The 55,787-nt window shown below is 68.4% G+C and carries 55 protein-coding genes, 2 tRNA genes and 1 pseudogene (1 of these 58 running past the window's edge); 28 read left to right on the forward strand and 30 right to left on the reverse strand.

The window, feature by feature from the left end; all coding sequences use genetic code 11:
- From ACFE87_RS07265 to ACFE87_RS07280, 4 genes and pseudogenes are all read left to right on the forward strand, one after another.
- A pseudogene (locus tag ACFE87_RS07265) lies at window positions 1-383 on the forward strand (CoA-binding protein); the annotation flags it as partial.
- A 149-nt stretch (window positions 384-532) separates the two neighbouring features.
- On the forward strand, window positions 533-2,326 hold the full coding sequence (locus ACFE87_RS07270; protein WP_375458962.1) for an NAD(P)H-dependent oxidoreductase subunit E: 1,794 nt from the start codon (window positions 533-535) through the stop codon (window positions 2,324-2,326).
- Between the two features lie 17 nt (window positions 2,327-2,343).
- On the forward strand, window positions 2,344-5,130 hold the full coding sequence (gene fdhF / locus ACFE87_RS07275; RefSeq protein WP_375458963.1) for a formate dehydrogenase subunit alpha: 2,787 nt from the start codon (window positions 2,344-2,346) through the stop codon (window positions 5,128-5,130).
- 45 nt (window positions 5,131-5,175) lie between these two features.
- The gene (locus tag ACFE87_RS07280) at window positions 5,176-5,628 is read left to right on the forward strand and encodes a CBS domain-containing protein (RefSeq protein WP_375458964.1); all 453 of its coding nucleotides are present in this window, start codon (window positions 5,176-5,178) and stop codon (window positions 5,626-5,628) included.
- Between the two features lie 99 nt (window positions 5,629-5,727).
- On the opposite strand, the gene ACFE87_RS07285 is transcribed toward ACFE87_RS07280, so the two are convergent.
- The 5 genes from ACFE87_RS07285 to ACFE87_RS07305 all read right to left on the reverse strand — a co-directional run bounded on the left by ACFE87_RS07285 (window position 5,728) and on the right by ACFE87_RS07305 (window position 12,513).
- Window positions 5,728-6,657 (reverse strand): 3-keto-5-aminohexanoate cleavage protein, encoded by a 930-nt coding sequence (locus tag ACFE87_RS07285; protein WP_375458965.1) that lies wholly within the window; start codon window positions 6,655-6,657, stop codon window positions 5,728-5,730.
- A gap of 203 nt (window positions 6,658-6,860) precedes the next feature.
- The gene (locus tag ACFE87_RS07290; protein ID WP_375458966.1) at window positions 6,861-7,790 is read right to left on the reverse strand and encodes a 3-hydroxyacyl-CoA dehydrogenase; all 930 of its coding nucleotides are present in this window, start codon (window positions 7,788-7,790) and stop codon (window positions 6,861-6,863) included.
- A gap of 19 nt (window positions 7,791-7,809) precedes the next feature.
- On the reverse strand, window positions 7,810-10,326 hold the full coding sequence (locus ACFE87_RS07295) for an ATP-binding cassette domain-containing protein (protein WP_375459051.1): 2,517 nt from the start codon (window positions 10,324-10,326) through the stop codon (window positions 7,810-7,812).
- 5 nt (window positions 10,327-10,331) lie between these two features.
- Window positions 10,332-11,207, reverse strand: a complete 876-nt coding sequence (locus ACFE87_RS07300) for a branched-chain amino acid ABC transporter permease (protein WP_375458967.1) — start codon at window positions 11,205-11,207, stop codon at window positions 10,332-10,334.
- A gap of 55 nt (window positions 11,208-11,262) precedes the next feature.
- Entirely contained in the window at window positions 11,263-12,513 is a 1,251-nt protein-coding gene (locus tag ACFE87_RS07305) for an ABC transporter substrate-binding protein (protein ID WP_375458968.1), read from the reverse strand.
- A gap of 129 nt (window positions 12,514-12,642) precedes the next feature.
- On the opposite strand from ACFE87_RS07305, the gene ACFE87_RS07310 reads away from it, so the two are divergent.
- Window positions 12,643-13,419, forward strand: coding sequence for an SDR family oxidoreductase (locus ACFE87_RS07310; RefSeq protein WP_375458969.1), 777 nt, complete (start codon window positions 12,643-12,645; stop codon window positions 13,417-13,419).
- Window positions 13,420-13,432: 13 nt separating this feature from the next.
- Complete coding sequence (gene tsaA / locus ACFE87_RS07315) at window positions 13,433-13,924, forward strand: tRNA (N6-threonylcarbamoyladenosine(37)-N6)-methyltransferase TrmO (RefSeq protein ID WP_375458970.1); 492 nt, start codon at window positions 13,433-13,435, stop codon at window positions 13,922-13,924.
- Between the two features lie 9 nt (window positions 13,925-13,933).
- Here the strand turns inward: tsaA and ACFE87_RS07320 are convergent, their stop codons facing one another.
- The 6 genes from ACFE87_RS07320 to ACFE87_RS07345 form a co-directional block, all read right to left on the reverse strand.
- Complete coding sequence (locus tag ACFE87_RS07320) at window positions 13,934-14,764, reverse strand: alpha/beta fold hydrolase (protein WP_375458971.1); 831 nt, start codon at window positions 14,762-14,764, stop codon at window positions 13,934-13,936.
- 12 nt (window positions 14,765-14,776) lie between these two features.
- The gene (locus ACFE87_RS07325) at window positions 14,777-15,091 is read right to left on the reverse strand and encodes an NIPSNAP family protein (protein ID WP_375458972.1); all 315 of its coding nucleotides are present in this window, start codon (window positions 15,089-15,091) and stop codon (window positions 14,777-14,779) included.
- An 87-nt stretch (window positions 15,092-15,178) separates the two neighbouring features.
- Complete coding sequence (locus tag ACFE87_RS07330) at window positions 15,179-16,321, reverse strand: amino acid ABC transporter permease (protein WP_375458973.1); 1,143 nt, start codon at window positions 16,319-16,321, stop codon at window positions 15,179-15,181.
- Window positions 16,318-17,478, reverse strand: a complete 1,161-nt coding sequence (locus ACFE87_RS07335; protein ID WP_375458974.1) for an amino acid ABC transporter permease — start codon at window positions 17,476-17,478, stop codon at window positions 16,318-16,320. The genes ACFE87_RS07330 and ACFE87_RS07335 overlap by 4 nt, the downstream gene beginning before the upstream one ends.
- Window positions 17,479-17,625: 147 nt before the next feature.
- Window positions 17,626-18,654 carry an amino acid ABC transporter substrate-binding protein gene (locus ACFE87_RS07340; protein ID WP_375458975.1) on the reverse strand — a complete coding sequence of 343 codons (1,029 nt, stop codon included), beginning with the start codon at window positions 18,652-18,654 and terminating at the stop codon, window positions 17,626-17,628.
- A 310-nt stretch (window positions 18,655-18,964) separates the two neighbouring features.
- Window positions 18,965-19,234 carry a hypothetical protein gene (locus ACFE87_RS07345; protein WP_375458976.1) on the reverse strand — a complete coding sequence of 90 codons (270 nt, stop codon included), beginning with the start codon at window positions 19,232-19,234 and terminating at the stop codon, window positions 18,965-18,967.
- Window positions 19,235-19,366: 132 nt separating this feature from the next.
- Here ACFE87_RS07345 and ACFE87_RS07350 point away from each other — a divergent pair.
- A tRNA-Pro gene (locus ACFE87_RS07350) sits at window positions 19,367-19,443 on the forward strand.
- A 32-nt stretch (window positions 19,444-19,475) separates the two neighbouring features.
- On the forward strand, window positions 19,476-19,781 hold the full coding sequence (locus ACFE87_RS07355) for an ETC complex I subunit (protein WP_375458977.1): 306 nt from the start codon (window positions 19,476-19,478) through the stop codon (window positions 19,779-19,781).
- Here ACFE87_RS07355 and ACFE87_RS07360 read toward each other — a convergent pair.
- Window positions 19,753-20,463: a hypothetical protein gene (locus ACFE87_RS07360; RefSeq protein ID WP_375458978.1), complete on the reverse strand. Its 711-nt coding sequence runs from the start codon at window positions 20,461-20,463 to the stop codon at window positions 19,753-19,755. The genes ACFE87_RS07355 and ACFE87_RS07360 overlap by 29 nt on opposite strands.
- A gap of 245 nt (window positions 20,464-20,708) precedes the next feature.
- Between ACFE87_RS07360 and ACFE87_RS07365 the strand changes: the two genes are divergently transcribed.
- The 3 genes from ACFE87_RS07365 to ACFE87_RS07375 all read left to right on the forward strand — a co-directional run bounded on the left by ACFE87_RS07365 (window position 20,709) and on the right by ACFE87_RS07375 (window position 24,003).
- The gene (locus tag ACFE87_RS07365) at window positions 20,709-21,323 is read left to right on the forward strand and encodes a L,D-transpeptidase (protein WP_375458979.1); all 615 of its coding nucleotides are present in this window, start codon (window positions 20,709-20,711) and stop codon (window positions 21,321-21,323) included.
- A gap of 60 nt (window positions 21,324-21,383) precedes the next feature.
- Window positions 21,384-21,869, forward strand: coding sequence for a CinA family protein (locus ACFE87_RS07370; RefSeq protein WP_375458980.1), 486 nt, complete (start codon window positions 21,384-21,386; stop codon window positions 21,867-21,869).
- A 91-nt stretch (window positions 21,870-21,960) separates the two neighbouring features.
- Window positions 21,961-24,003 carry an NAD(+) synthase gene (locus tag ACFE87_RS07375; protein ID WP_375459052.1) on the forward strand — a complete coding sequence of 681 codons (2,043 nt, stop codon included), beginning with the start codon at window positions 21,961-21,963 and terminating at the stop codon, window positions 24,001-24,003.
- A 146-nt stretch (window positions 24,004-24,149) separates the two neighbouring features.
- Here the strand turns inward: ACFE87_RS07375 and ACFE87_RS07380 are convergent, their stop codons facing one another.
- Entirely contained in the window at window positions 24,150-24,422 is a 273-nt protein-coding gene (locus ACFE87_RS07380) for a DUF2312 domain-containing protein (RefSeq protein ID WP_375458981.1), read from the reverse strand.
- A 200-nt stretch (window positions 24,423-24,622) separates the two neighbouring features.
- On the opposite strand from ACFE87_RS07380, the gene ACFE87_RS07385 reads away from it, so the two are divergent.
- Entirely contained in the window at window positions 24,623-25,633 is a 1,011-nt protein-coding gene (locus ACFE87_RS07385) for a TRAP transporter substrate-binding protein (protein ID WP_375458982.1), read from the forward strand.
- Here the strand turns inward: ACFE87_RS07385 and ACFE87_RS07390 are convergent.
- The 6 genes from ACFE87_RS07390 to ACFE87_RS07415 all read right to left on the reverse strand — a co-directional run bounded on the left by ACFE87_RS07390 (window position 25,630) and on the right by ACFE87_RS07415 (window position 32,763).
- Complete coding sequence (locus ACFE87_RS07390; protein WP_375458983.1) at window positions 25,630-27,114, reverse strand: NAD(P)-binding domain-containing protein; 1,485 nt, start codon at window positions 27,112-27,114, stop codon at window positions 25,630-25,632. The two genes, ACFE87_RS07385 and ACFE87_RS07390, sit on opposite strands and share 4 nt — an antisense overlap.
- Before the next feature lie 54 nt (window positions 27,115-27,168).
- Complete coding sequence (locus ACFE87_RS07395) at window positions 27,169-28,086, reverse strand: DMT family transporter (protein WP_375458984.1); 918 nt, start codon at window positions 28,084-28,086, stop codon at window positions 27,169-27,171.
- Between the two features lie 31 nt (window positions 28,087-28,117).
- Window positions 28,118-29,245, reverse strand: coding sequence for a serine hydrolase domain-containing protein (locus ACFE87_RS07400; RefSeq protein ID WP_375458985.1), 1,128 nt, complete (start codon window positions 29,243-29,245; stop codon window positions 28,118-28,120).
- Window positions 29,242-30,294 carry an agmatinase gene (speB, locus tag ACFE87_RS07405; RefSeq protein ID WP_375458986.1) on the reverse strand — a complete coding sequence of 351 codons (1,053 nt, stop codon included), beginning with the start codon at window positions 30,292-30,294 and terminating at the stop codon, window positions 29,242-29,244. Before speB ends, ACFE87_RS07400 begins: the two co-directional genes overlap by 4 nt.
- Before the next feature lie 29 nt (window positions 30,295-30,323).
- Window positions 30,324-31,913, reverse strand: coding sequence for a gamma-glutamyltransferase family protein (locus ACFE87_RS07410; protein ID WP_375458987.1), 1,590 nt, complete (start codon window positions 31,911-31,913; stop codon window positions 30,324-30,326).
- A 76-nt stretch (window positions 31,914-31,989) separates the two neighbouring features.
- Window positions 31,990-32,763 (reverse strand): exodeoxyribonuclease III, encoded by a 774-nt coding sequence (locus ACFE87_RS07415; protein WP_375458988.1) that lies wholly within the window; start codon window positions 32,761-32,763, stop codon window positions 31,990-31,992.
- Window positions 32,764-32,865: 102 nt separating this feature from the next.
- Here ACFE87_RS07415 and ACFE87_RS07420 point away from each other — a divergent pair, with 102 nt between their 5' ends.
- Genes ACFE87_RS07420 through ACFE87_RS07430 form a run of 3 tightly spaced genes read left to right on the forward strand, consistent with a single transcriptional unit; the run spans window position 32,866 to window position 34,126 of the window.
- Window positions 32,866-33,072, forward strand: coding sequence for a DUF6582 domain-containing protein (locus ACFE87_RS07420; RefSeq protein ID WP_375458989.1), 207 nt, complete (start codon window positions 32,866-32,868; stop codon window positions 33,070-33,072).
- A gap of 6 nt (window positions 33,073-33,078) precedes the next feature.
- The gene (locus ACFE87_RS07425; protein WP_375458990.1) at window positions 33,079-33,261 is read left to right on the forward strand and encodes a DUF3606 domain-containing protein; all 183 of its coding nucleotides are present in this window, start codon (window positions 33,079-33,081) and stop codon (window positions 33,259-33,261) included.
- 34 nt (window positions 33,262-33,295) lie between these two features.
- Window positions 33,296-34,126, forward strand: a complete 831-nt coding sequence (locus ACFE87_RS07430; protein ID WP_375458991.1) for a 5'-3' exonuclease H3TH domain-containing protein — start codon at window positions 33,296-33,298, stop codon at window positions 34,124-34,126.
- 9 nt (window positions 34,127-34,135) lie between these two features.
- On the opposite strand, the gene hemW is transcribed toward ACFE87_RS07430, so the two are convergent.
- Window positions 34,136-35,299 (reverse strand): radical SAM family heme chaperone HemW, encoded by a 1,164-nt coding sequence (gene hemW / locus ACFE87_RS07435; RefSeq protein ID WP_375458992.1) that lies wholly within the window; start codon window positions 35,297-35,299, stop codon window positions 34,136-34,138.
- Between the two features lie 137 nt (window positions 35,300-35,436).
- Between hemW and ACFE87_RS07440 the strand changes: the two genes are divergently transcribed.
- The 11 genes from ACFE87_RS07440 to ureG all read left to right on the forward strand — a co-directional run bounded on the left by ACFE87_RS07440 (window position 35,437) and on the right by ureG (window position 45,309).
- Window positions 35,437-36,126 (forward strand): TetR/AcrR family transcriptional regulator, encoded by a 690-nt coding sequence (locus tag ACFE87_RS07440; RefSeq protein WP_375458993.1) that lies wholly within the window; start codon window positions 35,437-35,439, stop codon window positions 36,124-36,126.
- A 78-nt stretch (window positions 36,127-36,204) separates the two neighbouring features.
- Window positions 36,205-36,666, forward strand: coding sequence for a DUF2852 domain-containing protein (locus ACFE87_RS07445; protein WP_375458994.1), 462 nt, complete (start codon window positions 36,205-36,207; stop codon window positions 36,664-36,666).
- Window positions 36,667-36,804: 138 nt separating this feature from the next.
- Window positions 36,805-38,055: a flavodoxin-dependent (E)-4-hydroxy-3-methylbut-2-enyl-diphosphate synthase gene (ispG, locus tag ACFE87_RS07450; RefSeq protein ID WP_375458995.1), complete on the forward strand. Its 1,251-nt coding sequence runs from the start codon at window positions 36,805-36,807 to the stop codon at window positions 38,053-38,055.
- Between the two features lie 106 nt (window positions 38,056-38,161).
- Window positions 38,162-40,093, forward strand: a complete 1,932-nt coding sequence (locus tag ACFE87_RS07455; RefSeq protein WP_375458996.1) for a potassium transporter Kup — start codon at window positions 38,162-38,164, stop codon at window positions 40,091-40,093.
- 7 nt (window positions 40,094-40,100) lie between these two features.
- Entirely contained in the window at window positions 40,101-40,760 is a 660-nt protein-coding gene (gene mtgA, locus ACFE87_RS07460; RefSeq protein WP_375458997.1) for a monofunctional biosynthetic peptidoglycan transglycosylase, read from the forward strand.
- A gap of 179 nt (window positions 40,761-40,939) precedes the next feature.
- Window positions 40,940-41,015 (forward strand) — tRNA-Thr (locus tag ACFE87_RS07465).
- Between the two features lie 154 nt (window positions 41,016-41,169).
- Window positions 41,170-42,456 (forward strand): acetyl-CoA hydrolase/transferase family protein, encoded by a 1,287-nt coding sequence (locus tag ACFE87_RS07470; RefSeq protein WP_375458998.1) that lies wholly within the window; start codon window positions 41,170-41,172, stop codon window positions 42,454-42,456.
- Between the two features lie 107 nt (window positions 42,457-42,563).
- A complete protein-coding gene (locus ACFE87_RS07475; protein WP_375458999.1) occupies window positions 42,564-43,313 on the forward strand; it encodes a Crp/Fnr family transcriptional regulator in 750 nt (249 codons plus the stop codon).
- A 148-nt stretch (window positions 43,314-43,461) separates the two neighbouring features.
- Window positions 43,462-44,013: an urease accessory protein UreE gene (gene ureE, locus ACFE87_RS07480; protein WP_375459000.1), complete on the forward strand. Its 552-nt coding sequence runs from the start codon at window positions 43,462-43,464 to the stop codon at window positions 44,011-44,013.
- Complete coding sequence (locus ACFE87_RS07485) at window positions 44,006-44,683, forward strand: urease accessory protein UreF (RefSeq protein WP_375459001.1); 678 nt, start codon at window positions 44,006-44,008, stop codon at window positions 44,681-44,683. The genes ureE and ACFE87_RS07485 overlap by 8 nt, the downstream gene beginning before the upstream one ends.
- Complete coding sequence (gene ureG / locus ACFE87_RS07490; RefSeq protein WP_375459002.1) at window positions 44,680-45,309, forward strand: urease accessory protein UreG; 630 nt, start codon at window positions 44,680-44,682, stop codon at window positions 45,307-45,309. The genes ACFE87_RS07485 and ureG overlap by 4 nt, the downstream gene beginning before the upstream one ends.
- A 63-nt stretch (window positions 45,310-45,372) precedes the next feature.
- Here the strand turns inward: ureG and glgA are convergent, their stop codons facing one another.
- Entirely contained in the window at window positions 45,373-46,767 is a 1,395-nt protein-coding gene (glgA, locus tag ACFE87_RS07495) for a glycogen synthase GlgA (protein ID WP_375459053.1), read from the reverse strand.
- Window positions 46,768-47,137: 370 nt separating this feature from the next.
- On the opposite strand from glgA, the gene ACFE87_RS07500 reads away from it, so the two are divergent.
- Window positions 47,138-47,335, forward strand: a complete 198-nt coding sequence (locus tag ACFE87_RS07500) for a hypothetical protein (protein WP_375459003.1) — start codon at window positions 47,138-47,140, stop codon at window positions 47,333-47,335.
- Between the two features lie 503 nt (window positions 47,336-47,838).
- Window positions 47,839-48,309, forward strand: coding sequence for a MucR family transcriptional regulator (locus ACFE87_RS07505; RefSeq protein ID WP_375459004.1), 471 nt, complete (start codon window positions 47,839-47,841; stop codon window positions 48,307-48,309).
- Between the two features lie 31 nt (window positions 48,310-48,340).
- Here ACFE87_RS07505 and ACFE87_RS07510 read toward each other — a convergent pair whose 3' ends face one another.
- From ACFE87_RS07510 to ACFE87_RS07550, 9 genes are all read right to left on the reverse strand, one after another.
- Window positions 48,341-49,192: a 23S rRNA (adenine(2030)-N(6))-methyltransferase RlmJ gene (locus ACFE87_RS07510; RefSeq protein ID WP_375459005.1), complete on the reverse strand. Its 852-nt coding sequence runs from the start codon at window positions 49,190-49,192 to the stop codon at window positions 48,341-48,343.
- Window positions 49,193-49,232: 40 nt separating this feature from the next.
- Window positions 49,233-50,594 (reverse strand): sigma-54-dependent transcriptional regulator, encoded by a 1,362-nt coding sequence (locus ACFE87_RS07515; protein ID WP_375459006.1) that lies wholly within the window; start codon window positions 50,592-50,594, stop codon window positions 49,233-49,235.
- Window positions 50,595-50,616: 22 nt separating this feature from the next.
- Window positions 50,617-50,958, reverse strand: coding sequence for a flagellar motor switch protein FliN (fliN, locus tag ACFE87_RS07520; protein ID WP_375459007.1), 342 nt, complete (start codon window positions 50,956-50,958; stop codon window positions 50,617-50,619).
- A 20-nt stretch (window positions 50,959-50,978) separates the two neighbouring features.
- On the reverse strand, window positions 50,979-51,599 hold the full coding sequence (locus tag ACFE87_RS07525; protein ID WP_375459008.1) for a flagellar assembly protein FliH: 621 nt from the start codon (window positions 51,597-51,599) through the stop codon (window positions 50,979-50,981).
- 16 nt (window positions 51,600-51,615) lie between these two features.
- On the reverse strand, window positions 51,616-52,650 hold the full coding sequence (gene fliG / locus ACFE87_RS07530; RefSeq protein WP_375459009.1) for a flagellar motor switch protein FliG: 1,035 nt from the start codon (window positions 52,648-52,650) through the stop codon (window positions 51,616-51,618).
- Window positions 52,647-54,323: a flagellar basal-body MS-ring/collar protein FliF gene (gene fliF / locus ACFE87_RS07535; RefSeq protein ID WP_375459010.1), complete on the reverse strand. Its 1,677-nt coding sequence runs from the start codon at window positions 54,321-54,323 to the stop codon at window positions 52,647-52,649. The genes fliG and fliF overlap by 4 nt, the downstream gene beginning before the upstream one ends.
- A gap of 114 nt (window positions 54,324-54,437) precedes the next feature.
- Complete coding sequence (locus tag ACFE87_RS07540) at window positions 54,438-54,713, reverse strand: DUF1153 domain-containing protein (RefSeq protein ID WP_375459011.1); 276 nt, start codon at window positions 54,711-54,713, stop codon at window positions 54,438-54,440.
- 125 nt (window positions 54,714-54,838) lie between these two features.
- Window positions 54,839-55,519 (reverse strand): flagellar hook assembly protein FlgD, encoded by a 681-nt coding sequence (locus ACFE87_RS07545; protein ID WP_375459012.1) that lies wholly within the window; start codon window positions 55,517-55,519, stop codon window positions 54,839-54,841.
- 9 nt (window positions 55,520-55,528) lie between these two features.
- Window positions 55,529-55,787 carry the 3' portion of a flagellar hook-length control protein FliK gene (locus tag ACFE87_RS07550; protein ID WP_375459013.1) on the reverse strand. The gene runs 611 nt beyond the window's last position, so the window shows 259 of its 870 coding nt (coding positions 612-870); its start codon lies off the right edge, out of view — the gene reads right to left on this strand; the stop codon is at window positions 55,529-55,531.

A 55,787-nucleotide genomic window follows, 5' to 3' on the forward strand; every position in this document is an offset into this window, starting at 1 on the left:
CCTTCAAGAAGTTCATCCCGCCCTTCGGCGCCTCCGGCAATCCGGTCGACATCACCGGCGGCGAGCCGCCGAAGACCTACCAGAACACCGTGAAGCTCGGTCTCGAGGACGACCGCATCCACGCCCTCATCCTCGGCTATTGGCACACGATCGTAACCCCGCCGATGGTCTTCGCCAAGCTCATGGTCGAGGTCGTCGAGGAGATGAAGGCCAAGGGCAAGGTGAAGCCCGTCGTGGCCTCGCTCGCGGGCGACGTCGAGGTCGAGGAGGCGTCGCAATATCTCTACGACCACGGCATCCCGGCCTATGCCTATTCGACCGAGCTGCCGGTCGAGGTCTTGGGTGCCAAGTACAAATGGGCCCGCGGCGCCGGCCTGCTCTGAGTGTGATCACGTCCGGAACCCTGCCGAGGCGAGGTTCCGGACCTAGCTGCCCAGGGGGACTGCGCCGTTCTGCCGACTGACGCGCCCATCTCGCCTCTGCGAATGAGACCAAAGACAATGTCCCGTCGGCCCGACGGCCAGGATCGAGCATGAACCTTCACGAACCCCTGGTCGGACAAGCCGGCGTGCCTCAGCCGCAGGCGCGAAGCATCCATCCGGGCTCGGGTCGCAAGCGCTCCCGCGACACGCCGAAGGGTCGGCAGGTCGAGCCCGCGTCCCTGGGCGAGGTCGAGGCGCTCCTCGGGGACCGCCCTCTCCGGGCCGATCTCCTCATCGAGCACCTTCACCTGCTCCAGGACCGCTTCGGCTGCCTCCATGCCCGCCATCTCGCGGCGCTCGCCTTCGTGATGAAGCTTGCGTTGGTCGAGGTCTACGAGGTGGCCTCCTTCTATGCCCATTTCGACATCGTCATGGACGGCGAGGCCGTGCCGCCGCCTCTGACGGTCCGAGTCTGCGACAGCCTCACCTGTGCACTGATGGGCGCCGATTCCCTCCTGGAAGGCCTGAAAGCGTCGCTCGGGCAGGACGTCCGCGTGGTGCGGGCGCCCTGCATGGGGGCTTGTCACCATGCCCCCGCGGTCGCGATCGGGCATGCGTTGCACGAACATGCCTCGGTCGGCAGCGTCACGGAGGCGATCGAGACCGGCCACACCCATCCGGTCATCCCGGACGACACGATCGATTTCGAACGCTACCGGGCCGAGGGCGGCTATCGCCTGCTGGAAGAATGCGTGCGCGGCGTTCGCCCCGTAGAGGACATTCTGAAGGCGCTCGAGGATTCGAGCCTCCGGGGCCTCGGTGGCGCAGGCTTCCCGACCGGCCGCAAGTGGCGCTTCGTCAGGGCTGAGCCGGGACCGCGGCTGATGGCGGTCAATGCCGACGAGGGCGAGCCCGGCACCTTCAAGGACCGCCATTATCTCGAGCGGGACCCGCATCGCTTCCTCGAGGGCATGCTGATCGGGGCATGGGCGGTCGAGGCCGCGACCGTCTACATCTACCTTCGCGACGAGTATCCCGAGATCCGCGCGCTGCTGGAGCGCGAGATCCCGAAACTCGCGGCCGCCGGCCTCGACCGGCACGTGAAGATCGAGATGCGGCGCGGCGCCGGCGCCTATATCTGCGGCGAGGAATCCGCGATGCTAGAGTCGATCGAGGGCAAGCGCGGCCTGCCCCGGCACAAGCCGCCCTTCCCGAGTCAGGTCGGGCTCTTCGGCCAACCGACCCTCATCAACAATGTGGAGACCTTGTTCTGGGTGCGGGACATCGTCGAGAAGGGTGAATCCGCCTTTGCGGCGCATGGCCGGAACGGCCGCAAGGGTCTGCGCAGCTTCTCGGTCTCGGGCCGCGTCCGCGAGCCGGGCGTGAAGCTCGCTCCGGCGGGGATCACCGTGCGCGAGCTGATCGACGAATATTGCGGTGGCATGGCCCAGGGCCACGGCTTCAAGGCCTACCTGCCGGGCGGTGCTTCGGGTGGCATCCTGCCGGCCGCGATGGACGATATCCCGCTCGATTTCGGCACGCTCGAGGAGCATGGCTGCTTCATCGGTTCGGCCGCCGTCGTGGTCCTGTCGGACCAGGATGATATGCGCGACGTCGCGTTGAACCTGCTCCTGTTCTTCGAAGACGAGAGCTGCGGGCAATGCACCCCCTGCCGCATCGGCACCGAAAAGGCCGTGACGCTGATGCGCCGGCCTGACTGGAACGAGACGCTCTTGAACGACCTCACCAAGGTCATGACCGACGCCTCCATCTGCGGGCTCGGCCAGGCGGCCATGAACCCGGTCAAGCAGGTCATGAAGCATTTCCGCTCCGAGATCTTCGTCTCGAGCCCCGTATCTCCCGCCGAGCAGGCGCCCGATCCGGGCAAGCCGGCGCGGTACTGAACCGAAAGATCGCGACGATGTCCGACGGCATCACCCTCGGCGGCAGCACCAGGTTCCTCCTCGACGGCCTGGAGGTCGAAGCCCAGCTGGGCGAGACGATCTGGCAGGTCGCATCCCGGCTCGGGACCGACATCCCGCATCTCTGCCATTCGCCGAAACCCGGCTACCGGCCGGACGGCAATTGCCGCGGCTGCGTTGTCGAGGTCGAGGGCGAGCGCGCGCTCGCGGCGTCCTGCATCCGCCGCCCCTCCCCGGGCATGAAGGTGACGACGACCTCGGAGCGGGCGCGGACGTCGCGCGAGCTCGTCTTCGAGCTCCTCGTCGCCGACCAGCCCGCACGCGAGACGGCGCATGATCCGGCCTCGGCCTTCTGGACCTGGGCCAACCGGATCGAGGTCACGACGAGCCGCTTCCCGGCCGTCGACCGCCCGAACAAGGCCGCGGATTTCAGCCACCCGGCCATGGCCGTGCAGCTCGACGCCTGCATCCATTGCAACCTCTGCGTCCGGGCCTGCCGCGAGGTGCAGGTCAACGACGTGATCGGCATGGCGCTCCGGGGATCGCTCGAGAAGATCGTGTTCGATTTCGACGACCCGATGGGTGGCTCCACCTGCGTCGCCTGCGGCGAGTGCGTCCAGGCCTGCCCGACGGGCGCCCTGATGGAGAAGAGCCACGTCGATGCCGAGACGGGCGCCTTCGCCAATGCGCCGGACCGCACCGTCGACAGCATCTGCCCCTATTGCGGCGTCGGCTGCCAGCTCACCTACGAGGTGAAGGACGACAAGATCGTCGCGGTGCAGGGCCGCGACGGTCCCTCGAACCAGAACCGCCTGTGCGTGAAAGGCCGCTTCGGCTTCGACTATATCCACCATGCCGACCGGCTGACCGTGCCGCTGATTCGGAAGGACGGCGTCTCGAAACACGACACCGACATCGATCCCATGAACCCGCTGACGCATTTCCGCGAGGCGACCTGGGACGAGGCGATGGAGCGGGCCGCCGGCGGACTCGCTCGCATCCGCGACACCCATGGCGGTGGCGCGCTCGCCGGGTTCGGCTCGGCCAAGGGCTCGAACGAGGAAGCCTACCTCTTCCAGAAGCTCGTCCGGATGGGGTTCGGCACCAACAATGTCGACCATTGCACCCGGCTCTGCCACGCCTCATCGGTCGCGGGCCTGCTGGAAGGTGTCGGCTCCGGCGCGGTCTCGGCTCCGTTCATGGCCGCCAAGGATGCCGAGGTCATCGTCGTCATCGGCGCGAATCCGACCGAGAACCATCCGGTCGCCGCGACCTTCTTCAAGAATGCGGTCGAACGCGGCGCTAAGCTCGTCGTCATGGACCCGCGCGGCCAGGCCCTGAAGCGCTTCGCGACCCACATGCTGCAGTTCCGGCCGGGACGCGACGTCTCGATGCTGAACGCGATGCTGCACACGATCATCCAGGAGAAGCTCTACGACGAGCAATACGTCCAGGCGAATGCGGACGATTTCGACAAGCTCGTCGAGAATGTGAAAAACTACCCGCCCGAGGAGATGGAAAAGATCTGCGGCATCCCGGCCCAGACCCTGCGCGAGGTGGCGCGGCTCTACGCCCGGGCGGAATCGGCGATCATCTTCTGGGGGATGGGCATTTCGCAGCACATTCACGGCACCGACAACACGCGGTGCCTAATCGCGCTCGCGCTCTCCACCGGCCAAATCGGCCGGCCCGGCACCGGCCTCCACCCGCTCCGCGGCCAGAACAACGTCCAGGGCGCATCCGATGCCGGGCTGATCCCGATGTTCTTCCCCGACTACAAGTCGGTCGAGGATCCCGAGATCCGGGCCGGCTACGAGGAGATGTGGGGCACGAAACTCGATCCGAAGCGGGGTCTCACCGTCGTCGAGATCATGGACGCGGTCCATGCCGACCAGATCCGCGGCATGTACATCATGGGTGAGAACCCCGCGATGTCGGACCCCGACGTCCAGCATGCCCGCGCGGCTTTGGCCAAGCTCGACCATCTCGTCGTGCAGGACATCTTCCTCACCGAGACCGCGAAATACGCCGACGTCGTCCTGCCGGCCTCGGCCTGGCCCGAGAAGGACGGCACGGTCTCGAACACGAACCGGCAGGTCCAGATGGGGCGGGCCGCTTTGCCGCTCCCCGGACAGGCCCGGCAGGATCTCGACCTCATCATCGACCTCGCGAACCGGCTCGGCTGCGGCTGGACCTACGGCCATGTCAGCGAGGTGTTCACGGAGATGGTCTCCGTCATGCCGTCGCTCGCCAACATCACCTGGGACCGGGTCGAGCGCGAGAACTCGGTCACCTATCCGGTCGACGGTCCGAACGAGCCCGGCCACGACATCGTTTTCGACAACGGCTTCCCGACCAAGACCGGCCGGGCCCGCTTCGTGCCCGCGACGCTGATCTCGCCGGCCGAGGAGCCGGACGCCGAATACCCCTTCGTGCTGACGACGGGCCGGCAGCTCGAACATTGGCATACGGGCTCGATGACCCGCCGCTCGCAGGTGCTGGACGATCTCGAGCCGGAGGCCGTGGCCTATGTCTCGGCCCGGGACATGGAGCGTCTCGGCTCGCAGACCGGCGCCTTCATCGAGGTCTCGACCCGGCGCGGCTCGATCCGGCTCAAGGCCCGCATCGACGGCGCCATCCCGCCCGGCCTGATCTTCATTCCCTTCGCCTATGCCGAGGCGGCCGCGAATGTGCTGACGAACCCGCAGCTCGACCCCTTCGGCAAGATCCCCGAATTCAAATACTGCGCCGCCCAAGTAAAGGCGGCCGAGCTGATCCCCGCCTGAGGGGACCAGTCGGACAACGAGGATAATAGCACGAGGAGGAACGCCATGAAGGTCGAGGACATCATGCGCCGGAAGGGCACCCGGATCATCATGATCCGGATGAACGAGAGCGTGGAGATGGCGGCCCGGCTCCTCAGGCGGGAGAATGTCGGGGCGCTGGTCGTCAAGGACGTGGTCCGCACCGAGGGCAACACCCCGGTCGGAATGTTCTCCGAACGCGACGTGCTGCGGGCGATCGCCGATCACGGCGCGGCCGCGCTTGCCATGCCGGTGTCGAAGCTGATGTCGAAGAACATCATCTCGTGCCGATGCGGAGACGATCTCGACCAGGTCTTCGAGCTGATGGACACCCATCACATCCGTCATGTCCCCGTCATGGAGCCACACGGCGTCATCGGCGTGATCAGCATCCGGGACATCCTGCCGTTCCGGCGCGAGGGCATGGCGACCCAGGACGGCGCCGGCGCCTCGGCCGGCATCACGGGGGCGGTGGCCTGATGGGCCTCCAGCACCAGACCCGCTCATCCCGGCGCAAGCCGGGATCCACCCCACCCTGGGCACCGGCTTTCGCCGGTGTGAGCGGGGGAGAGGGGTGAGCTAGAAATTCACCCGGTCGCCGCCCTTCAATTCCAGCGCCTCGCGCGCTTCGTCCGGCGAAGCGATCTCGAGTCCGAGCCCCTCGATGATCTGGCGGGCGAGTCGCACCTGCTCGGCATTCGACTTCGCAAGCGTGCCGGGGCCGATCCAAAGCGAATCCTCGAGCCCGACCCGGACGTTGCCGCCCATCGCGGCCGACATCGCGGCGATCGGGAGCTGGTTGCGGCCAGCCCCCAGCACCGACCAGCGATACTGGTCGCCGAACAGGCGGTCGGCGGTGCGCTTCATATGCGCCACGTCCTCCGGATGCGGCCCGATTCCGCCGAGAAGACCGAACACGCTCTGCACGAAGAGCGGCGGCTTGATCAGGCCGCGCTCGACGAAATGCGACAGCGTGTAGAGGTGGCCGATGTCGTAGCACTCGATCTCGAAGCGGGTGCCGTTCTCGGCGCAGGTCGTCAGGATATACTCGATATCAGCAAAGGTGTTTCGGAAGATGCGGTCCTTCGAACCCTCGAGATAGGGCCGCTCCCACTCGTGCTTGAACTCCTTGAACCGGGCCAGCATCGGGTAGAGCCCGAAATTCATCGAGCCCATGTTGAGCGAGGCGACCTCCGGCTTGAAATGCGCGGCCGGCCCGACCCGCTCCTGGACCAGCATGGTCGGCGCGCCGCCGGTCGTGATGTTGATCACGCAATCCGAGCGCTGCTTGATGACCTGCAGGAACGGCGCGAAGGCCTCGGGCCGCTGATCGGGCTGTCCCGTTTCCGGGTTGCGGGCATGCAGATGCACGATCGCGGCCCCGGCCTCGGCCGCCCCGATGGCGGCTTCCGCGATCTCGGACGGCGTGATCGGCAGGTAGGGCGACATCGTCGGCGTATGGATCGCGCCGGTGACGGCGCAGGTGATGATGACTTTGCGGCTGGCCATGGTCATTTCCTCCAAATCAATCCACCCACGGCGTCATGCTGAGGAGCAGGCGAAGCCTGCGTCTCGAAGCACTCGCGCCGATTGCAGCGATCCCCGCCCGAGCGGGAGATGAAAGGGCATCTGTTCCACCCGTCGTGCGTGCTTCGAGACGCGCCGCCTTGCGGCGCTCCTCAGCATGACGCGGGTTGAGTTGACGATCGCAGTCACGTCTCTTGCTCCCGCTTATGCGCCTTCAGGGCGGCGAGGCGGCGGTCCCGGGACGCGGTCTTGCGGACAAGCTCCTCCCGGCCCGGGCTCTCGCCCCAGGCCGCCAGGATACGCGCGGTGGTGCCGGCATCATACACCTCGGGGCCCGCCGGCTCGGCCGCGAGGCGTTTGTAGAAGCCCGTGTAGCGCGCGCAGTAATCGGCGATACCGCCCGGCGCGTTCAGCTCGATTGTCGCGAAAGGCCCGAGGAAGGACCAGCGCAGCCCGAGCCCGTCGGCGATCGTTTTGTCGAGATCCTGCGGCGAGACCACGCCGTCTCCGACGAGCCGGAAGGCCTCGGCCAGAAGGGCGCCCTGAAGGCGGTTCAGCACGAAGCCTTCGACCTCGCGATGCACGGTGATCGGCACCTGATCGACCGCCTCGTAGATCGCCCGTGCCCGCGCGACCGTCTCCGGCGACGTCCAGGGCGCGCCGCAGAGTTCGACGATCGGCACCAGGTGCGGCGGGTTCACGGGATGCGCGACGAGGCAGCGGGCCCGGCCGGGCAGATCCTCGGTGAAGAGCGAGGCGACGATCGCCGAGGTCGAGGAGGCGAGGATCGCGGCCGGTGGCGCGAGGCGGTCAAGGTCACGAAAGAGCGCGCGCTTCGCCTCCACGGTCTCGGGGCCGTTCTCCTGGACGAGGTCGACGCCGGCCACGGCCTCCTCCAACGACGCCGAGACGCTCACGCGTGCCGCCGCGCCGGCCGGATCGGGGACGAGCCCATGCTCGGCGAGCGCGTCGAGGCCTGCCCGGATGAGGCGCGGGGCGGCGGCCAGCGTCTCCGGATGCGTGTCGGTGAGGCGGACGTTCCAGCCCCCGCGGGCGAAGACGACGGCCCAGGCCCGGCCGATCAGGCCCGATCCCAAGATGGCGACGGTGTTCATACTTTTTCCTCGTCGTTCCTCACAGCCACAGCACCTTACGGCGAAGCCCGAGATCGTCCCGGAGCGCCGCCGAGGGCCCGTCGTGGATGACGCGGCCACGTTCCAGCGCCACCGTCTTGTCCGAGAGCGCGAGGGCGAGGTCGAGATGGTGGTCGACGATGACGATCGAAATCTCGCGCCGGAGGCGGTCGAAGCTCTCGAAGAGCTGCTCGACGATCGCGGGGGCGAGCCCCTCGAACGGCTCGTCGAGGAGGAGCACGCGGACATCGCCGGAGAGCGCGCGGGCGACCGCCACCATCTGCTGCTCCCCGCCGGACAGGTAATCGGCCGGCGTGTGGAGCCGTTCGCGGATGCGCGGGAAATAGTCGAAGATGCGATCGAGGTCCCAATGGATGCCCTGGCCGGTCTGGCGCTTGAGCCGGCCGAGTTCCAAGTTTTGCGCGACCGTCATGCCGGCGAAGAGACCGCGCCCCTGTGGCACGTAGCCGATGCCGAGCCGCCCGATCTCGGCCGAGGGCCGGCCCGCGATCTCGGTCCCGGCGAGCCGGATCGTGCCCGAGGCGGGCGGTGCGATGCCGATCAGCGTCTTCAGCAGCGTGGACTTGCCGGCGCCGTTACGGCCGAGGAGCGCCAGGATCTCGTGCTGGTGCAGGGTGAAGGCGATGTCGGTCAGGATGTGGCTGCTGCCGTAGAACGTATTCAGGCCGCTCGCCTCGAGCAGCGTCTCGGGCTCGGCCGCGCTTTCCCGCGGCTTCGCCGCCACCGCCGCGTTGCCGGAGCCGATATAGACTTCCTGGACCTCGGGGCTCGAGCGGGCATCCTCGACATCGCCGTCCACGAGGACGCGGCCCTCGTTCATCACCGTCACGGCATCCGCGATCTGGAAGACGCGGTCGATGTCGTGCTCGACGAGGAGCACCGGCAGGTCGGCCGAGATGCGCTTGATAATGTCGCCGATGCGCTGCCGCTCGGCCGCCGCGAGGCCGGCGAGCGGTTCGTCGAGAAGCAGCACGCGGGGCCGCGTCGCCAGCGCCAGGCCCATATCGAGGAGGCGCTGGCCGCCATAGGACAGAGCGCCCGCTTCCGCCCGCTCGATGCCGGCGAGGCCGAGATAGCGGATGAGGGCCGAGGTCTCGGTCTCGATCTCGACGATGCCGCGCGCCCGGACCATCGGGTGGAAGCGGCGCGGGTGGCGGGCCTGCACGGCGAGCCGGATATTCTCCTCCACCGTGAGCGTCGGAAAGAGATTGGTGATCTGGAAGGAGCGCCCGATCCCGGCCTGCGTGATCCGCTCCGGCGAGAGGCCGGCGATCGAGCGGCCGGCGAGGAGGATTTCGCCCTCGTCCGGCCGGAACAGTCCCGAGATGAGGTTGAAGGCCGTGGTCTTGCCGGCGCCGTTCGGCCCGATCAGCGCGTGCAGGGAGCGGTCGCGGACCGCGATGGTCACCCCCTGCACGGCCTTGAGCCCGCCGAAGCTCTTGGCGATGCCGCGCGCCTCGAGGATCGTGCCCGCGACATGGTCGGTCGGGACGAGGGAGGCCGGCAGCGGCTCGTCGGACAGGGTGCGGGCCGACATCGCGGCGTCTCCCTCCTCCCGCTTGCGGAAGGGAGCGACGAGGCGGCCCGCCACGCCGACGAGGCCCGTCGGCGAGAACATGATGAAGCCGACGAAGAGAAGCCCGAACCAGAACAGCCATTGCGCGGTCCAGATCGACAGGAATTCCCGGAACAGGATGTAGAAGAGCGCACCGAGCGCGGGGCCGAGGAAGCTCCGCATCCCGCCGATTACGACCATCGCGATCAACTCGCCCGAGAAGGCGACCGAGAGCGGGTCGGCCGAGGCGAAGCGGTGGTTGAAGACCGACAGGACCCCGGCGATCCCCACGACAGCGGCGGAGATCACGAAGCCGAGCAGCTTGTAGCGGGTGGTCGGGTAGCCGAGGAAACGTGCGCGCTGCTCGTTCTCCCGGATCGCGACCAGCACGCTTCCGGCGGGCGAGCCGTGGAAGCGCCACAGGAACGCGGTCACGACGAAGCCGATCACGGCGGCGACGCCGTAATAGGTCGCGTCGGAGCCGAGATCGATCCCGAGCACCTTCGGCCGCTTGATGCCGCCGAGCCCGCTCTCCCCGCCCGTGAAGGCGGTCCAGCGATAAGCGACCGCGAAGAGCATCGCGGTGAGCGCCAGCGTCAGAAGCGAGAAATAGACGCCGCGTCGCCTGAGGATCAGGGCACCGAGGAGGCCGGAGACAAGGATCGTGAACAGGATCGCGAAGAGCGACGGCAGGACGATGCCTTCGGGGAACCAATGCAGCTGGCTGAGCGCCGCCGCATAGGCGGCGAGGCCGAACCAGGCCCCGTGGCCGAAGGAGACGAGCCCGGTATGGCCGACCAGCACGTTCAGCCCGAGGCAGGCCACCGCGAAGACGACGACGTCGATCGCCGAGCGGAGCGGCAGCCCGGCCATGTCGAGCAGGAAGGGCAAAGCGACGAGGGAGGCCGCCGCGACGAGGAGGGGCCGGGCATCCCGGAACATCGCGGTCACTCGAATTTCTGGATGCGCTCGCCGAGAAGGCCGCGCGGCCGGACGAGCAGCACCAGCGCCATCAGGAGATACATCGAGGCCTCCCCGGCGGGCGGGAAGACGAAGATCGTGATGCCGCGCACCACGCCCACGAGCGCCGCAGCCGCGACCACGCCCCAGAACGAGCCGAGGCCGCCGATCACGACGACGACGAAGGCGGCCGTCAGGATCTCGGCGCCCATGGCCGGATGCACGCCCGAGATCGGCGCGAGGAGCACGCCCGCGAGCCCGGCGAGGCCGATGCCGAGCGCGGAGACGGCCGTCATGTAGGGCTGGAGCGAGATGCCGAGGGCGCCCACCATCTCGGGATTCTGTACGCCGGCTCGGACCACGCGGCCGAAGCTCGTGCGATAGACCAGGAACCAGGTCGCGGCGACCGCGGCCAGCGCCACCACGAGGATCATCAGCCTGTAGCGCGGGTAGATGAAGTCGCCGAGGAGGACCTGGCCACGCAATTCGGCCGGGATCGAGAAGGGCAGCGGCGCGGCCCCGAAGAGGATGCGAAGGCTCTGCTCGATCACCATGGCGAGGCCGAAGGTGAGGAGCAGGCTGAGGATCGGATCGGCCCGGTAGAAGCGACGGAAGACGAGCCGCTCGACCGCGACGCCGAGCAGCCCGACGAGGATCGGCGACGCCACGAACGCCCCGGCGAAGCCGATGCGAGGCGCGAGCGCGACGGCGAGATACGCTCCGATCGCGTAGAACCCGCCATGGGCAAGGTTCACGATGCCGCCGAGCGAGAAGATCAAGGACAGACCGAGCGCGATCAGGAGGTAATAGGCCCCGACGAGAAGCCCGTTCAGAACCTGCTCGAGAAGGAAGATCAGTTGCACGGCGGTCTCCCTCCTCTCCCCGTCCTGGACGGGGAGAAGAGGAGCATTTCGGCCCTCACGCCGGCATCTTGCACTCGCCGTCCTTGGCCGGCGCCAGCATCTCGAGATCGCCGCCGACGGCCGGCACGGCTCCTAGGGGATCGTAGATGTCCCACTGGTCCTTCATCTTGCCCTGGTCCTTAGCTCGGACCGCATACATCTCCTGCACCATCTGATTGTCGTAGGCGCGGAAATAGCCCTCGCGGCCCTTGAGGATGTCGAACTTGGCGCCCTTGCGCAGGTGCTCGGCCAACTTCGAGGGGTCTGCCGACTTCAGCTCGTTGAAGGATTGCGCGACGAGCTTCAGAGAGTTGTAGTCGCCCCAGGACTGGTTCTCCGGCAGCTTGCCGTATTTCTTCGAGAACGCCTCGACATAGGCCTTGGAGGACGGCGCATCGACGAGATGATGCCAGATCAGCGGCCAGATGCCGGAGAAGTTGCCCTTGCCGGCGCCCCAGGCCACCGCCGTGTCGAAGCCGAAGCCGGTGATCGGGAAGGTGAGCCCGTATTCGGCATATTGCTTGATGAAATTCGTGATCTGGTTGCCGGCGAGGTTCGAGGCGACCACATCCGGCCGCGCCTGCCGGATCTTCAGGAGATAGGGCGAGAAGTCGGTCGCGTCGGTCGGCACGAGGTCCTGGCCGACGAACTGTCCGCCGTTGTCCGAGACGAACTTCCTGGCGACCTTGAAGAGATCGTGGCCGAAGGCGTAGTCGGCCGTGAGCGAATACCACTTCTTGCCTTCGATCATCTTCTCGCTCTTGAGATATTGACCGACGGCCATGACCATCATCGAGTTCGCGGCCTCGATGTGGAACATGTAGGGGTTGCAGGACGGACCCCGCAGGGCGTCCGAATTCGCTCCCGTGTTGATGAAAACGGTCTTCGTCCGGTTCGCCACCTGGCCGATGGCGAGGGCGGTCGCGGACGAGATCTCGCCGATGATCATTGCGACCCTGTCGCGCGCTATCAGCCGCTCGGCCTTGGCGGAGCCGGTCTGCGGATTGACCGAATCCTCGAGCACCAGTTCGACCTTGCGGCCGAGGATGCCGCCCGCTGCGTTCACCTCCTCGGCCGCGAGCTTCACGCCCATCTGGGCGTATTCGCCGAGCGGCCCGAGGAAGCCCGTGATCGGCGTGAGGTGGCCGATCCGGATGACGTCGCTCTGCGCCCGGCTGATCGCCGGCATGCCGATGCCGGCCACGAGCGCCGCGCCGGCGGTGCCGTGCAGGACGTTGCGGCGCGTGAGAATCCGGGATTCGTCCATCGGCGTGTCCTCCTGATCGCCGCGGCTTGTCGTCTTGCCGCGATCCTGGGACGCACTTAGCGTGTGCCGCGGGCGCCTTGTCCAGCCCTCGCGGGCAAGCCGACCGGCGCTGAAGGAAACGGAACGCGCATGGATCTCGACATCTCCGGCCTTCGAGTCCTGGTCACGGCAGGAGCCGCCGGGATCGGCCTCGAGATCGCCCGAGCCTTCGCTCGCGAGGGCGCCCGGATTCATGTCTGCGACGTCGACCGGACCGCGCTCGCGAGCCTTCCCGGCAGCGATCCCGGCCTGACCGCGTCCTATGGCGATGTCGCCGACCGCGAGGACGTCGTCCGCGTCTTCGCCGACGCGCTCTCCGCCCTCGGCGGCCTCGACGTGCTGGTGAACAATGCCGGCATCGCGGGCCCGACCGGGAGGGTCGAGGAGATCCATCCCGAGGATTGGGACCGCTGCCTCGAAGTCTGCATCACCGGCCAGTTCAACTGCGTGCGGCTCGCCGTGCCCCATCTGAAGGAGAGCCGCAACGGCTCGATCGTCAATCTGTCCTCCGCGGCCGGCCGCGCCGGTTTCGCGATGCGAACGCCCTATTCGGCCGCGAAATGGGCCGTGATCGGTTTCACCAAGTCGCTGTCGCGGGAACTCGGCGAGTTCGGCATCCGGGTGAACGCCATCCTGCCGGGCCTCGTCTCCGGCGACCGGCAGCGCCGGGTGATGGAGGCGAAGGCCCAGCAACTCGGCATCTCCTATGCCGAGATGGAAGCGAGCGCCTTCGCGAACGCGTCCCTGAAGGAATACGTCACCCCGCAGCAGCTTGCGGACCAGATCGTGTTCCTGTGCTCGCCCCGTGGCCGGACCATCTCCGGCCAGGCGATCTCGGTCGACGGCGACCTGCAGATGCTCGCGTGACCGAGGCGTCAGCATGGTGAGGCGGAACGAGATCAGGCCGGGCGAGGTCGCCGTGACGCCGCCGACGGCAACCGATGCCGGTCTCGTCTTCATCGGCCGGATCCGGACACCCTGGACAGACCGCATGGCCTGCCCGCGCCAGGGGCGGCTCGACGGCCCTGTCTGCCGGATCGAGGTCTTCGAACCCTGGGCCGGCGGGCTCGACGGAATCGGGCTCTACGACAAGGTCGAGGTGCTGTATTGGCTCGACCAGTCCCGCCGCGACATCCTCCTGCAGAGCCCGAGGAGCGACGGCACCGTGCGGGGGGTGTTCTCGCTGCGCTCGCCGGTTCGGCCGAACCCGATCGGCACCTCGCTGGCGGCCCTCGTCGGGATCGAGGGCGCGACATTGCTGGTCCGCGGACTCGATTGCCTCGACGGCACGCCGCTGATCGACCTGAAGCCCGACCGCTGCGCCTTCACGCCCCTCGCGCCGCCGCAACCGGGCGACCATGAGACCGGCTGAACCGCTGCCCTAGGCGCGGGCGGCCGAGCCACCCACCTGCCCGGCGAAGCCGAACGCCCAGCGGGCGACCAGCTCGACGAAACGCTCCCGCCGGGTCAGCGGAAAGAAGTGGCCGCCGCTCTCGAACATCTCGAGCGGGGCATCCGGGAGGAGCCGCGAGAGTTCGCGCTGCAGGAAGGCCGGGACGATGAGGTCGTCCTCGGCGCCGACGATCGCGCAAGGAACCCGGATTGCGCCGAGGTCGCGGCTCCGGTCGAAGGCGAGCAGCGCCTCGATCCGCTCGGCGACGATCGTCTGGGCCGCGGGCGTGACGGGCGCGGCTGCGACGGCGGCGTCGAACACGGCCCAGTTCCGGTCGAGCCACTCGGCCGCGTAGCCGAGGAAGACGCCCATGGCTGCGTAGTCACGCGGCTCCGTGCGCAGGATGCGCAGGCGGGCGTGGAAAAGCTCCGTCATGAAGCGGTTCGGCGCGGCCCAGGCGCCGGTCAGGACGAGCCCGGCGATCCGCGACGGATCCGCCAGCGCCATCTCCTGGATGATGCAGCCGCCCGTCGAATGGCCGACGAGCGTCGTCCTCTCGGCGTCCAGATGGGCCAGGATCGCCCCCGCATCGGCCGCGAGGGTCGCGATCGTGCAGGGCTCCGTGCCACGCGTGCTGGCCCCGATTCCGCGCTGGTCGAAACGGATCAGCCGGAAGCGGTCGGCGAGTGCGTCCACGACGGGCGTCCAAAAGGCGCCGGCCCCGCCGAGGCCGCTGACGAGCAGCATGTCCGGCCCGTGTCCCTCCACGTGGCCGCGCAGGACCGCCCCGTCGGGGAGCGTGAGTTCGAAGGTTGCCATCGTGCGGCCGGTTCAGCGCAGGGGAGAGAAGGCGGTCGGCTTCAGGATGCGCGAGGACTGGACATCCAGGAGCCCGTCGACCTTGGCGAGGTAGGCCTGCCAGCGCGGGTCCGCCATCATGCGGGCACGCCGGTTTTCGCGGTCATCGAGGCTGTCGTAGGACCACCATGCCACGACATGGTTCAGCTCGCCGATCTCGGTCGTGAAGTAGCCGTGAAAGGTGCCGAGATACTCGATCTGGATCGGCAGGCCGTGCTCGCCATAGATCGACACGAAACTCGCGAGCTTGCCGGCCCGCACGCGGTAATCCCGTTCCTCGACGATCATGATCTCATCTCCTGTCGGTCGGACGGCACACCGCCCGCGATGGGCCATGCCGTGCGACGGCTGGCCGCCGTCCTGGCGCGCCGAAGCTCACCGGTGCCGCACCCCTCTGCGCTCGATCGAAAGGCTCCAGCGCGATAGCCCGAAACAGCCGAGCCAGTAGAGGAGACCGGCGAAGGCATAGGCCTCCCAGGTCTTGCCGACCCAGGCGGGATCGGCAAGCGCTGCCTGAGCGATCCCGAGGAGGTCGAGGATCGAGACGATCAGGACGAGCGAAGTGTTCTTCACTAGCGCGATGAATTCGTTCGTGAGGGCCGGAAGGGAAATGCGGAGAGCCTGCGGCAAGACGATGAGCCCGGTCAGGCGCCAATATCCGAGGCCGAGGGCTGACGCGGCTTCCGCCTGGCCGGGCGGGATGGCCTGCAGCCCGCCCCGGACCGCCTCGGCCATGTAGGCCGCGATGCAGAGCCCGAGGCCGATCACGGCCCGGGCGAGCCGGTCGATCCCGGCCCCGTTCGGCAGGATCAGTGGCAGAAGGAGTGAGGCGAGGAAGATCACCGCGATGATCGGGACGCCGCGCCAGAACTCGATGAAGATCGTGGCGATGAGCCGGATCACGGGCAGGCGCGACTGGCGCCCGAGCGCCAGCAGGATGCCGAGGGGAAGGGCGATCAGGGCGGCATAGACGGACAAGAAGACGGTGAGCATCAGCCCGCCCCAGTCGCGGGTCTCGACGATGCGGAGCCCGAGCCCGCCGTAGAGGAGCCAGATCCCGAGCGGCGGCCCCAGGAGGACGGCGATCGTCGCGAGGAGGCGCTTCCGCGGCACCCCCGGCCAGGCCAGAAGGACGGTGCCGGCGACCAGGACGAGCCCGGCGACGTCCACGCGCCAGCGCTCGGCCGGTGGATAGAAGCCGTACATGAATTGCGAGAACCGGGCCCGGATGAAGACCCAGCAGGCGCCGGGCGCCACGCAATCCTCGCGCGTCGTGCCGACGAAGGTCGCATCCAGCACAAGCCAGCGCAGCAAAGGCACGGCGATCGCGACCAGGAACACGGCGCAGGCAAGCGTGATCGCGGCGTCGATCGGGGTGCCGAACAGGCTTTTCGCGAGCCGTCGGCGCCGTCCGGCCGGCGCAGCCGGACCTTGGCCAGCACCGGGCAGCATGGTGAGCGTGCCGTCCGAGGCGATCTCGGCCGTGGCGCCGCCGACCGGAACGAGGCCCTGGCTCACCGCGTCACCAGGGCGATGCGGGCATTGTACCAGTTCATGAAGGCCGAGACCGCGAGGCTGATCGAGAGATATAGCCCGAGCGTGATCGCGATGATCTCGATCGCCTGTCCGGTATTGTTCAGGACCGAGCCCATGAACAGGCTGACGACATCCGGATAGGCGATCGCGGCCCCGAAGGAGGAGTTCTTGATGATGTTCAAATACTGGCTCGTCATCGGCGGCACCATCACGCGGAGAGCCTGCGGGATGGTGACGAGTCGGAGGGTCTGACCGGGCGTGAGGCCGAGCGCCTTCGCGGCCTCGATCTGGCCCTTCGGGACGGCCAGGATGCCGGCTCGCACGATCTCGGCCACGAAAGCGGCCGTGTAGGTCGAGAGCGCGGCGAAGAGGGCCACGAATTCCGGCACCAGGACGAAGCCGCCCCGGTAGTTGAAGCCCCGGAGCGCCGGCACGTCCCAGGTCGTCCCGAAGCCTGCGACGGCGAAGGCCGCGGCGGGCAGGCCGAGGATCATCACCAGGGCGCCGAGCCCGAGCGGCAGCGGTCGGCCGGTGTGGGCCTGCCGTCGCCGGGACAGCCAGGCCAGCGCAACCTGCGCCCCGATGCCGAGGAGCAGCACGAGCCAGGCGATCCTGAACCCGGCCGCCTCGTTCGGCAGCGGGATCGTCAAGCCGCGATTGTTGAGGAAGGCGATCCCGAAGATCGACAGCGACGCGCGCGGGGCCGGCAAGGAGGCGATGACGCCGAAATACCAGATCAGCACGAAGAACAGCAGCGGGATGTTGCGGGATAGCTCGACATAGGCGCCCGCGATCCCGGACAGCATCGGGTTGCGCGAGAGCCGGGCGACCCCGATCAGGAAGCCGAGCAGGGTCGCGGCCACGATCGACACGACGGAGACGAGGAGCGTGTTCACGATCGCGACCCAGAGGAGGCCGAGGATCGAGGACGAGGCCGTATAGCCCGTCAGTTGGAAGGGGATGTCGATCCCGGCATCGCGCCACAGGAAGTCGAAGCCGGACGCGATGCCGGCCTTGACCATGTTCTCGGACGCGTTGCGGACGAAGAAGACGAGCAGAGCCACGAGCGAGCCCGCGACCGCCACCTGGGCGATGACGTCTCGCACCTTGCGGTCCCGGAGAGCGGCGGAGAGGGTCACGTCGCCCGGTCTCCTCTCCCGCAGAGGGAGGTGGCAGGCGCGTTGCGCCTGACGGAGGGGGGCGGCCCCTCCCCAGTCCGCGCTTCGCGCGACTCGGCCCTCACCAGAGGGGAAGCAGACGGCAGCAACTTGGCCGTTCTGCGAGCCCTACTGGAAGGGCGGGGTGAAGAGCGCGCCGCCCTTGACCCAGAGCTCGTTCTTGCCGCGGGCGAGTTTCAGGGGCGAGCCCATCCCGACCGTGCGCTCGTAGCTCTCGCCGTAATTTCCGACCTGCTTGATGGCGTTGTAGATCCAGTCGTTGGAGAGCCCGACCATCTGGCCGAAACCGCCCTCGGCGCCGAGCATCCGGCGGACCTCGGCGGAGGTCGACTTCGCCTTCATCTCGTCCACGTTCTTCGACGTGACCCCGAGCGCCTCGGCCGCGATCATCCCGTTCAGGACCCAGCGCACCACGAGCTGGAAGCGCTCGTCGCCGTAGCGCGTCGTCGGTCCCTGCGGGTCGTTCGAGATCGTCTCCGTCATGACGATGTTGTCGTCCGGCTTCTTCAGCTTGATGCGCTGCCCGGCGAGCGCGCCGAGGCCGGCCGTGTAGGCGTCGCAGCGGCCGGCATCATAGGCCGCGATGGCGTCGTCGTTCTTCTGGAAGTTGATGATCGAGATCTTGAGGTTGCGCTCCTTGAACCAGTCGGCCGCGGTCTTCTCCTCGGTCGAGCCCGCCGCGACGCAGACGGAGGCGCCGTCGAGATCCTTCGGGGTCGCCGCGCTGCCCTTGCGGACCACGAAGGTCTGTCCTTCGTAGAAGTTGATGCCCTGGAAATTCACCCCGAGCGTGGCGTTCCGCGAGAAGGTGATCGTCGTGTTCCGGGACAGGATGTCGACTTGGCCGGATTGCAGCACCGGCCAGCGCTGCTGCACCGAGGTCGGCGTGAACTTCACCTTGCCGGCATCGCCCAGGATCGCGGCCGCCAGCGCCCGGCAGTAATCGACGTCGATCCCCGACCATTCGCCCTTGTCGTTGGCGAAGGAGAAGCCGGGCAGCCCGAGATGGACCCCGCATTCGAGATGACCCCGCGCCTTGATGGCGTCGAGGGTCGGCGATGGGACAAGTTGCTGCGCGCTGGACGCTCCTGCGACGAATGTCAGGGCTGCGGCGAGGACGAGGGATTTCCGCGACATGGACGACCGCACTCCGGAGGGCCCGCATCTCGGGCCGGCCGCACGTTCCCGCAAGCAACGGGCCGGGTCAATGCGGAGGGCGCTCCGCTCAGTCGGCCCATCTCCAAGCGTCTTGCCATGCGGCGAAGCCGGGAACGCGCCTGTACCTGGTTTCCTGATGGGTCTCCCATCGCACGAAGAAGCTGTCACATTGAACCGGGAATGCGCGTCCCGGTTGTTCTCTGACCAAGCCTATCCCTCCCGGCTTGAAACTTCGGCCCGGCTCGCCTCGCGCGGCCGGGCTTTTTCGCCCGCCGTATCGCCATGACGCCTACTGGACGCTCGTGCCGTCCCGGGCCTTCACGGCGTGCATCAGGGCCTCGTCCGCGGCTTCGCCGATCTCGACCAGCATTCCGATCGGAACGGGGATGTCCACGCGCTTCCCGTCGAGGGTCTCGAACCGCAGCACGGCGAGGCTCTCGCCGAGTGCGATCTCCTTCAGGTCGGTGCAGATCGGCAATTGGAAGGGACCGTCGCCGGGCAGCGGGATCTCGATCGGATCGGGCGCGCGCCGCGGCGGTTCGGGGTCGTCGCTGGCCATGTCGAACCCATCGTCGTTGCAACAGGGCCGTCTTAGCCCCATGCGGCGCGAAGTGCCATCCGGACCTCGCACGCCGACATCGCCTGCCGGCCTTCCCGCCGCGAAACCCTTGCTCTACAAGCCACCACCTGTCGGGGTGTAGCGCAGTCTGGTAGCGCATCTGGTTTGGGACCAGAGGGTCGCAGGTTCGAATCCTGCCGCCCCGACCAGGTCGAACCCGCACGAGCAGAGCCGCCGCCCCATGCCCGCCCGCATCTACAAGCCTGCGAAAGGCGCGACGCAGTCCGGCCTCGCCCGGACCAAGCTCTGGCTTCTCGAATTCGACTCCGACAGCGCCCGCGAGATCGAGCCCCTGATGGGTTGGACGAGTTCAGGCGACACGCGCCAGCAGCTCAAGCTCCGCTTCGACACGAGGGAGGAGGCGGTCGCCTATGCCGAGCGGGAAGGCATCGCCTATCGGGTCGAGGAGCCGCACGAGGGCGCGCGGCGGACGATGTCCTATTCGGACAATTTCAAGTTCAACCGGACGGGCCCCTGGACTCATTGAGGCGGACCGCCGCTTCTCGGGCCACGGCGCCCAGGACCTCCCGAAGATCGGCATCGTCGGCAGGGTCGGGATAGGCGATCCCGAGCGATGCGGTCGCAAGGCCGAGTTCGACCTCCCTCACCGCCACATTGCCGAGATCGTGCCGCCTTTCGGTCCGGCTCCGCCCGGGCGCGACGCTGGTGGTCAGGATGACGAGTTCGTTTCGCGACGGCAACGGCGCCATCAGCGCGGCCAACCTCTCGATGTCGCGCTCGTCCCGTCGCGTCTCGCTCATCATGTAGAGTGCGTTCCGGCGCGTGGTGCCGAGCGCGAGCCGAAGACGCCGGACCGACCGGTGCAAGGCCGCGGCATCGGCCGGGACGAGGGCCGGATCGTGGTGGTTGAAGAGCGGCGGCAGCCCGTGTCGCTCCTCGTAGAGCGGGTGCCGGCATTGCCTCTTGGCGCCGAAGGTGAGCTCCGCCTCCGGCACGCTCCGGAGCTGGCCCGGATCGAGCAGGGTCGCGAAATCGTCCTCGAGGCAATCCGCGATCAGGCCCGGCGAGGAGAAGATCCAGTCGAACGGACCCGCCCAGCGCCGAAGCCGGGTGTCGCGCAGGGCGACGGCGATGTGGCAGAAGGTGCCGAAGGCCACGTGGTTGACCCGCCCGGGCGGCATCACCAGCCAGTCGTCGACCAGGCTCACCGGAGAGCGCTCTTAACCCGCATGGCACGGCCCGTTCCGGCAAGGCGAAGGGAACGGGGCGGTCGCGAAGCCATTCCAGTCGAGATCGGGAGTCCGGCGGCGGATTCCAAGACGCACGTTTCTTCGAAGCGGTGCTTGGTGTCGCGCCCGTAACCATTCTGCTCGGCGGACGACATCAGGCCAAAAAGGCGGCGATCCTACACGGCTCCCCGAAGCGGTTCGCGAAGAGCCCGAGGGAGATCATCATGCCGGTCCGTTCCAAGCTCACCGCCCGCATCCTCGGCCTCGCCGCGGCTGCCCTGCTGTCATCCCTCACCGCATTCGGGTCGGCCGAGGCCCGCCTCCGGACGGACGGGTCCGACCCCTTCGGCCTGTTTTTCGGCGAGGAGCAGGACGAGACCGCCGCGCCCGCCGGTGCCGCCATCCCGCGCGAGATCGTGGGCTTCCCGGGAGGTCACGCGCCCGGCACCATCATCGTCTCCACGGCGGAGCGGCGCCTCTACTTCGTGCTGTCGGGCGGACAGGCGGTGCGATATGGGATCGGCGTCGGCCGGCCCGGCTTCGCCTGGGGCGGCGTGCAGACGATCACCCGCAAGGCGGTGTGGCCGGCCTGGACGCCGCCGGCCGCGATGCTCCGCCGCCGCCCCGACCTGCCCCGGCACATGGTGGGCGGGGAGGGCAACCCGCTCGGCGCCCGAGCCCTGTATCTCGGCGGCAGCCTGTACCGGATCCACGGCTCGAACGAGCCGCATACGATCGGCCAGGCCGTCTCGTCCGGCTGCATCCGGATGCTGAACGAAGACGTGGTCGACCTGTACGAGCGCGTCCGGGTGGGCACTCGCGTTGTGGTCCTGCGCTGACGCGAATCCAGCAACTCTGGATCGGTTGTTCTGCCGGCCGAATTGCGAGATCGACGGGCCATGAACGACCTGATCGAGATCGCCGAGCGTGTGGCCAAGCGGCTCGATGGCCGACGCGAGACCGTCGCCATCTCGGAATCCTCCGCCGGCGGGCTGATCGCCGCCGCGCTCCTCGCGATTCCTGGGGCCTCCCGCTATTTTCTCGGGGGGGCCGTCGTCTACACGGCGACCGCCCGTGAGGTCCTTCTCGGGATCACGCCGGACCGGATGGCCGGCATCCGGTCCGCTTCGGAGCCCTATGCGACCCTCCTCGCCCGCGAGACGCGGGAGCGGTTCGGGGCGATCTGGTCCCTGTCCGAGACGGGTGCCACCGGGCCGTCCGGCAACCGCTACGGCGACGCCTCCGGACATGCCTGTTTCGCGGTGGCAGGCCCGGTCGCGAAGGTGCTCACGCTGGAAACCGGCCTGGATGACCGGGCTCGAAACATGCGCCTCTTTGCAGCCGAAGGGCTGCGCCTCCTGGAGCGCGCGGTCGACGAGGCCTGATCGCGAGCCCCGTCCGGGCTGACGCGCGCAGAAACCGCTTGGGACGGAGCCGTCCCGTATCCGATAAGGGGGCATGAGCGAGCGCGCGAACCTGTCCTTCCGGTCCATCTACCGCCACGGCTTCGCCCGGATCGCGTCCTGCGTGACGCGATCTCACGTCGCGGATCCGGGCGCGAATGCGAAAGCCGTGATCGACGCGGCTCGGCGCTGCCACGAGCGCGCGGTCGCGGTCGCGGTCTTTCCCGAACTCGGCCTGTCCGGCTACGCGATCGAGGACCTGCTCCTCCAGGACACGTTGCTCGATGCGGTCGAGAAGGCCATCGAGGCCGTGGTCGCAGCCTCCGCCGACCTTATGACGTTGCTCGTCGTCGGCGCGCCGCTCCGGCACGGCGCCCGTATCTACAACACGGCCTGCGTGATCCATCGCGGCCGGCTTCTCGGCATCATCCCGAAAATCTACCTGCCGACCTACCGCGAATTCTACGAGGCTCGCCATTTCGCCTCCGGACGGGGCGCGCCCGAGGGTGACGCCCAGGTCGGCGCGCTCACGGCGCCGTTCGGCACGGACCTCCTTTTCGCGGCAGGGGACGTTGCGGGCCTCGTCCTCGGTGTCGAGATTTGCGAGGACATGTGGATCCCCTCGCCTCCGGGGGCCGATGCCGCGCTCGCCGGCGCGACCGTGCTCGTGAACCTTTCCGGCAGCCCGATCACAATCGGGCGCGCCCGGTCGCGCTCCCTCCTCTGCCAGTCGCATGCGATGCGCTACCTCGCCGCCTACGCCTATGCGGCCGGAGGTGCGGGCGAATCCACGACCGACCTCGCCTGGGACGGCCAGACCACGATCTACGAGGCAGGCGTCCTCCTGGCGGAAGGCGACCGCTTCGCGCCGGGCGAGGTGATCACGGTCGCGGATGTCGATCTCGACCTGCTCCGCCTGGAACGGGCCTCGATGGGCACATTCGACGACAACCGGCGCGCCCAGCCGGGCGAGCGCGCCTATCGGCATATCCAGTTCCGGCTCGACCCGCCGCCCGGCGACGTCGGGTTCGAGCGGCCCATCGAGCGGTTTCCCTTCGTGCCGGCCGATCCGGCCCGCCTCGCCGAGGATTGCTACGAGGCCTACGAGATCCAGGTTGCGGGGCTCGAGCAGCGGCTCCAGGCGACCGGGACCAAGCGGGTCACGATCGGCGTCTCGGGCGGGCTCGATTCGACGCACGCGCTCATCGTCACGGCCAAGGCCTTCGACCGGCTCGGCCTGCCCCGGACCGACATCCTGGCCTACACCATGCCGGGTTTCGGCACGGGAGCGGAGAGCAAGGGGTACGCGCACCGGCTCATGGCGGCGCTCGGCGTCTCCGCGCACGAGCTCGACATCAGGCCGAGCGCGGAGCTCATGCTCCAAGGCCTCGATCACCCCGCCGGGCGGGGGGAACCGGTCTACGACACGACCTACGAGAACGTGCAGGCGGGCCTGCGCACGGATTACCTGTTCCGCCTCGCGAACCGCCATGGCGGCATCGTCATCGGCACGGGCGACCTGTCGGAACTGGCGCTCGGCTGGTGCACCTACGGCGTCGGCGACCAGATGAGCCATTACAACGTCAATGCCGGCGTGCCCAAGACCCTGATCCAGCACCTGATCCGCTGGGAGGCGGCCTCCGGACAGTTCGAGGAGGAAGTGGACGAGACCCTGCGGGCCATCGTGTCGGCCGAGATCTCGCCGGAGTTGATCCCGGTCGCGGCCGGCATGCCGCCGCAGAGCACGGAGGCCGCGATCGGCCCCTACGAATTGCAGGATTTCAACCTGTTCTACACGCTCCGCTACGGGATGCGGCCGTCGAAGATCGCCTTCCTGGCCGAGCGGGCCTGGGGCGACGTCACGGCGGGCGCCTGGCCGCCGGGATTTCCGGCGGAGCGCCGGCGCGAATACGACCTCGCCGGCATCCGGCGCTGGCTTGAGGTGTTCCTGCGGCGCTTCTTCGGCTTCGCTCAATTCAAGCGGTCGGCCCTGCCGAACGGCCCCAAAGTCGCGGCCGGCGGCTCGCTCTCGCCCCGCGGCGACTGGAGGGCACCCTCGGACGGCAATGCCGAGATCTGGCTCGCCGAACTCGATCGGAACGTGCCGCGCGAGTAGGCGGGGTTCGCTCGAACCGGGGCTCGCGAAGCGAAGCGCCCCGCAAGGGGCGGCACAACCGGAGACGGCGCCGGACGGCGCGTCCCCGGAACTCACGACGGAAGGTTCGGGCCGCGAGGTCGCGACCCGCTCGGCTGATGCAGCGTTCAGGCGGCCTTCGCGACCGGCTCCGGCTCTGCGGTTTCCATGGCCCGCATATAGACGTCGAGCAGCGTCTCCTGTTCGTCTCGCTCGTCCTTGTCGAGCTTCCGGAGCTTGATGATCTCGCGCAGGATCTTGACGTCGAAACCCTCGCCCTTGGCTTCGGAGAAGACCTCCTTCTTGCCCTCGTTCAGCTCGGCCATCTCGAGCTCGAGCTGCTCGATCCGCTCCACGAACGACCGCACCCGATGACCCGCAACCCCGATCTCGTCCGCCATGGTGACCCCTCTCCGAAATGAAGCCGGCACCCTCGCGGAGGAGAGTCAACGAGAGGTTAAGCGAATTCCGTGCTGTGGCCGCCCAAAGGTGAGCCACCAGGCGCGATCCCTTGCAATCGGGCTCGGTGCGGGGCAAGCAAGCCCGACAACAGAGAGCCGTTCCGCCAACGCGCGAGCTCGGCATATCGGGAGCGAGCGTCATGGGATTGTCACGTCGATCGGTGCTGGCCGGAACTGCATCCGCGGCCATTCTGGGCGGGTCGGGCGCGCGGGGCCAGGCGGCGCAATTCACCTACAAATACGCGAATAACCTGCCGGTCGCGCATCCGATGAACACGCGAGCGCAGGAAGCCGTCGCCAAGATCAAGCAGGAATCCGGCGGCCGGCTCGACATCCAGATCTTCCCGAACAACCAGCTCGGCTCGGACACCGACGTGCTGAGCCAGCTCCGCTCGGGCGGGGTCGAGTTCTTCACGCTCTCGCCCCTGATTCTGTCGACACTCGTGCCGAATGCATCGGTCAGCGGCATCGGCTTCGCCTTTCCGGATTACGCCTCGGTCTGGAAGGCGATGGACGGCGAACTCGGAACCTATGTGCGGGGCCAGATCGCGAAATCCGGCATCGTCGCGATGGAGAAGATCTGGGACAACGGCTTCCGCCAGATCACGACCTCGAACAAGCCGATCCAGAACGCCGCCGATCTCAAGGGCGTGAAGCTCCGGGTGCCGGTGAGCCCGCTCTGGACCTCGATGTTCAAGGCCTTCGACGCGGCCCCGGCCAGCATCAACTTCGCCGAGGTCTATACCGCCCTGCAGACGAAAATCGTCGACGGCCAGGAGAACCCGCTCGCCATCATCTCGACCGCGAAACTGTTCGAGGTTCAGAAGTATCTCTCGGTCACGAACCACATGTGGGACGGCTTCTGGTTCCTGGCGAACCGGCGCGCCTGGGAGCGCCTGCCGGACGACCTTCGGGCCATCGCCGAGAAGAATCTGAACGAGGCCGGCATGAACGAGCGCGCCGACGTCGAGAAGCTCAACGCCGGCCTCCGCCAGGAGCTCGCCGCCAAGGGCATGACGATCAACGAGACGCAGCCGGACAGCTTCCGCGACGCGCTCCGCAAGGCTGGCTTCTACGCGGAGTGGAAGGGCAAGTACGGCGAGGAGACCTGGGCCATCCTCGAAAAGGCCGTGGGCGCGAAGCTCGGCTAGGGTCGGCCCTCCCCGGCCGTGCGCGGCCGGGGAAGGTGATAGGGGGTCGGCTTCAGCTCGTCGTCCTCATGCGCCCGCATGGCGAGGGCGTGCCGCTCGGCATCCTCGACGAAGAGGTCGCGCACGATCGCCTGGGCAAGGCGCGTCGCCCCGATCCCGAGGCCCGGGATATCCCCCGCGAGCGCGCCGTGGCTCATCGTGGCGCCCCAGTTGAAGACATGCAGGGCATTGACCCGCGGCATCGCGCCGGGCTCCCGCTCCAGCATCTGCATGCCGTCACCGAGATAGGGAAAGCGCGCCGCCTCCGGGTTTCGCTGCGCCGCCTCGGGCGAGACGCGGTCTTCCCAGAGGAGGATGTGCGGCCGGAAGGTCCCGAGTTCGTGCCGCTGGACGAGGTCGATGTCGAAACCCGTCGCAACGATCGCGGCCTCGACGGGATAGCGGCCCGTGGCCGTCTCGATCGCGAGCGTGCCGTCCGGCTCCTCCGTGACGCCGGTCCAGCCCTCGCCGAAGCGGATGCGGAAGCCCGGATGGCGTTCGCAGCGCAGCACGGATTCGTGCGGCGGCGGGGTGCCCTCGCCGAACATGTAGGTCGTGAAGGCCCAGCGGCTCCGGTCGTCGAGGGACGCGTAGCCACGCAAAAAACCCGGGAAGGAGGCCCATTTCGACTTGTTCACCTGCGGCAGGTGCGAGCGCCGCACGAACAGGGTCACGTCAGCCACGCCCGCCTCGAGCGCGACGGCGGCATTGTCGAAAGCGGAGGCGGAAGCGCCAAGGACGGCCATGCGTCTGCCGGCGAAGCGCGCGAAATCGATCTCCTCCGCCGAATGGAACAGGCGCCCCTGCCCGACCTCCCCGAAACCCAGACCACGGCGGCCGCCGGAGCCCTCGCGGCCGCAGGCGAGCACCACCTTGCGGGCATGGACGATCTCCATCCCGGCGGGTCCTTGGATGTCGGCCCGGACGAGGTCGCCGGCCGGCGCGAGGCCGAGAAGCTCGGTTTCGTTCTCGACCGGGAGCGCGGCCGTTTCCCGGACCCAGCCGAGATAGCGCAGCCAGTCCAGCCTGTGGATCTTGTAGAGGTCGCGCCAGCCGACTTCGCCATGCTGCGCCTCGTACCAGGCCCGGAAGGTGAGCGACGGAATGCCGAGATCCGGCCCGGTCAGGTGTTTCGGCGAGCGTAGCGTCTCCATCCGGGCGAAGGTGCCCCAGGGTCCCTCGAGCCCACGCGGGGAGCGGTCAATGACCCGGACGTTCGATATGCCCTCCCGGAGCAGTCCGAAGGCGGCGGTCTGGCCGCACATGCCGGCCCCGACGACGAGGACGTCGAGCGCCGGCCCGCCATCCGGCGCGGCTTTCGGCAGGACCCAGTTCGCGACAGGATGGTTCAGCCGCGCGAGATCGCGCCGCGCCTCCGCGGCGAGCCCTCCGAGGCCAAGGGCGGGCCCCTCAGCCCGGACCATGCCGTCCATCACCGTCATCCCGACCTGTCCTCGTCTGCGGCTCGACCTGCCCTCGTCGCAAGAGGCATGCTGTCAGGCCCTCCCCCTCCGCCGCTCGCGCAGCAGAAGGTAGATGCCGCTCGCCGTGATCAGGGCCGCTCCGACCCAGGTCCAGAGATCGGGCAGCTGGCCGAAGATCACGTAGCCCAGGATCGTCGCGGCCACGATCTGCGCATAGTTGAAGGGCGACACGAAGCTCGCCGGCGCCTGTTCGTAGGCGCTCACCAGGAAATAATGGCCGATTCCGCCGAAGATTCCGATGAGGAGAAAGGCGATTACGTCCTGCATGTCGGCCGGATTGCGCCAGACGAAGGGTAGCGGCAGCGACATCAGCACGAAGCCGATCACCACCATGTAGGTGTTCGAGGTCAGCGCCCGGTCGTGCGCGGCGAGCCGGCGGGAAAGGATCTGCACATTGGCCGAACACAGGGCGTTGCCTAAGAGCAGGACCATGGCGAGGTTCTGGTCGCCGAAGCCCGGCCGCACGATGATCAGCGCCGCTGCGAACCCGACGGCGACGGCGAGGGCGCGGTCGAGGGTCAGGCGTTCGCCGAGCAGCATCGGGGCCAGCATCGTGACGATGAGCGGCGACAGGAAGCTGATCGCCGTCACGGTCGGCAGCGAGACCATGCCCAGAGCCGTGATGGTCAGGACGGCCGAGCCGCAATGGAGGGCGGACCGGAGCAGCTGGAGTTTTGGACGGGACGACCTCAGGATGCCGAGACCGTTCGAGGGCGCGAAGAGGACGATCATGAAGGCGAAATGCCCGGCATAGCGGGCCCAGGTGATCTGGATGACGGAATATTCGCCGAGATATTTGGCGCAGGCGTTGATCCCAGGCAGCACGGCCGCGGCGAGCAGCATGTAGCCGACCGCCCGTCCGAGATTGTCCGGCGGCCGGCCGTCCGGCTCCTGCAAGACCGCGGCGGGCGGACGCGTCAGAGGCGCCACGCCTCCTCCCCTCCGGCCGCGCCGCTCAGCATCAGGCCCGGGCCTCCATCACGGAGGCGATGAAGTCGTTCATCCGGGCAGGGTCGATCCAGCGGGTCACCCCGACGAGGTCGTTCTCAGGATCGATCCAGCAGATGTTTCCGCCTGTGCCGAGCGCGAAGAAGCTCTCGGCCGAGGCCGCGGGATATTTCGCCCGGCCGCTATTGAGCCACCAGAGGAAGCCGTAGCCCGGCTCGACCCGCGTGGGTGCGCGCGAGGCCGCCATCCAGCCTTCGGGCAGGATGCGCCGGTCGCCCCAGAGCCCGTCGCGGCCGGCCAGCAACGCGATGCGGGCCTGGTCCTCGGCATGGATGAAGACGCCGCCGCCCCAATGGCCGCCGCCCGGGACGGACAGCATCGGCCGTCCACCCACCTCCACGTTGGAGTTGCGGTAGCCCTCCCAGCGCCAGCTGTCCGAAGCGCCGATCGGCTGCATGATCCGCTCGGCGAAGACCTCCGGCAATGGCCGCCGGAAGACGCGCAGCAGGGACAGCGCGAGGCGGTTCACCCGGACGTCGTTATATTCCCAGAAGCTGCCGGGCGCCTGGAGCGCCCGTTCCGTGCTCCGAGGCGGCAGGCCGGTATTGTCCTGTCCAAGCGCCCGGTTGCGGTCGATCTCGTCCGACTTGCCGAAGAGACTGCCCTCCCATTCGGATGTCTGGGTCAGGAGGTGGCGCCAGGTGATCGGCGCGTTGTGGCCCTCGAAGCCGCCGTCCCGCACCCGCGCGCCGACCGGCTCGTCGATGTCGCCGATCAGCCCGTCGCCGACCGCGATCCCGGCCAGCAACGACAGGTAGCTCTTCGCGACGCTGAAGGTCATGTCGACCCGCTGCGTATCGCCCCAGCGGGCGACGATCGCGCCGCCTTTCAGGAGGAGGCCGTTCGGCGCGCCGCGCGGGGCGACCGGCCCCAGGATCTCGTTCCAGGGCGGGGGCTCGAAGAAGCCGCCCGCGATCTTGGCCTCGAGATCGATCGGCCAGGGCGTCTCGGCCGTCTCCGCCAGATGGGCCGCTTCGCTCAGAGCTGCCGGATCGAAGCCGGCCGCGTCCGGGGCCATCTGTCGCCAGTCCTGGCCCGCGGGCGGCGGAACGTAGCAACCGGCGTCTTGCAGAAGGCTCATGTCTTGGCTCCGGAGCGACGCCCTGCCTTGGCGGCAGCGGCGAGGCAGAAGATCTGGAACAGCATCTGGGCGGCGACCTGAGCCGTGTTGGTGGTCGGGTCGTATTGCGGCGCGATCTCGACCACGTCGCCGCCGACGAGGTCGATGCCGGCGAGACCGCGCACGATCGCGAGCGCCTGGGCCGAGGCAAGACCGCCGACCTCCGGCGTCCCGGTCCCGGGCGCGAAGGCCGGGTCCAGGCTGTCGACGTCGAAGCTGAGATAGGTCGGGCCGTCGCCCACGACGGCGAGGGCGCGCTCGATCACGGCCTTCGTGCCGAGGTCGAAGACCTCCTCGGCATGGATCACGGTCATGCCGCTCTCGTAGGAGAATTCCCACAGATACTCGGCCGCGCCCCGGATGCCGATCTGGATCGTGCGTTCGGGATCGAGTACCCCGTCGAGCACGGCCTGCCGGAAGGGCCCGCCATGGTGGAACTTGCAGCCCTCGTAGGAGCCGCTCGTGTCGCAATGAGCGTCGATATGGATCATCCCGACCGGGCGGTCGCGGCCGACCGCGCGCAGGATCGGCAGGCCCATGGAATGGTCGCCGCCGACGCCGAGCGGGATCACACCCGCGGCGACGATGCGGGCGACGAAGCGCTCGATATCCTGGTGCGAGGCCGCGAGGTCGAACCGGCTCGCGAAGGGGACGTCGCCGATATCGGCCGCCTTGAGCTCGCCGGCCGGGACGGCCTTCAGCACATGCTCGTAGGGCCCGATCCGCTCGATCGTCCGGACCGCGCGCGGACCGAACCGGGCGCCCGGCCGGTTGGTGACCCCGAGATCGAGCGGCACGCCATACAGCGCGACGTCGAGCCCGGCGAGATCGGCATCCGGCCGGTAGGGCGCGTCGAGCAGGGTCGGCACGCCCTCATAGGGCTTGGCCCGCCGGTCGCCGTCGCTGAAGACGAGATCGGCCGCGCGCCGGAAGCCGGCATCGTAGATGTCGGCGCCGGAGACATCCGCGTAGCGGCGCCGGAGCGCTTCGAGCTTGGCGTGGTCGAACATCGGTCAGGTCCTCGCGCGGGCGCCGCGCCTCAATAGCCGAGCGCGCAGCCGTCCTTGCGGGCATCGGAGGCGCCGAGAAGGGTGCCGTGCTCGTGGTCGATCCAGACCGCCTGGGCCCCGCCGAGCGCGGAGGCAGGCTTCACGACGTTGAAGCCGCGCCGCGCGAGTTCCGGTCCGACCGTGTCGCGCAGGGGCTCCTCGACGTCGAGGACGCCGGTATCCAGCCGCGGGAAGACGCGGGGCAGGTCGATCGCGCTCTGCAGGTCGAGGCCGAAATCGACGACCTTCGAGACGAGATGGGCATGGCCCATCGCCTGGTAATGGCCGCCCATCACGCCGAAGGGCATCACGGTGCGGCCGTCCTTCGTCATCAGGCCCGGGATGATGGTGTGGAGCGGGCGCTTGCCCGGCCCGATGCAGTTCAGGTGATCGGGGTCGAGCACGAAGCTCTCGCCGCGATTGTGGAAGAGCACGCCCGTCTTCGGGCTGACGAGCGCGGCGCCGAAATTGAAGAAGATCGAGTTGATGAAGCTCGCCGCGTTCCGGTCCTTGTCGACCACCGAGATGTAGACCGTGTCGCGATGCCGGGAGCCTGCCGTGAGCGTCGGCATCGCCGGCAGCGCGCGCGTGAGATCGATGCGCGAGGCGAGATCGTCGGCCAGCGGGTCAGACAGCATCCAGTCGACCGGCATCTCGTGGTGGTCGGCGAGGTAGCGGTCGCGCACCGAATAGGCGAGCCGGGTCGCCTCGATCTCGAGATGCAGCCGGTCGACCGCGAGCGGGTCGCCTTTCGCCTCGAAGCGGGACAGGATGTTCAGGATCAGGAGCGCGATGATGCCCTGTCCGTTCTGCGGGCATTCATGCACCCGGTAGCCCCGGAAGGTGGTCGAGATCGGCGGGATATACTCGCCCCGCGTCGCCGCGAAGTCGTCGAGCGTATGCAGCCCGCCGAGCCCGCGCAGATAGCCGACCATGTCCTCGGCGATGCGGCCCTCGTAGAAGGCGCGCGCGCCGCCCTCGGCGATGGCCTGGAGCGTGTCGGCGAGGTCGGGCTGGCGATGGAGGGCGCCCATCGGCGGCGCCTTGCCGTCCACCAGGAAGACCCGGCTCGCATTCTCGTCCCGGCCGAGCAGGGCGGCCTGGTTCGTCCAGTCTTGCCACGCGCGCGGCGCGAGCGGGTAGCCGTCCCGGGCATAGCCGATCGCGGGGCCGAGAAGCTCGGCGAGGCTCATCGTGCCGTGGTCGGCGACGAGGCGCTCCCAGGCCTCGACCGAGCCAGGCACCGTGACGGAATGCGGCGAGGGCCGCTGCAGGCTGGTGACGCCGTTCTCGCGGAACCAGTCCGGCGTCGCGGCGGCGGGGGCCCGTCCCGAGCCGTTATAGGCGACGACGTCGTCCCCGCCTCGGGCCGCGTAGAGCGCGAAGCAGTCGCCGCCCACCCCGGTCGAGCCCGGTTCGACCACGCATTGCACGGCGCAGGCCGCGACCGCGGCGTCCATGGCGTTGCCGCCGGCCCGCAGCACGTCGATCGCGACGAGGCTCGAGAGCGGATGCGAGGTCGCCGCCATCCCGTGCTGGGCCACGACCAGCGATCGGCCCGTCGTCTCGAAATTTCTCACCGGCTTCCTCCACGCCGACCGTCGGCCACGCCGTCCTGTGTCACGACCGGAGCCCGGCGGCCATCGACCCTCGGCCTCATCTCAACCGAATCCACGCGGGCGCATGGTCGCTCGCATCCTCGGCCGCCCGCACGTGGCGGTCGACGCCCGCATCCGCGAGCCGCTCCACCAGGTCCGGGCTCAGCAGGAGATGGTCGAGCCGCAGGCCGCGGTCCTTGTCCCAGGCACCGCGCATGTAATCCCAGAAGGTGTAGACCGGGCCCGTCGGATGCCGGTGGCGGAGCGCGTCAGTCCAGCCCTGGTCGAGGAGGCGGCGGAAGGCCGCCCGGCTCTCCGGCTGGACGAGGGCGTTCGTCGCGAAAGAGGAGCGGCTCGGATACATGTCGGCCGGAGTCGGGACGACGTTGTAGTCGCCCGCCAGCACGACCGGCACGCCCGCCTCCCTGAGCGTCGCCGCATGCGCGATCAGGCGCTCGAACCAGCGGAGCTTGTAGGTGAATTTCGGGCCGGGCTGCGGATTGCCGTTCGGCAAGTAGAGCGACGCGACGATGACGCCCCGGACGGCCGCCTCCACATAGCGGGCCTGACCGTCGCCGGCATCGCCCGGCAGCTCCGTCCGGGTGAGGACCGGCTCCACCCCCCGGGCCAGGATCGCGACCCCGTTCCAGCTCCGTTCGCCGCGCCAGACGGACCGGTAGCCCGCATCCCGGAGGGCGGCCTCCGGGAAGTCACCGCTCTCCGCCTTGAGCTCCTGCAGGCAGGCCACGTCCGGCTTCGCCTCCGCGAGCCAGGCCAGGAGGTTCGGCAGCCGGCGGTTCACGTTGTTGATGTTGAAGGTCGCGATCTTCACAGGGTCACCCTCGGCTTACGGGATGAGCGCCGGAGCCCAGCCGCTCCGGGCGACAGAACCGAAGACCCGGTCTGCGGTTGATGCGATGACGAGGAGCGTGCGATGGCCAAGCTGACCGCCAAGGACCGAGAGGAGTTGCCGGATAGCAAGTTCGCGCTGCCCGGTCACAAATACCCGATCGAGGACGCCGCGCATGCCCGTAACGCGAAGGCGCGTGCGGCGCAGCAGGCCAAGGCCGGCAAGCTGTCCAAGGCCGACGAGAAGACGGTGGATGCCAGGGCCGACAAGGTCCTGGCGAAAGAAGGCTAGGGTGACATGGCGGGCCTGAAGGACAAGCGCGGCTTCATCGACAAGGACCGGCTCGACCTCTCCGAGCGCAAGGCCGTGGAATACTGGATGAAGCGCTGGGGCATCACCCGCGACCAGCTCGTCACGGCGCATCGCAAGGCCGGGCTGATGATCAAGGATATCGCGGCGGAGCTCGGCAAGAAGCGGTGAACGGGACTGCTCCGGGGAAAGCCAGGGCGCGGCCATGAGTCGGCCTCTCCTCGTCATCGACGGCGATTCCTTCGCGCACCGGGCCTATCACGGCCTGCCTAAGACGGTCCGCCGGGCCGGCGGCAAAGCCGCGGGCGCCATCGTCGGCTTCGCCAATTTCCTCCTCAGGCTTCACGGTGAGGAGGCGCCACGGGCGGTCATCGTCGGCTGGGATACGCTGGATGCGCCGACCTACCGGAGCGAAGCCTTTCCCGCCTATCAGGGCGGCCGGGTCTTCGACGACGATCTGATCGAGCAGCTCCATGCCCTGCCGGAATTCGTGGCCGCCTGCGGGTTCGCGAATGCCAAGGGTGCCGGCTACGAGGCGGACGACTTCCTTGCGGCGGCGGCGACGGCTGAGGAGGCGCGCGGCGGGACGGCCCTCGTCGCGAGCGGAGACCGGGACACGTTCCAGCTAGCCTCGGATGCCGTCACCATCCTGCACCCCGTCCGGGCGGGCGAAATGGCCCGGATCGGGCCGGCCGAAGTGCGCGAGCGCTACGGCGTCGAGCCCGGCCAGGTGCCGGATTTCATCGCGCTCCGGGGCGACCCGTCCGACAAGATCCCGGGCGCCCGCGGCATCGGCGAAAAGACGGCGGCGAGCCTCCTGAAACGGGGCGCGACGCTGGAGACGCTCCTAGCGAGCGGCCGGTTCGACAGCCAGGCCGACGACCTCCGTCTCTACAAGCGCATCGCCACGATGGACCGGGGCGCGCCGCTCCCGAAGCTGCCGGACCAGGTGCCGACTTGGCGCGAGGCCGCCGCGCTCGCGCGGGCCTGGGAGATCAACCGCTTGGCCGACCGTCTCGAGGAGCTTGCCGGATAGACGGTCCGCTCAGGCGGCGAGGTCGGCCACGACGGCGTCGAGGACCGGGAAGCCGGCCGGCGTGACGGCGATCCGCGACCCGACCCGGTGCGCGATCAGGCCGTCGCCCATCAGGTCAGAGATGCGCTCGTGGTCGAGCGTCCGACCGGAGATGGTGCGGTAGCGGGCCGGCTCGATGCCCTCGCGCAGCCTGAGGCCCATCAGCAGGAACTCGTCGCCGGCCTCTTCGCGCGTCAGCAGCGTGTGCTCGACGAGGCCGTGGCCGGTACGCTCGACCTGGGCGAGCCACTTCTCCGGCTCCCGTTCGGTCGCGGTCGCGGTCCGGCCCTTGGCCGTCATCACCCGGCCATGGGCGCCGGGACCGACGCCGACATATTCGCCGTAGCGCCAATAGACGAGGTTGTGACGCGACTCGGCGCCGGGCCGGGCGTGATTCGAGATCTCGTAGGCCGGCATCCCGGCCTTGTCGCAGAGTTCCTGGGTGACGTCGTAGAGGATCCGGGCCGCGTCCGCGTCCGGCAGGATCAGCTTCCCGGCCGCGTGCAGGCGGGCGAACCACGTGTCGGGCTCGATGGTGAGCTGGTAGAGCGAGAGATGTTCGGCGGCGCGAGCGATGGCGCGCTGCAACTCGAGCTTCCAGGCGCCCGGCGTCTGGTCCGGCCGTGCATAGATCAGGTCGAAGGAGAAACGGGCGAAATACTTGGCGGCCACGTCGACGGCCTTCATGGCCTCGTCGACGGAGTGGAGGCGGCCGAGGCGGCGGAGATCGCCGTCGTCCAGCGCCTGCACGCCGAGCGAGACGCGGTTCACGCCCGCCGCCCGGTAGCCCCGGAACCGCTCCGCCTCGACCGAGGTCGGGTTCGCCTCGAGCGTGATCTCCGCACCGCGGGCCACGCTCCACGTCGTCGCGATCGCGTCGAGGATCGCGGCGACCGTCGAAGGCTGCATCAGCGAAGGCGTGCCGCCACCGAGAAAGATGCTCGAGACCGTGCGGCCCGGCGTCATCTCGCCTGCATGCGCGATCTCGCGGGCAAAGGCCTCGACATAGCGATTCTCGTCGATGCCGCCTGCCCGCACGTGACTGTTGAAGTCGCAATACGGACATTTCGACAGGCAGAAGGGCCAGTGCACATAGACGCCGAAGCCGGCGTCCTGAGTCGGGTGCTGGATCATGAGTCCCGTCCTAGCACGGTCGGCAGAACAGATGGTTACGAAGTGTTGAGCACAAACGTTAACGGTTCGGTTCGCCCACGCGTCGCGCAGGCCGCGAGATCGGGCTATGGTCCGGTCCGAGTTCGGAGTGTCAGATCGTGCGGGGTTGGCGCGGGCCGTCGCAGCGGGAGGCCGGCGCCCCCGATGCGACCGAGGAGCCGGACGCGGCGGGAGACCGGCGCGGCTATCACCATGGGAATCTCAAGGAAGCCCTGATCCAGGCGGCGCGGCGCTTCATCGCGGAGCGGGGCCTCGGCGGCTTCACCCTCGTCGACGCTGCGAAGCTCGTCGGCGTGACGCCGGCCGCGCTTTACCGCCATTTCCGCGGCCGAGAGGCTCTGGTCGCCGAGGTCGCGTTCCGGGGCTATGGCCAGCTCGCCGAGAGACTGGCGCGAGCGCTGGCCGGATCCGGAACGCCCCTCGAACGCTTCACCCGGATGGGCGAGACCTATCTCGACTTCGCCGAGAAGGAGCCCGGTTATTACGCCGCGATGTTCGCGGCCCGGCCGCCTGACACCTCGACCGAACCGCCCTCGCCGTGGGGACGCCCTCGCGGCGCCTTCGACCTCCTGGTCGAGGCGCTGGGCCGCATCTTCCCGGACGGTTTCGGCAGCGTCGACCCGCGCTTCATCGCGCTCGAGGTCTGGGTTCTGGCGCATGGCATCGCCACATTGGATGCGGCCGGGCAGCTGCCGAAGGGCGCCGGGCTACCGGGCAAGCACGAGCTTCTCCGGGCCGGGATCCTGGCCATCGTTCACGGTGCGACAGGTGCGGCACGAAAGTCCTGACAGCGATCTTGAAAGGCACCCCGGACGGGGTCATGTAAATGTTGTTGACATTTACATGTCGGCTCACTGGAGGTTCCCATGACGACTGCTTCCGCCGGCTGGCAGCCCGGCACGTCCACCTGCTCCGGCCCTCGCGGTTCCAAGCGCGCGCTGGAACTCGTCGGCATCGTGTTCACCTTCTTTTGGTTCTGGCCGCTCGCGGCCGCCTACATCGCCTGGAAGATGACGGGCTATGCGGGCCTCGCCGACCTCCGCCGCGTCGTCGAGCGGGGCGGCGAGAATGTTCGGAGCTACGGCTTCGGCGGCCCGGGTTTCGGAGGCAACCCCTTCGCGACCGGATCCTTCGGCGGCAGCGGCAACGCGGCCTTCGACGACTACCGTCGCTCCGAGATCGAGCGACTGGAACAGGAGCGCCGCCGTCTCGACGACGAGGCTCGCGAATTCCGGTCCTTCGTCGACGACCTGAAGCGTGCCAAGGACCGTGAGGAGTTCGACGCCTACATGGCCAGGCGCCGGGCGAACGGTCCGACGAGCGTCTAAACGGAACCGTCATTCACGGGGACTAGAACGGGGCGGCTCGAGGCCGCCCCGTTCGGTCACATTGACGGCGGAGGGGCCGCGGCGGTAACGCTCTCAGCCAAAGGCGGCACGTTCAGCGTGCCGATCGAAGGGGCTTTTATGTCCGAGATCGCGGGTCCCGCGAGACGTCACGGCACCGTTCCCGTCCGGGTCGGCTCGGTCCTGGTCGGTGGTGGCGCACCCATCGTCGTCCAGTCGATGACGAATACCGACACGGCCGATATCGACGGCACCGTCGCGCAGGTCGCGGCCCTCGCCCGGGCCGGGTCCGAGATCGTGCGCATCACGGTCGACCGCGACGAGGCAGCCGCGGCCGTGCCGAAGATCCGCGAGCGACTTGACCGCGTGGGCGTCGACGTGCCGCTCGTCGGCGACTTCCACTATATCGGCCACAAGCTCCTCGCCGACCACCCGGCCTGCGCAGAAGCATTGGCGAAATACCGGATCAATCCGGGCAATGTCGGCTTCAAGGACAAGAAGGATCGGCAGTTCGGCGCCATCGTCGAACTCGCGGCGCGGCATGGTAAGGCCGTGCGGATCGGCGCGAATTGGGGCTCGCTCGACCAGGAGCTCCTGACGCATCTGATGGACGAGAATGCCCGCACCGCGAACCCGCTGCCGACGCGGGCGATCACCCGCGAGGCGATGGTGCAATCGGCTCTGGGCTCGGCCGCCCGGGCCGAGGAGATTGGCCTGCCGCGCGACCGCATCATCCTGTCGGCCAAGGTCTCGGCCGTGCAGGATCTGATCGCGGTCTACCGCGACCTCGCGCGGCGCTCGGATTACGCGATCCATCTCGGCCTGACCGAGGCCGGCATGGGCTCGAAAGGCATCGTGGCCTCCTCTGCCGCCCTCGGGATCCTGCTCCAGGAAGGCATCGGCGACACGATCCGGGTCTCGCTGACCCCGGAGCCGGGCGGCGACCGGACCGTGGAGGTCAAGGTCGGCCAGGAGATCCTGCAGACGATGGGCTTCCGGACCTTCGTACCCCTCGTTGCCGCCTGCCCGGGCTGCGGCCGCACGACCTCGACCGTCTTCCAGGAGCTCGCGCGCGACATCCAGGACTGGATCCACGTCTCGATGCCGGAATGGAAGCGGACCTATCCGGGCGTCGAGAACCTGAACGTCGCCGTGATGGGCTGTATCGTGAACGGCCCGGGCGAGTCGAAACATGCCGATATCGGCATCTCCCTGCCCGGCACCGGCGAGACACCGGCCGCACCGATCTTCATCGACGGCCAGAAGGCCATGACGCTGAGGGGCCCCGCCATCGCGCAGGACTTCAAGGCCCTCGTCGGGCAGTATATCGAGCGCCGTTACGGCGCAGGAGCGCGCGCCGCGGCGGAATAGCCGGACGCCGAGACACCATCATGCCCCATCTCATCTGCAGGCCGCCCCGTGCTTCACGGCACGGGCGCGCCGTCGCGTCCGCCCTCCTGGAAGGGCGGGGCTGACCATGGCTCACGTCAAGGCCTCGCCGGCGCCCCCTATCGACGCCGGTCCGCCGTCCGATTCCGCGCTGAACGATGCCCGCAAGCACACCAGCGCCTGGACCCTGACGCTCGGCTCGGTCGGGGTCGTCTACGGCGATATCGGCACGAGCCCGCTCTACGCCTTCCGCGAGGCTCTCGCGACGGCCAAGGAGGATGGGGTCATCACGCCGGGCGAAGTGTACGGCGTGGCCTCGCTGATCCTCTGGGCGCTGACCCTGATCGTGACGCTCAAGTATGTGACCATCGTTCTCCGCCTCGACAATAACGGCGAAGGCGGCACGCTGTCCCTCATGGCCCTCGCCAGGAAGGCAACCGGCGGCAGCCTGATCATCCTGGCCCTCGGCATGCTGGGCGCCGCCCTGTTCTACGGCGACGCGATGATCACCCCTGCGATCTCGGTCCTGTCCGCCGTCGAGGGCCTGAAGCTCGTCACCCCGACATTCACCCCCTACATCCTGCCGATCACGATCGCGATCATCCTCGGCCTGTTCATGGTGCAAAGCCATGGCACGGCCCGCATGGCGGCCTTTTTCGGGCCGATCATGGTGGTGTTCTTTCTCACGATCGGGATCGCGGCGCTGCCGCATATCGCCCGGGAACCCGGCATCTTCCGGGCCCTGAACCCCTATTATGCGGTCGAATACGTCCTCAGTCACGGTCACGCCGCGCTGATCGCGCTCGGCGCCGTGTTCCTGGCCGTCACGGGCGCGGAGGCGCTCTTCGCCGATCTCGGTCACTTCGGCCGCAAGCCGATCCAGCGCGCCTGGCTCTTCCTCGTCTTCCCGTGCCTGACGCTCAACTATCTCGGCCAGGGCGCCCTCGTGCTGCACGACCAGGACGCAGCCGCGGAGCCCTTCTTCAGGCTCGTGCCGGAATGGGGCCTCCTGCCGCTGGTGCTCCTGGCGACCGCCGCGACGGTGATCGCCGCGCAGGCGAACATCACCGGCGCCTTCTCGCTCTCGCGGCAGGCGGTGCAGCTCGGGCTCCTTCCGCGCCTCGAGATCCGACACACCTCGGAGACGCATTCCGGGCAGATCTACCTGCCGCAGATCAACAGCCTGCTCCTGATCGGCGTCATCGTCCTCGTGCTTCTCTTCAAATCGTCGACCGCGATCGCCTCCGCCTACGGCATCGCGGTGACCGGCACGATGCTGATCACCGGCGCGATGTCCTTCATCGTGGCCCGGCATGTCTGGGGCTGGAGCACGGCCCGCGCGGCGCTGACCATCATGCCGTTCATCGCGCTCGAGCTCTGCTTCCTGAGCGCCAACCTGTTCAAGGTGTTCGAGGGCGGCTACGTGCCCCTCCTGCTGGCAGCCTTCCTGATCCTCGTCATGGGGACCTGGGTGAAGGGTACCCGCATCCTGTTCGACAAGACCCGGAAGACGGACGTGCCCCTGACCGAACTCGTCGGCATGCTGGAGCGGAGCCCGCCGCACCGGGTCAAGGGCACGGCCGTATTCCTGACGAGCGACCCGACCACCGCGCCCTCCGCCCTCCTCCACAACCTGAAGCACAACAAGGTCTTGCACGAGCGCAACATCGTCCTGACCGTGAGGTCGCTCGACATGCCGCGCGTGGCCTCCCAGGATCGCGTCACGATCGAGCATGTGGGGGACTCGTTCTGGACGGTCGAGCTGCATTTCGGCTTCATGGAGACGCCGAACATCCCGCGCAGCCTCGCGCTGCTCCGGAAGCTCGGCTTCAAGTTCGACATCATGTCGACCTCGTTCTTCCTGTCGCGCCGCTCGATCCGACCGGCGCTCAAGTCCTCGATGCCGCTCTGGCAGGACAAGCTCTTCATCGCGCTGGCGCGGAGCGCGTCCGACGCGACGGACTTCTTCCAGATCCCGACCGGCCGCGTGGTCGAAGTCGGCACGCAGGTCACGGTGTGACGCGGCCGTGAGGCGCGCCTTCAAGGTTCTCGTCCTACTCGCCCTCGCCTACCCTTTGCTCGTGCTCGGCCTGGGGCTCGCCTATATCGCCGTCCCGCCGGTCTCGACCCTGATGCTGGGCCGGTGGCTGACGGGGGAGAGCGCGAGCCGCAGCTTCGTCCCGCTCGCCTCCATCGCCTCCTCCCTGCCGGCGGCCGCGGCTGCCTCCGAAGACGCCCGCTTCTGCCTGCACAAGGGAGTCGACTGGGACGCCCTGAACGAGGTGATGGAGGACGCGGACGAAGGCGGGCCGAGCCGCGGCGCCTCCACCATCCCGATGCAGGTCGCCAAGAACCTGTTTCTCTGGCCCGGCCGCTCCGTGGTCCGGAAGGCGATGGAAATCCCGATCGCCATGTATCTCGACCTCGTCTGGTCGAAGCGCCGGATGATCGAGGTCTATCTCAACATCGCCGAATGGGGGGACGGCATCTTCGGAGCCGAGGCCGCCGCGCAACGCCACTTCCGCAAACCCGCCGCCGACCTGTCGCGACGCGAGGCGGCCCTCCTCGTCATCGCGCTTCCGAACCCGCTCCGCCGCAATCCGGCCCGGCCCACCGCACGCCAGAGCGCCCGCGCCAACGCCATCCTGGCCCGTATCGCCGACACTCCCCTGCAATGCCTGCGTTGAGCCCTGCGCGCGGCCTGTTTCAACCTCTCCGAGATAGCAGAAGCTCCGTGCCGCCGGAGCTGCAACCACCCGCGACGATATTCGTCGTCGGCACGCCGTCGAGGCGTCCGCCATCTATTGACGGTTGATCCCGGACAGCATCTTGGCGGAACCGTCCTGCCGGGCTAGAAGGGGCCGTCGCCGCAATAGCTCAGCTGGTAGAGCACCTCATTCGTAATGAGGGGGTCGGGGGTTCGAATCCCTCTTGCGGCACCATTCCCCAAGAATCTTCCCTGCGAGGGATCGACGGTGGTCACCTCCGGCTTCCTCGCATGTTGATGGTCCGCCTCGCGCCTGCCGGCATGTCGTCATGCGTGATCGCCACGTGGGTGCTCGCTCGGCGGCGTCATCTGAATAATCGCCCGTTCCCGTGATTCTGAACTCCCGCGACCTCGATCTTGCCGGCCTCGTGCGGCCGGGCGACGTGGTGCTGTGCGGGCAGGGCACGGCGGAGCCGCTGACGCTGACGCGCCGGCTCGTTGCGCAGAAGGACGAGATCGGCCCGATCACCTGCTTCCTCGGCATGATGTTCTCCGACACGTTCGCGCCCGAAGCGACCGGGGGCATGTCGTTCCGGGCCTATGGTGGCGTCGGCACGAACGGCCGGCTGTCCCGTTCGGGTCGGCTCGACATCCTGCCCTGGCATTACAGCCGCATCGAACGGGCTTTCGCCGCCGGCGACCTTCGGGCCGACGTGGTCCTCCTGCAGGTCGCGCCACCTCCCGAGGGCCGCTCCGGCTACAGCCTGTCCCTCGCCAACGATTACGTCGCGGCGGCGGCGCGGCACGCCCGCCTCGTGATCGCGGAGGTCAATCCCGACGCACCCTGGACGCATGGCGCGACCCTGCCGGCCGGTGTCGAGCCCCATCCCCTGGTTTTAGCCGACGTCGCGCCGCAGGATCTCAAACCGGCCCGCTTCGGCGATGCCGAAGCCCGGATCGCCCGGCACGTCGCCGCTCTGATCCCGGACGGCGCCTGCCTGCAATTCGGGGTCGGGGCGGCACCCGTAGCCGTGCTCTCGGAATTGCGGGGCCACCGCGATCTCTCGATCCATTCCGGCGTGATCGGCGACATCTGTGTCGACCTGATCGAGAGCGGTGCGGTGACGAATGCCCGCAAGCCCTCCGATCGTGGCGTGACGGTCACGAATGTCGTTCTCGGGACCCGACGGCTGTTCGACTACGTGCACGACAACAAGGCGATCGAGGTTCGGCCCGCCTCCCACACGCACGATCACCCGACGATCGCCGGCATCCCGGACTTCCGGGCCATCAACTCCGCGATCGAGGTCGACCTTACGGGCCAGGTCAATGCCGAACTGGCGGGCGGGGTCTATGTCGGCGCGATCGGCGGCCAGGTGGATTTCGTCCGGGGTGCGCTCGCGAGCGAGGGCGGACGCTCCATCATCGCGCTCCCGGCGACCGCCCTCGCCGGTGACGCGAGCCGCATCGTCTGCCGGGTCGACGCGGTGACCCTGCCGCGGAGCGACGCGGACCTGGTCGTGACGGAATACGGCGTTGCCGACCTGAGAGGGGCGACGCTCAGCGAGCGCGCGGAGCGGATGATCCGTATCGCTTCGCCCGCCTTCCAGGAAGACCTTGCCCGGGCTTGGCGCGACGGCCTTGGGCGGGCTGCACCGCTTGCTAAACTACGATAGTGACACAGGACAGCTTAGAGCATAGAAGTCCGCTATCGTCGGCTCCCGAATGGCTCGCTGACGCCCGAGAGAGACCAGCGCTCCCGCCAGTTCCACGGAGCGCCCTCGTGGCCACCAAGCCTGGTTCCCATTCGCAGCCGTTCGTCAGACGGCTGGAAAGCATCTTCGCTCTTTCGGAAGAGGAGAAGAGAGCGATCGTCGACCTGCCGATGCAGGTCGTGGAGTTGAAGGCGGACCAGGACATCGTTCGGGAAGGCGACCGTCCCTCCCGCTGCTGCCTGCTTCTGGATGGCGTCGTCTGCACCTACAAGCTGACCGGAGACGGCAAGCGCCAGATCATGGCGTTCCATCTTGCCGGCGATGTGCCCGACCTGCAAAGCCTTCACCTTCGCGTCCTGGACAGCAGTCTCGCGACCCTGACGCCATGCAAGGTCGGTTTCATTCGACACGAGGCCATGCGCGAACTCTACGAGCGCTTTCCTCGGATCGGCGACGCGTTTTGGCGCACGACGCTCGTCGACGGCTCGATTTTTCGGGAATGGCTGGCCAATGTCGGGCAGCGAAACTCCCACGCCCGGATCGCTCACCTCCTCTGCGAGACCCTCGTTCGGTCGAAGGCCGTCGGGCTTGCGACCGAGGAGACTTGTGATTTCCCGATCACGCAGCAGGAAATCGCCGAGGCGACCGGCATGACGGTCGTCCACGCGAACCGGGTCATCCAGGACCTCAGGGCCTCCGGACTCATCGAGCTGAGACAGAACAAGCTGACGGTTCCCGACCTCGACCGCCTGATGGAGGCCGGCGACTTCGACCCGGCCTACCTTCACCTGAACGAGCCGCAGCGCGTGGCGGCATGACCCGAGACGCCCGGGTCTAGAGCACGCAGGTCGGGCATGCAGATCGCAGGCCGCGTGCTATGACGGAGAACGAGATGCGGGCCGGCTTTCCGGCTCAGCCCGCCCCGGGACTAGAGGCGTTTCCAGGCCTCGAACAAGGAGACCCTCGATGATCCGCGCCACCACGATCGTCCGTCGGCCCGCCGTGAAGGCCGAGCGCGTCGCGGATACGCTCACGCTGGACCATGAGGGGCGCCACCGCCGGCGCTTCGCGATGACGGCAGAGGGCGGCCTCGCCTTCCTGCTCGACCTCGATCGGGCGACGGTGCTGGACGACGGCGATGCCGTGAAGCTCGAAGACGGGCGGCTGGTGCAGGTCCGGGCCGCGCCCGAGCGCCTGATTGAGATCACGACCGGCAACCCGCTCCGGCTGATGAAGGTCGCCTGGCATATCGGCAATCGGCATGTGGCTGCCGAGATCGGCGAGGAGGCGCTCTACATTCCCTACGACCACGTCCTTCTGGAGATGGTGCGCGGGCTCGGCGCCACCGCGCGCGAAGTCGAGCGGCCGTTCCGGCCCGAGCGCGGCGCCTACGAGGGCGGACACGGGCATGACCATGAGCATGACCACGATCATGGCCACGCGGCCCACGCGCATGGCGACGCATGCGGCTGCGGGCACGATCACCACGCCCACGGCCACGCCCACAAGCATGGCTGAGGCCGACTCGAGCCGGCTGATCTGCTGGCTGTCGCCAGCCTTTCCGGTCGGCAGCTACGCCTATTCGCACGGGCTCGAATGGGCGGTGGAAGCGGGCGACGTCGCGGACGAGACCAGTCTCGCGGCCTGGCTCGAGACGCTTCTTCTCGAAGGGGCCGGACGCAACGATGCGATCCTGCTCGCGGCAGCCTATCGGGCCGCTGCGGCCGGGGACACGGCCGCGCTGGAGGAGGCGAACGACCTCGCCCTCGCGCTCGCCGCCTCGGCCGAATTGTGGCTGGAGACCGCCCAGCAGGGCCGAAGCTTCCTCGACGTGATCCTCGCAGCATGGCCGGCCCCCGGCCTCTCGGAGATGACCCGAACCCTCGGCCGGGTCGCCTATCCGGTCGCGCTCGGGCTCGCCGCGGCCCTGCATGGCGTGCCGCTCGCGGCCGTCTTGCGCGGGCAGCTCACGGCGATGGCCGGGAACCTCGTCTCCGCCGCCATTCGGCTTGCTCCGATCGGCCAGACCGCGGGCCAGCGCCTGCTCGCCGGGCTCGTGCCGCGGCTCGACGACTTGGCCGGAGACGTGCTTCGGCTCGACCTCGACGACGTCTCCGCCTCGACCTTCCGGGCCGATCTCGGCTCCTTCCGGCACGAAACGCAATATACGAGGCTGTTCAGGTCATGACCGCATCGAGGAACGGACCTCTCCGGGTCGGGATCGGCGGACCGGTCGGATCGGGCAAGACCGCCCTGATGGAGGCGCTCTGCCGCCGCTTCCGGGACCGCTACGACCTCTGCGCCATCACGAACGACATCTACACGAAGGAGGATGCCCGCATCCTGGCGGTGGCCGAGGCGCTGCCGCTCGAGCGCATTCTCGGAGTCGAGACGGGCGGCTGCCCACATACGGCAATCCGGGAGGATGCCTCGATCAACCTCGCGGCAATCGCCGACATGCGGGTCCGCTTCCCGGATCTCGACCTCGTCCTGATCGAATCCGGCGGCGACAACCTGGCCGCGACCTTCTCGCCCGAACTCGCCGACTTGACCATCTACGTCATCGACGTCGCGGGCGGCGAAAAGATCCCCCGCAAGGGCGGCCCCGGGATCACCCGGTCCGACCTCCTCGTCGTGAACAAGATCGACCTCGCCCCCTTCGTGGGCGCCGATCTCGGGATCATGGAGGAGGACACGAAGCGGATGCGTGGGGCGCGGCCCTATGTCTTCGCGAATGTCCGGGGCGGAATCGGCGCGGACGAGGTGGCGAGCTTCATCGAGCGGGCGGGGGGCCTCGCACAGAAGATGGCGTGACCTGATCCGTCATCCGGGGCTCGTCCAAGGCGACAACCCGTAACCCTCGGAATGACGGTCGGGCTACACCGCCGACGCCGTGGCCCGGTCATACACGCCGGCATAGCCGGCGGCGGAGCGGGTCCACGCGAAGCTCCGGCCCATCGCGGCCTTGCGCATGGAGTTCAGCTTCCGGCGCGAGCCGTATGCGTCGACCGCCCGGTAGATCGCGCCGAGCATGGCCGCGAGCGAGGCGTCCTTGAACAGGAAGCCTGTCACCCCGTCCTCGATCGTATCGGCGAGGCCGCCTGTCTCGCGCGCGATCGGGAGCGAGCCGAAACGCTGGGCGTACATCTGGGAGAGGCCGCAAGGCTCGAAGCGCGACGGCATCAGCAGGAAGTCGCTGCCGGCGAACATGCGACGGGCGGTGCCTTCCTCGAAGCCGATCCGAACCCCGACCTGGCCGGGATAGCGTCGCGACAGCGTCTCGAGTTCGCTCTCGAAACGGTCCTCGCCGCGGCCTGTCACCACGACTTGGCCACCCTGCCGGACGATGGTCTCGGTCGACTCGATCGTGAGGTCGACACCCTTCTGGTGCACGAGCCGCGACACGACTGCGAAGAGCGGCCCGCGCGAGACGGCGAGACCGAAATCCCGCCGCACCTCGTCCGCATTCGACTGCTTGCCCTTCAGGTCGTTCGTGCCGAAGGGGCTTTCGAGATGCGCGTCTGTTCGTGGATCCCAGGTCTCGTCGATCCCGTTCAGGATGCCGGTGAGGCGCCCTTCCCGCTCGCAGCGGCGCAGCAGGCCGTCGAGCCCGCAGCCGAATTCCGGCGTCGTGATCTCGTGGGCGTAAGTCTCGGAGACGGTGGTGACGTGGGACGCGTAGACGATGCCGGCCTTCAGGAAGGACATCTTGCCGTGGAACTCGACGCCTTCGATCTGGAAGGCCGAATCCGGGACGCCGAGTGTCGGGAGGCGATTGCGGTCGAAGAGACCCTGATAGGCGAGGTTGTGAATCGTCAGGACGCTCGGGCAAGGCGTCCCGCCCCAGGCGAGATAGGCCGAGGCAAGGGCCGACGGCCAGTCGTTGAGGTGCAGCAGATCGGCCTTCCAGCCGAGATCGCCGATCCCGGCCGCGATCTGGGCCGCCGCAAGACCGAGGCGCGCGAAGCGGAGGTCGTTGTCGAGGAAGTCCGTGCCGCTCTGGTCGCCGTAAGGCGAGCCCTCGCGGTCATACAGATCCGGGCAGACGATCACATAGATGATCAGCCCGTCCGCCGAGATCACCCGTCCCAGCTCGCAAGCAGGAAGGCCATGCGCCGCATCGAGGCGAGCCACGATCTCGAGGTCGGGATGTTCGGAGACGACCTGCCGGTAACCCGGGATCAGGACCCGAACGTCGTAGAGACTCCGCAGACTGCGGGGCAAAGCGGCCGACACGTCGCCAAGGCCGCCCGCCTTGATGAAGTCCGACATCTCAGACGTGACGTAGAGGATCCGGCGCGGGCTCTCGCGCTCACCCAACGCCCCCGTCCGGAGAAAACCCTCGATACCGCCGGCAAAAGGCTGGCGCGACGCGAGGTGAGGGACAGGAGGGTTCATCTCGGGGCCGAGTACCGCACCGCACGACGATGGATCAAGGCTCACTCTCCTGAAACGAGTATTCGGTAGGAGCGTAACGAACCGTCTATTGTGCGTTGCACCATAGAAGCCCGACCCTAACGCACAGTCAACAGCAGGGCCTCGTTCGGCCGCCGCATGATCGGGGCCAACCTCGTCTCCGCCCTGTCCAGACAGGTGGAAACATAACCCTCCCGCGCTCGGTTTCAGAACGAAGCTCGGCCGTATGGGGTTCCGCGTCGAGGTTGAGCAGAATGAGCAGATCCTGCTCACCTTCGTCCACGTCGGCGAGCGTGCCGAAGAGCGGATCGAGGCCGCAGTCATCGGACGTCGTAGCGGAAAATCCGCCATCGACGAGGGCAAATCGGCGAGATGCAAACCGCGGCGACGCCAAGATCCGCCACATCGTCGAGCCGGCGCGTGATCCCGATGAGATTATCGCCGTTCGAGTCCTGATAGGAGCGCGGGCAAACCTGATGGGCGACGCCGGTCCTCCACCACTCATAACCCGGCATGTGTCTGTGCGCTTATTAGAAAAATTCATGGCAGCGCCAGCCGCTCGTGCTCTCGGGCGAGCGATCCCTCCCCGGCATCACCGCTCCTAGCGGACATCGCTCATCGAATCCCGGACGCCAGAGGCGTTCCAGGGAACGGGAGGGTCTTTGCCCGGGCGGCTGGCCTGATGGCCGATATCGGGACCGACGGGCGCTTTCCGGCCTATTCGGCTCCCGTTCTGCAACCGTAGAGGACACTATAGCGCAGTTAAAGCCCAGCGTTGAACGTCAATCAGATCGGCCTCGATCGCACAGCTTGTAATGCATCTAGACTGGCGGAAATTGCCGGCGCCAATCGAGCGAAGACTTGACATAGCTCACCCGGGAGAGCATTGCCCCGCATCTCTCATTTTCGAAAAGAAGTACATTAGGTATGGATAACCAGGAACAAGCCGGTCAGCCGAACTTGATCGAGCTGACGGCGGACGTGGTCTCTGCCTTTGTGATGCACAACGCCGTTCAGAAGAGCGACATTCCGGATCTGATCGCGTCCGTCCACACCTCCCTCGTCTCACTTGGCCAGCAAAAGCCTGGCCCGGAGGCCGAACGGCCCGTGCCGGCCGTTTCCATCAAGAAGTCGGTATCGCCGGATTACCTGATCAGCCTGGAGGATGGCCGGAACTACAAGTCTCTGAAGCGCCACCTCAGCGGCCGCGGCCTGACGCCCGAAACATACCGCGAGAAGTGGGGCCTCCCGGCCGACTACCCGATGGTCGCCCCGAATTACGCCAAGCAGCGGTCCGAACTCGCGAAGTCGATGGGGCTCGGACGCCAGCGCCGCCCCGAGGCGGAACCGGTTCGCGCACCCGCGGCGCGCGGCCGACGGGCCAGCTCGGGCGCCTGAGGCGTCTCACCAACCTGATCGCCGCGTCAGGTCATGGCCCGACGCGGCGGTCGTAGGCCTCGACGACAACGCTCGCCTGCCTCCGCCCCAGCCGCTCGGCCAAGGCCTCGAGCAGCGTTCGCGCCTCCGAGGCCAGAGTCCAGGGCGGGTTGACGACCAGGAGACCGCAGCCGCTCAGCCGGGCCGGATCGTTCGGCAGCTCCAGCAGGAGTTCCAGGCGCAGAACGGGCGCCGGCGGCTCGGTCGTCAGATGCGACATCGCCCTGTCGACCTCGTCCGCACGCTTCACCGGGTACCAGAGCGCGAGCATGCCGGACGGCCATTTGCGATTCGCGCGCGAGAGGGCTTCAACCGCTTTCGCCAACTCGCCCGGCTCCTCGTAGGGCGGATCGACGAGGACCAGTCCGCGTCTCTCCCGCGGCGGAATGAGACTGCGTAAAGCCACCCAGCCGTCCATCTCCAGGACCTTGACGTTCCGGACCGTGTTGAAGCGCCCCGTGACCGTAACAGCATCGGCCGGATGCTTCTCGACGAGCACCGCCTGGTCCTGCCGCCGTAGCAGTTCGCGGGCGATAGCGGGCGAACCCGGATAGGTGTGCGGCCCATGGCGCGCCTGCGTCGCGGCCAGGATCTCGCGATAGGGCGCGATGAGGGCTTCGGCCGCGTCCGGCAACGGAGCGTCGAGACGGCCGACCCCCTCGCGCCATTCGCCCGTGCGTTCCGCCTCCGATGCTGTGAGGTCGTAGAAGCCGAGCCCGGCATGGGTGTCGATGAAGCGGAACGGCGTCTCCTTTCGCCGGAGATGCAGCAACATGCGGACGAGAAGCGCATGCTTCATGACGTCGGCGAAGTTTCCGGCGTGGAAAGCGTGCCGGTAATTCACGGCACCGATGCCGGGCTGCCGCCGGCGATCTTGGCGATGCTCAAGCCGCGGCCGACCGCGTGGCTCCGGGCTCCGCGACCGGAACCCCCTCGGCGATATATTCCGCAAGCTTGTTTCGCAGCGTGCGGATCGAGATGCCGAGGATGCGGGCCGCGTGGGTCCGGTTGCCGATGCAATGGTCGAGCGTGTCGAGAATGAGGTCCTTCTCGACCGCGGCGACCGTGCGGCCGACGAGTCCCCGGGTCACGGCTTCCGCGGTCGCGGCCGCACGGGAGGCGGGCTCGCCACCGGCCGGCGTGAGGCTGGCCCCATCCGGTGCCCGGATAGCTTCCGCATCGATCGTGTCGCCGTTCGCGAGCAGCACGGCGCGGTGCATGGTGTTTTCGAGTTCGCGCACGTTGCCGCGCCAGGCTGAGCGGGTCATGAGCCGCTTCGCCTCGAGCGACAGCGGACGGACCGGCACGCCGTTCAGGTCGGCATAGCGGCGGGCGAAGAAGGTCGCGAGTTCCAGGATGTCGGCCGGCCGCTCGCGCAAGGGCGGGATCCGGAGATGGACCACGTTCAGCCGGTAGAGGAGGTCCTCCCGGAAGGTGCCCTTGCGGACCTCGTCCGTCAGGTTCCGGTTCGAGGTCGCGATGACCCGGATATCCACCCGGACCGGCTGGGAGCCGCCGACCCGGTCGATCACCCGCTCCTGCAGCGCGCGGAGCAGCTTCGCCTGGAGCCGAACCTCCATCTCGGAGATCTCGTCGAGCAGGAGCGTTCCGCCAGAAGCCTCCTCGAACTTGCCGATCCTGCGCGCGACCGCGCCCGTGAAGGCGCCCTTCTCGTGGCCGAACAGCTCCGATTCGAGGAGGGCGTCCGGGATGGCCGCGCAATTCACGGAGACGAAGGGCCGGTCGCGGCGGCCGGATTTCGCATGGAGATGGCGGGCCAGCACCTCCTTGCCGGTTCCGCTCTCGCCCGTGACGAGGACCGAGGCTTCCGAGCGGGCGACCTGTTCGGCGAGCTTCACCACGCTCTCCATGGCGGGGTCGCGCCAGATGAACGAGCGGCTGTCCGAGGCCACGGCCTCGATCACGGCCGCGATCAGCTCGGGGTCTGGCGGCAGCGGGATGTATTCCTTGGCCCCGGCCTGGATCGCCGCCACCGCCGCGCGGGCGTCGGTCGCGGTGCCGCAGGCGACGACCGGCGTGCGGATGCGCTCCGCCTCGAGTGCGGCGACGAGATCGCGGACCGACAGGAGGACGTCGATCATGACGAGATCGGCGCCGCGGGTCCGGAGCACCGCGACGCCCTGGGCGACGCTGTCCGCCTGGGTGACGGCGGCGCCGCGGTTCATGGCAATGCGGGAGGCCGCGATGAGCTCGCTCGAGAGCCGGCCGATGATGAGAAGACGCATGGTCCTGTGTCCCTGTGCGGTGCTAGGCGGCCGGCATGACGATTTCGGTCATCGTGACCCCGAGGCGATCGTCGACCAGGACCACCTCGCCCCGCGCGACCAGGCGATCGTTCACCCGGATGTCGACCGCCTCGCCGACACGGCGATCGAGTTCCAGAAGCGCGCCGGGCCCGATCTTCAGAAATTCTCCGATCGGCATCCGGGCATGGCCGAGGATGGCCGAGACCGTGACGGGCACGTCGAGAAGCTGGTCGAGATCCGCCGGCACCCGCCGGGCCGGGGCCTCTCGAGGACCGGCATTCGGTCCGAAGGTCATCTCGCTCTCGTCGAGACGGGGAAGAGGAAGGTCGCCGGCTGCGCTCATCTCGGAGGTCTTTCGCGTGGTCAGATGGAAGCGGCCTGGGCCGCCCGGGACAGGATGCCCTCGACGGCCTCGTCGAGGTGGCGGCGCTCGCGGACGATGCCGCCGTCGGCCCAGTCGAGCCGGGCGTCGCCAGGTGGAATGTCGGCCTCGCCCAGCACGATGATGCGGCCCTCGTAGCCGCGGTCGCGGGCCATGGAGCGGAGCAGGGCCTCGACCCCGTCCACCAGGTCCTCGTTCACCCGCACGGCGAGGTGAGGCACCCCGCGGAGATGCCGGAACGCCTCGGAGGCGGCCTCGCCGATCGGGCCTAGCGGCTGCGCGGCCAGGGCCTCGCCCGCGAGCCTTCGGGCAAGAGCCTCGAAGAAGGCGAGCGCGTCCTGCTCGATGTCGCCCGCACGGCGGTCGATCTCGGCCAATGCCATGCCGATGCCGTTCGCGAGCCGGTCGGAAGCCTCCGCGAGGTGCTGCTCCGTCGAAGCCGCAGCCTCCTGGCGGCCGGCCGCGAGACCGCGGGCATAGCCGTCCCGCGCAGCCGCCTCGACGGCGGCCCGCTCGGCCGCTTCCGCGCGCTCGGTCGCGGCGCGCCGCTCCTGGGCGGGAACGCCGAGATCTTCGCCGAAGCTGAACGGTCGAACCTTCATGGTGCAGCCCGCGCGGTCACAGCACGACCTCGTCGTCGGCCCGGTTCTTGACGATGCGGATCTCGCCCGCTTCCGCGAGCGCCTTCGCGGCCGAGACCATCTTCGACTGGGCGTCGTCCACATCCTTCATCCGGATCGGGCCCATCGATTCCATCTCGTCCTGCAGGTTCTTCGCGGCCCGGGTCGACATGTTGGCGGAGAAGAAGGCGCGGGCGGCGTCGCTCGCGCCCTTCAGCGCACGGCCGAGCGTGTCCTTGTCGACGGTCCGGAGCAGGGTCTGGCAGCCGGCTGGATCGAGCTTTAGAAGGTCCTCGAAGGTGAACATCTTCTCCCGGATGCGCTGGGCGGCGTCGCGGTCGTTCGTCTCGAGGGCGGCCAGGAACCTCGCCTCGGTCGGCCGGTCGAAGGCGTTGAACCGGTCGGCCATGATCTCGTAGCGGTCCGCTTCCGGCTTCCGGAGCCCCCCCGCAAAGAAGTGCCGGTAAAGGGTCTCCTCGATCCGGTCGAGCGCCTCCGACCGAACCTCGCCCATGACGAGCATGCGCTGGACGACGTCGCCTGCGAGCCGGTCGGGCAGGAGCGCCAGCACCCGTCCGCCCTGGTCGGAGCCGAGCCGGGAGAGCACCACGGCGACGGTCTGGGCATATTCCTCCTTGAGGAAGCTCGCGATGGCCTCGGGCGCGACATGGGCCATGCGGCGCCAGACCTGCCGGCCGGAGGCGCCCCGCACATCCGCCATCACGGCCGCGACCCGCTCCGGCGGGAATATCTTGGCGAGGAGTTCCTCGGCCCGGTCGGCGGAACCGGTCAGGGCGCCGGTCGCGCCGAGTTCGGCCGCGAAATCGGCCATCACGCGTTCGACCGCATTCCCCGGGATGGCGCCGAGTTCGGCCATGGCGCAGCAGACGGTGCGGATCTCGGCCTCGTTGAATTGCGACCAGATGCCGGCCCCATGGTCCTCGCCGAGGAGGATCAGCAGCGCGGCGGCACGCTGCGGGCCCGTCAGCGCCGGCGCGTCCTGCGTTGCGACCGTGGGCGCAGGAGCGCTCATCGCTCGCTCATCCAGCCGCGGAGCACCGAGGCGGCCTCCTTCGGATTGGCGCGGGCGAGCTCGCCGAGCCGGGCCAGCTGTTCGGCCGCCTGCTGGGGCGTGGTCGCCGCGACGCCGTCAGGACCTGTCGCGAGGGCTCCTGCGCCGGCCGAGGCCGAGAGCGCCGCCGGCGGCGGTGCCAGCGCGTTCGCCGGGGCGGAACCGGCGATCTGGCCCGGCGCGTCGGACGCGCCCGTCAAGGCCGCAGCGCCTCCGGCGAGCGCGAAGCCCGCGCCCGGGAACAACCCGTCGGGTGCGATGACGCGCTTCACCATCGGCCGGACCACGACCAGGAGCACGATCAGGCAGAGGAGCGAGATGACGCCCAGTTCGATGAAGCGGAGAAGGTCGTCCCGCGTGAAAGTGAGGAGCGAGCCGAGAAAGGATGTCGGCTCAGCGGCGAATGCGGTCGGAACCTCGGCGAGCGCCATGTTCACGACCTCGACCTGGTCGCCGCGCGCCTTGTCGAAACCGATCGCCGTGCGGACCAGCGCGCCGATCCGGTCGAGATCGTCCTTGCTCCGCGCCTGATAGGTCGTCTCGCCGCTCGGGCCCTTCACGTAGGTGCCGTCGAGGACGACCGCGACCGACAGGCGTTTCAGCCGTCCGGCTTCCGTCACCTCGGTCCGGGTGGTGCGGGAGATCTCGTAATTCGCGACCTCCTCGGTCTTGTTGCTGCTGTCGCGCGGTGTTGCGGGAGCCTGATCCCTGGCGCCGGGAAGCTCGTTTCCGACGCTGACCTGGCCGTCCGCCGAGGCCGTGCTCGACGTCTCGCCGCGGGTCTGGCTCGAGCGGAGGACGCGGCTCTCGGGGTCGTAATTCTCGGACCGGCTCTCGATGCGGTTCAGGTCGAGTTCGGCCGCGACCTGGACGCGGGAGCGGCCCGGTCCGACGATGCCGGACATGATCTCCTCGACCTGGCGCCGAAGACGTTGCTCGAGCGCCGTCCGGCGGTCGTCGCCGGAGGCCGCGGTCGCAGTTGCGCCTTCGCCGGAGCCGCCGGCGAGGAGACGGCCGCGCTCGTCGACGATCGACACCCGGTCCGCCGCGAGGCCCTGCACGGCCGAGGCGACGAGGTGGCGGATGGCCTGGACCTGCTCCTGGCCGAGTTCGCCGCGCGTCTTCAGGACGATCGAGGCCCGGGGCGGCTCGCGGTCGCGCTCGAACAGCCGCCGCTCGGGGATCGCGAGATGGACGCGGGCATTCTGCACGCGCCCGAGCGACCGGATGGTCCGGGCGAGCTCGCCTTCGAGGGCGCGGAGCTGGTTGATATTCTGGACGAAGCTCGTCGACGAGAAAGCATCGCCCTTGTCGAAGATCTCGTAGCCGACGCCGCCGCCGGACGGCAGCGACTTCGCGGCGAGGTCCATCCGGAGCCGGGCGATGTCGGCCTTCGGCACGAGGATCGTGGCGCCTTCGTCGCGGGTCTCGTAGCGGATGGCGCGAGCGTCGAGGTCCTTCAGGACCGCCCCGGCATCCCCGCCCGACAGGTCACTGAAAAGCACGCCCATCGGCGGCTGTGAAACCCGCAGGATGACGAAGGCGAAAAACCCGACGAGCGCGAGCGTCACGGCTCCCATGGCGGCGAGCCGGCCCGGACCGAACCGCGACAGGATTGCAAGGAATGCGCCCAACTACCGCACCTGCCGACGCAAGGCGACCGTCGCCCCGCTAGGCAGGAATTTCCGGGTTCGTGGTTAGCGTCTGGTTAAGGCCTGGACATTTCCTGCCGGGCGGCACGCAGCAGACTATTGCCGGTAATGCTGAATCCGGGTGGTCCTGAGCCCTGCCAGGCCGTGATCGTCGATGGATTGCTGCCAGCTCAAGAATTCTTCCACCGTGAGCGTGTATCGGTTGCAGGCTTCCTCGAGGCTGAGAAGACCACCCCGGACCGCGGCCACCACCTCGGCCTTGCGGCGGATAACCCAGCGCCGCGTATTCGAAGGCGGAAGATCGGCGATGGTCAGCGGACTGCCATCGGGACCGATCACGTATTTCACCCGCGGGCGCATCAACTCGGTCATGTTACGCTCACACACACACACGCTGACCACAGGATGAGCAACGTAGCCCGGCGCGCTTAAGAATGAGCTAAGCGGGTGACCTGATTGCCACAGGTCTCGGCAAGAACTTGGCAAGGTTTGTGGCATCACTGCCCGATAGACTTGAGTCCGGAGAGCGGGACGCGGTTCGCACCGATGACGAGGACCGGAGTTTCGCCTGTCATGTCGACCGAATTGACGGTTCCGCTGACGTCGGTCGCGACCGGCACGGATTGCCCGGCTGCGTCCCGGGCCGTGACGGCCAGCGTGTAGGTGCCGGCGGCCGCGAGATTGCCATTCGCGGTCCGTCCGTCCCAGGTGAAGGTCTGTTGTCCGGCCGCGAGCGCCTTCGTCTGCGTCGCGATCGTGGTGCCGGTCGAATCCTTGATGTTGAGGATCGCGGAGGCGGCGGCCTTGGCCGGGTTCAGGCTCCAGGAAGCCGCGCCGTTCGTGAACACGGCCGAACTGCCATCCACGGTGACATTCGACCCGACGAGGCCTGCGGCGGAGGACGCCGTCGAGGCTTTCGCGCCGGCCACCAGCGTCGAGAGCGAGGTGTTCGTCTTCAGCTGCTGCTCGACGGAGGCGAATTGCACCAGCTGCTGCGTGAACTGGTTCGTATCCAGGGGATCGAGCGGGCTCTGGTTCTTCAGCTGCGTCGTGAGGAGCAGCAGGAATTGCTGGAAGTTGCCCGCGATTTCCTGCGAGTTCCCGGACGCCGGGGTCGTGCCGGTGGCCGTGGTCGTCGTCAGGCCCGCATAGGGGTTCGTCGCGCTGACCGTCGCCATTCTGGTCTCCTAGATCCGAAGGTCGATTCCGGAGGCGCGGCTCCAGATCCGTTTGTCCGGCGAGGCACCGGCCTCGCGAAGGCCGGGGTCTGCATCAGGACGGCCCGGTGCCGCTCCGCCGCGACCTTGATCGCCGGGCGTCCCGGCCTGGCGCCCGAAATCGCCTCCGGACGGGTCGCGCAGCGTCACCGAGACGCCGCCGTCCGCGGTACGCAGTCCGGCCTGATCGAGCGCCCGTTCGAGCTGGCCGCTGTCGCGCTGGAGCCAT

Origin of the sequence: uncultured Enterovirga sp., from assembly GCF_964242715.1 — a bacterium.
In the GTDB taxonomy this organism is placed as follows: domain Bacteria; phylum Pseudomonadota; class Alphaproteobacteria; order Rhizobiales; family Beijerinckiaceae; genus Enterovirga.

Coding starts and splice junctions, on each gene's coding strand:
- ACFE87_RS07390 (WP_375458983.1), bottom strand. CDS start 27,114: ATGACGGTGATGGACGGCATGGTCCGGGCTGAGGGGCCCGCCCTTGGC.
- ACFE87_RS07285 (WP_375458965.1), bottom strand. CDS start 6,657: ATGGCCAGCCGCAAAGTCATCATCACCTGCGCCGTCACCGGCGCGATC.
- ACFE87_RS07400 (WP_375458985.1), bottom strand. CDS start 29,245: ATGAGCCTTCTGCAAGACGCCGGTTGCTACGTTCCGCCGCCCGCGGGC.
- ACFE87_RS07310 (WP_375458969.1), top strand. CDS start 12,643: ATGGATCTCGACATCTCCGGCCTTCGAGTCCTGGTCACGGCAGGAGCC.
- ACFE87_RS07515 (WP_375459006.1), bottom strand. CDS start 50,594: ATGCGTCTTCTCATCATCGGCCGGCTCTCGAGCGAGCTCATCGCGGCC.
- speB (WP_375458986.1), bottom strand. CDS start 30,294: ATGTTCGACCACGCCAAGCTCGAAGCGCTCCGGCGCCGCTACGCGGAT.
- ACFE87_RS07325 (WP_375458972.1), bottom strand. CDS start 15,091: ATGATCGTCGAGGAACGGGATTACCGCGTGCGGGCCGGCAAGCTCGCG.
- ACFE87_RS07455 (WP_375458996.1), top strand. CDS start 38,162: ATGGCTCACGTCAAGGCCTCGCCGGCGCCCCCTATCGACGCCGGTCCG.
- fdhF (WP_375458963.1), top strand. CDS start 2,344: ATGTCCGACGGCATCACCCTCGGCGGCAGCACCAGGTTCCTCCTCGAC.
- ACFE87_RS07270 (WP_375458962.1), top strand. CDS start 533: ATGAACCTTCACGAACCCCTGGTCGGACAAGCCGGCGTGCCTCAGCCG.
- ACFE87_RS07365 (WP_375458979.1), top strand. CDS start 20,709: ATGCCGGTCCGTTCCAAGCTCACCGCCCGCATCCTCGGCCTCGCCGCG.
- ACFE87_RS07500 (WP_375459003.1), top strand. CDS start 47,138: ATGGGGTTCCGCGTCGAGGTTGAGCAGAATGAGCAGATCCTGCTCACC.
- hemW (WP_375458992.1), bottom strand. CDS start 35,299: ATGATCCAGCACCCGACTCAGGACGCCGGCTTCGGCGTCTATGTGCAC.
- fliN (WP_375459007.1), bottom strand. CDS start 50,958: ATGAGCGCAGCCGGCGACCTTCCTCTTCCCCGTCTCGACGAGAGCGAG.
- ispG (WP_375458995.1), top strand. CDS start 36,805: ATGTCCGAGATCGCGGGTCCCGCGAGACGTCACGGCACCGTTCCCGTC.
- ACFE87_RS07355 (WP_375458977.1), top strand. CDS start 19,476: ATGCCCGCCCGCATCTACAAGCCTGCGAAAGGCGCGACGCAGTCCGGC.
- ACFE87_RS07370 (WP_375458980.1), top strand. CDS start 21,384: ATGAACGACCTGATCGAGATCGCCGAGCGTGTGGCCAAGCGGCTCGAT.
- ACFE87_RS07340 (WP_375458975.1), bottom strand. CDS start 18,654: ATGTCGCGGAAATCCCTCGTCCTCGCCGCAGCCCTGACATTCGTCGCA.
- ACFE87_RS07545 (WP_375459012.1), bottom strand. CDS start 55,519: ATGGCGACGGTCAGCGCGACGAACCCCTATGCGGGCCTGACGACGACC.
- ACFE87_RS07320 (WP_375458971.1), bottom strand. CDS start 14,764: ATGGCAACCTTCGAACTCACGCTCCCCGACGGGGCGGTCCTGCGCGGC.
- glgA (WP_375459053.1), bottom strand. CDS start 46,767: ATGTCGGACTTCATCAAGGCGGGCGGCCTTGGCGACGTGTCGGCCGCT.
- ACFE87_RS07385 (WP_375458982.1), top strand. CDS start 24,623: ATGGGATTGTCACGTCGATCGGTGCTGGCCGGAACTGCATCCGCGGCC.
- ACFE87_RS07525 (WP_375459008.1), bottom strand. CDS start 51,599: ATGAAGGTTCGACCGTTCAGCTTCGGCGAAGATCTCGGCGTTCCCGCC.
- ureG (WP_375459002.1), top strand. CDS start 44,680: ATGACCGCATCGAGGAACGGACCTCTCCGGGTCGGGATCGGCGGACCG.
- ACFE87_RS07505 (WP_375459004.1), top strand. CDS start 47,839: ATGGATAACCAGGAACAAGCCGGTCAGCCGAACTTGATCGAGCTGACG.
- ACFE87_RS07430 (WP_375458991.1), top strand. CDS start 33,296: ATGAGTCGGCCTCTCCTCGTCATCGACGGCGATTCCTTCGCGCACCGG.
- tsaA (WP_375458970.1), top strand. CDS start 13,433: ATGGTGAGGCGGAACGAGATCAGGCCGGGCGAGGTCGCCGTGACGCCG.
- ACFE87_RS07280 (WP_375458964.1), top strand. CDS start 5,176: ATGAAGGTCGAGGACATCATGCGCCGGAAGGGCACCCGGATCATCATG.
- fliG (WP_375459009.1), bottom strand. CDS start 52,650: ATGAGCGCTCCTGCGCCCACGGTCGCAACGCAGGACGCGCCGGCGCTG.
- ureE (WP_375459000.1), top strand. CDS start 43,462: ATGATCCGCGCCACCACGATCGTCCGTCGGCCCGCCGTGAAGGCCGAG.
- ACFE87_RS07290 (WP_375458966.1), bottom strand. CDS start 7,790: ATGAACACCGTCGCCATCTTGGGATCGGGCCTGATCGGCCGGGCCTGG.
- ACFE87_RS07445 (WP_375458994.1), top strand. CDS start 36,205: ATGACGACTGCTTCCGCCGGCTGGCAGCCCGGCACGTCCACCTGCTCC.
- ACFE87_RS07305 (WP_375458968.1), bottom strand. CDS start 12,513: ATGGACGAATCCCGGATTCTCACGCGCCGCAACGTCCTGCACGGCACC.
- ACFE87_RS07295 (WP_375459051.1), bottom strand. CDS start 10,326: ATGTTCCGGGATGCCCGGCCCCTCCTCGTCGCGGCGGCCTCCCTCGTC.
- ACFE87_RS07485 (WP_375459001.1), top strand. CDS start 44,006: ATGGCTGAGGCCGACTCGAGCCGGCTGATCTGCTGGCTGTCGCCAGCC.
- ACFE87_RS07425 (WP_375458990.1), top strand. CDS start 33,079: ATGGCGGGCCTGAAGGACAAGCGCGGCTTCATCGACAAGGACCGGCTC.
- ACFE87_RS07380 (WP_375458981.1), bottom strand. CDS start 24,422: ATGGCGGACGAGATCGGGGTTGCGGGTCATCGGGTGCGGTCGTTCGTG.
- ACFE87_RS07345 (WP_375458976.1), bottom strand. CDS start 19,234: ATGGCCAGCGACGACCCCGAACCGCCGCGGCGCGCGCCCGATCCGATC.
- ACFE87_RS07540 (WP_375459011.1), bottom strand. CDS start 54,713: ATGACCGAGTTGATGCGCCCGCGGGTGAAATACGTGATCGGTCCCGAT.
- ACFE87_RS07420 (WP_375458989.1), top strand. CDS start 32,866: ATGGCCAAGCTGACCGCCAAGGACCGAGAGGAGTTGCCGGATAGCAAG.